Raw genomic sequence first — 57,671 nt, forward strand, 5'->3', positions numbered from 1 at the left:
GATCGGCGCCCGGGTCCGGGACGACCGGGTCCGCTTCCACCGCCCCGGTCACCGCGACGACGCCCTGGACCACCTGTGGCGCGAGCACCCGGACGCACGCGGCCCCTTCCAGGAGTGGGCCTGCGGAGCGGTGCGGGACCTGCCCAGGAGGGAACGGGTGCGGGTGGCCCGGCGCTGGCTGGACCTGGCCCGTCGACACCGCGACCCGCAGCCGGTCGACACCCTCCTGCACCGATGGGCCGCCTCACCCGCGCTGAGGTGGGCGGCCGTCCCCGTACTCGCGGAGGCCGCCGTCACCCGGGAACTGGGTTCGGCGGTGCGCTCCCGGCTCTACCGCGTCGCCGCCTCGTCCAAGGCGACGTCGCAGGACCTGATGGTGCTGGAGGTGTGCCGGGTCTACGGACGGGTCCAACCCGGCACCGCTCTCACCCGGTTGCGCCACATCGCCGGCAAGGCCCCCGAGAAGTGGACCGAGAGCCTGCTCCGCGCACTGGTGGAGATCGCCGCCGAACCGGGCAACCTCCCCCGGGTGCTGGAGACCGTGTCCGGCTGGTCGGGCCCGGGAGCCGGTATCGGAGCCACAGCGCTGCTCCGGCTCCTCCACGGAGCCGGAGGGGAGGCCCCCGGCTTACAAGACGCACTGGAGCGGGGCGCGCTGAGGACGGAAACGGTCGCTGGCGCCTGGGCGGCCTCCTTCCGGGCCGGAGCCGACGTGGAGCGCGCGCTGTGGTCCTGGTTCGACACCCTCTCCGACCGGCCGGGCACCGGCGGTCCTACCGCTGCCGCACTCACGGACGCGGCGGTGAAGGCCCCCGGCTTCGCCGCCGAACTCCGGGGCTGCGCGCGGCGCTGGTCCCACGCCCACACCCGCACATCACCCGCCGTCGAGGAACTGCGCCGCACCCTCGACGAGATCTGAGGAGGACACCGTGCTTCGAGAACTCTTCCGCGCCTTCTTCGGCCTGCCTCCGGGACACCGCTTCGGGGAGGAACTCACCAGGGAAACGCTCGCCTTCCCCGCGCGCCTGCCCAGCAGCGGCCAGGGGCTGTGGTTCGACGCCGCCTTCGACCTGGCGGTCACCTGGCACCGGAACCAGGACGGCGACCACGTCCGTGACCGCGCCCGCCTCCAGAGCTCGCTGATCCGCGAGGCGGCACGCCGCAGCTCGGGCTTCGCGCTCGGCGACCACGGGCGCGCCCAGGCGGAGGTCTCCTGCGCGCTCAACGGGGGCGGCGGCTCAGAGGTGGAGGCCGTCCACCACCTGAGCGTCCGGGTGGCCCTCACCGCGCACGAGGAGGACCTGGCCCTGGAGCGCCAGCGCCAGCTCGTGTGGCACCGCGCCGAGGTCGCCCGAGAAGAGCACCGGGTGCGCATGCGCAGGGTCCGGGAGCTGCTCGAGGAGGTCCTCCACGACCCCCTGACCGCCCGGGTGTGGTGGTTCGAGCAGCACCAGGACCGGTGGAACGAGATCGCCGCCGCCGGCGCCGCCCTCGACCTGCTGTCCCCGAGGCAGGTGTTCACGCCCGGCTCCGGTCCTGTGGTCCAGGAGGATGCCGAACCTGGGAGGGACCCGGTCCTGGACGCCTTCCTGTCCGGCCTGGACGACTACCAGAAGGCCCCGGTCGTCCAGAACCTCACCGAACTCCTGGAAGCCTTCGAACGCCGCGACCTGGCCGAACGACTGCGGCAGAGGTGGGCCGAGGCGTGATCCGGGGACCGCTGGGCCAGGGCAAGGGCTGCTCTCCGGGGCCGGCGGGGTGACGGTGGCCGCAATCGGACACCGGGCGCCGTGGCATCGGGTGCCCGATTGCTCCGCAGTCGTTGTGTCGGGACCGCGAACCCGAGGAAGAGGAAGGGATGGTCATGGCGGTCTCCGCAGGGGCGAGTCGGGAGTGCTTGTGGGCATGGGGGCGGCGCTGCTCTTCATCGCAGGGGCGGTCGGTACCGGGGACTGGTACGTGTCGGCGTGGGCGGTGCTGTTCCTTCTGGCCTATGAACACCTGATCCGGCCGGTTCCCTGCTCCGCGCCGACCCGGCAGGACCGGCCGTGCCGCAGGAACACCCGTGGCAGATGGCGGGGGCGCCGCCACGAGTAGCACCAGAGGGCCAAACGGTCCGCTGTCCTCGCCGCTCTGCTCCAGCGGGCGGCGAGGCCGGAGCAGAGCGGTGTTCCGGCGGTGCGACCCGTGCCAGAGGGCGGAGGGATCGCCATCTCGTCGACCCTGTACGCGAGAGTTGTGGTGGGAACCGCGCTGGTCAGCTTGCTGGCCGCCGTGGCCGGATCGCTGTGGGCCGCCGGATGACGGCATCTTCCTCGTGGGAGCGGCCGAGGAGAGCAGTGAGGCCGTGTGGGTTTGCGCATCGATGGTGTTGAGCCTCCCATTCCCCGTGCGCAACCGACTACGTGTCAGCTCCGACCCTTCAGTGATTCCTGGAGCGTCCATGCCCGCTGAGGGCAGACCATCGCCTGCGGAGCTTGTCCGATATGTTCCTCGCTCGGGAGTTGAATGGCGTATTGTGTGTTTATTTCTAGTTTAGTTTATTTTTAGTTTTTTGGGTTTAGTTCTGATGGATGAACCCATGACTGCTCCCACTGTCGTGGTTGTGCTTGGTTGACTACTGATGGAGTGCTGTTGGCGGAAGTGTCCATGTGAGAAAATTGGTGCTGTTTTCATGTCGCCACTGACTGGGTGGTTCGCACTCCCCTCATCTTCTGTGAACTTCTTGGGGATGGCGGAGGGATATCGGTGTGAGGGTTTGTGGGGCAAATGGTATTGTCTTTAAGGTCAATTGTTGCGTTCGGGGTCTTCCCGTGCGTGGATGGTGGCGATCTGATGTGCATAAGGTTCCGAAGTCGGTGCGGTGCGTCATTGCAAGGAACGGCGTTGCACTGTGACTCGGGCATTGCCTGTGGCACCTTTCTTTGAGGGGGAGGCGAGGGGATTGGGGAGCCAGGTCCGTCAACGGATCATCGATCAGGAACAGGCGGCGGTGAAACGGGCCTATCAGTGCTTGGAGCGGCAGCGCCACCAGACCGAACGGCTGTCCACCGCCGACGCTGCCGCTAGTGCCAAGGACAGCGTGGCCCAGCGAGAGGAGTACGCGCGTTGGGTCGAGGAGTACCGACTCGATGGTCGGCAGCTCGTCGTTCAGCGGGTCGACCTTCGTGAAAATGAGGAAGACGAGACCTTCTACGTCGGCCGCAGGAGCGTTCGAGACGAGGAGGGTGACGTCTTCGTCGTCAAGTGGACCAGTTCGGCAGCGGTCGGCTGGCGGCGCGAACGCGGAAACGAGAACGGCGTCGTCACACTCCGCCGACGTCTGCGCTGTCGAGGTCAACGCGTGTTGGACTACCACGACGAACTCGTTCGGGGCACCCAGCCTTCCGTCCTGGGAAAAGCATCCCCGGCTCAGGTGGCCGCAGTGATCAAGGCCCGAAAGCAGCAGGAGGCGGGCACTGCCGAGGATCCGTTCCTCCACCAGGAGCTGGACCGCTCCCGTGACGGGCTGATGCGTGACATCGTCGAGACCATCCATCGTGACCAGCTTGATCTGGTCTGTCACGACCGCCCCGGTGCCCTGGTGGTCCAAGGCGGGCCGGGGACCGGAAAGACCGCGGTCGGCCTGCACCGTGTCACCTGGCTACTGGACAACGACCGTTTCAAGCCGGAGCAAATCCTCGTCGTCGGCCCGAGCCAGCACTTCCTCGCTTACGTCAGCGAGGTACTGCCATCCCTGGGCACACGCGGTGTGGCCTCCTTGCGCATCGATGATCTGTGTCCGGGAAGGGTCGGAGGACACGACACCGCTGAGCAGCGCAGGGTCAAGACCGACATTCGCATGGTCGAGGTCCTGCGCGGAGCCGTCCGTGACCTGGTGAGTCCAGGAGCCTGGTCGAAGTTCCTCGATCAGGGTCGGCTCAAGGTCCCAATCGACGAGGAGACCCTGGCAGTCGAGGGGGCCGAGATCGAGCAGGCCTTCGGCGAAGTCCTCGCACTGGACGCTCCCCTGAACGTTCGTCGCCAGCGCTTCACCGACCTGCTGGTCGACCGACTCCTTGACCAGGCCTCCTACCGGCAGCGCCGCCAGGGGCGGGCACTGCGTCACCGTGTCGCTTCCTCACTGGCCGGCCCCGTCAATGCCACTTGGCCCAGGGTTTCCGAGACCCGCCTGTACCGCAGGATCCTCGACGACTCGAAGGTGCTGGCGCAGGCCTCCGAGGGCGTCCTCACGGATCAGGAGAGAACGGTGCTGCACCGCGCAGCAGTGGCACAGGTGGGACAGGAGCCCTGGACACGTGCCGACCTTCTCTGCCTGGAGGAGCTGCGGATCCTGCTCACCGGCGAGGCCCCGGACCGCTACCGCCACGTCGTGGTCGACGAGGCACAGAACCTCACACCGATGCAGTTGCGTGCTCTGGCACGACGTTGCCCGAGTGGCTCCTTCACCGTCCTGGGCGATCTCGCCCAGTCCACCGGAGTGCACAACCACCTTGAGTGGTCGACGCTCACCGGCTACCTCGAACTGCCTGACGGATGGGAGCTCCAGGAACTCACTCTCGGATACCGCATCCCCAGCCAGGTGATGCACACGGCCGTTCCCGTGGCCGTGGCCGCCTCGGACCTGACGACCTTCCCCGAAACACTCCGATCTGCCAGGGAAGGCGAGCTGGTCATGGCCCGCCTTGCTCCGGAGGAACTGGTCGTCGGGGTCCGACGCCGAGTGGACGAACTCCTGGCAGCGGCCGGCAAACGCTCTGTGGCGGTCATCGTCGATGACACTTCTCCCCACCTGGGAATGATCGCGGACGCATTGCAGGGGGCTGCTGGAGCCAGCGACGGTTCCGTTCGGCTCCTTTCGGCTTCCGAGGTCAGCGGCCTGGAGTTCGATCACGTCGTCCTGGTGGAGCCGCGCGAGATCACCGACTCGGGTCCCGGAGGCCACGGTCGGCTCTACGTCGCGCTGACCAGGTGTACCCAGACGCTGACCGTCTTGCATGCCGGATCCCTGCCCGACACCCTCGTCGACCCTGACGCCCCCGCAGCAGAACAGGAGAGGACCTGTGCCCGTCACCGTGCGGACGGCCGGCGCTGCACCAACCGCACGAGTTCGCCGGACCGCTGGTGCAGGGAACCCGGCTGCGATGGCTACCGGACCGAGAAGGCTCGGGCGCGGAACAAGGCGACCGCTCTCCCGGTGCCGGACGGATTGGACACCTCGGTACGGCTGGACGCTTCGGTTCAGGCGGACGGGATCACCGTCAGTGCCGCAGCACGCGCGCGCTTCGCGGTCTGGCACAAGGCCAGCGCGGTGGAAGCTCAGGCGGAGATCCGCACCATGATCGATGACCTTCTGGCCGAAGGGCGGCAGGCACGGCGTACGGACGGTCTGTGGCAGGTGGAGTGCCACGGTTACCGGCTGGTCCTAAACAGCACGGCCACGTCGGTGGTCGACTACCAGACCGTGCACGCCGAGCGCAGTTGGGCCCAGTACAGGGCTGGTGTCAGTTCCCGGGTCTCTCAGCAGAGCCGGAAAAAGGATGCCGTTCCAGAGCCGGACCTCAAAGACACGGACGAACCCACGGAAGACGAGCGGATGAGCGCCCAAACAGCACCGGCACCGCCCCAGAGCGGGCACCACGATCCTGTGGCGGCCGAACACCTGAGCCTTTTCCTCGCAGGGCTTGGGCAGCGGAGACGGACGCAGGATCAGAGCGTGTACGGATTCCTGCGGCACAGCCTCATCGCCGATCTCTACAGGACGGGGAATCTGCCCGATGAGCAGGAGACCGGGGACGTGTTCTGCGCACTCTCGGACTGTTCGGTCCTGTACCGGGTCCTTTCCAGCGGGGACACGGGTTACGAACGGCTGCGCGACGCGGCACTGGAGGCCCTGGAGGCGCGCTGGGCCGGGGGCTCAGAGGCCGACCATGTGTGTATCGTCCTTCCCACCCCGCCCAAGGAGGAGTGGTCGGCTCCGGTGCTCCTCGGTGTGATGGGGGTCTCGCTGGTCTGGCGTGAGGCGGACACATGGGTGGGGGAGGGCGCTGTTCCCGGCTGACCTCCCACTTCTCGGTGAACGTCTGCGGCCCCAATCGAATGGGGACGCAGACGTCTCCAACGGAGAAGGGTGTCCTCGGTGCCAGGGGACACCTATGCGCCCTTTCGCTTCGGTGGGCGGCCCCGGCGTGGCGGCGGCGGTCTCCAGCCCGCGACCTCCTTTTCCGTGAGGTCCAGAAGGGCGCGGAACCCTTCGTATCGCCTGAGAAGCTGCGCTTGGTCGCCGTGGGGGTGTGTGGGGCCGATGCCCGCACCGACACGGCCGACCCAGGGCAGCACCTCGGCCAGGCCAGCCAGGAGCGGGACGACGGTCCCGGTCGCGGCGGTGGGCGGCGCCAGGTGCTGTTCGATGAGGTCCACCAGCACCCAGGCACGCTCACGGGCGTCCCATCCCGCCCAGCCGAGGACACTGGTCGGGGAGAGCGCGGGTGAGGTACCCGCTGGGTAGGAGATGAACCGTTCATCGGGCAGGTCGAACTTGCCGCGTTTGTTCCAGTAGGAGGTCCTCAGGAAGTCGGACGACCTGTACTTCGGCGGTAGCGGAGACTGCCGTTCCCCGTTCCACTGAAGATCCCACGTCTTGCTCCAAGCGGCGTACTTTTCCAGTCCCGAGCGGCGCAGGCGCAGCGCCGCGAGGAAGGGGACGTGCTCCTGCTGCAGCAGGTCGGGCAGCACAGCGTGTGGGGTGTCCCCAGGGCTCAGTGCCTCCACCGCGGCGATCACGTCCGGATCGCCGGCGAGAAGTGAGACCAGCTCGGACACGGTGCGGGCGGTGGGGCGTTCGGAGCCCTCCGATTCCTGGGCATACCAGAGTTCACGGCGCTCGCATCGGTCCAGCAGCCAGGAGGTGACGGCGGGGCGCCACACCTGTTCCCACGGGGGAGTGGTCCAGCGATGTTTGAAGTCCGCACGCTCCAGAACCTGCAGTACGGGGTCGTCTTCGATGGCGGCCACCCGCTTTGACACGGTGTTCCGATAACCGCTTCCCCATTGTTCGGGGATCTCGAGAGTCGGAGCGGCCCCATGGCGGTCGAACCAGGCGCTCTCCTCGGCACCCGAGGCCACCCTGGTAGCCAGGACTATCTCGAAGGCGCGCTGTCCGACGTCGATACCGTCGGGCAGCTCTTCGCAGGAGACCTGGGAAAGGCTTCCCTCTGGGATGAGTCCGTACGCCTCGTAGGTGCGCCAGTCCAACTCCTCCTGCAGCACCATCATGCGGTTGAGGGTGGCGTGCCACTCCTGCCCCAGTTCGATGATGCGTTCCTGCGTCGGAGTGTGCTCGGGGTCGCCCACTTCGACGCGCAGCTCCAGCAGGCGGCGCGCCAGGGTGTCGAGTTCGCGTGGGATCGCGGCCTCGGTCGTGCGGGGGAGGGGGAGGTCGCGCATCCGGGTCGCGGTGAACTCGTAGACGGTGTCCCAGGTGTCACCGGACCTGAGCTGCCCGTTCCGGGGGCTGCCCTTGGTATTGCTGACCTGCTTGAACCAGAAGCACGCCGTGGAACTGTTCAGTATTCCGAGCAGTCCTAGGACCTGCTCCTCGGTCACGGACGGGGGCAATTCGATGACAGGGGCCGAGTTCAGCGGGGCGTTGGCCTCCTGCCTGAGGGCGAAGTGGGGGTGGGTCGCCACCCAGGGGAAGATGATCGACCACGATGAGACGCCGTCACCAACGGTCAACTGGTGCCAGTCGTACCAGGGCTTGCCCTCGGTGCGTAGACGATTCTTGAGATGGTGTTTGTAGGGCCACAGCCGCCTGAGGTGACCCGGAAGAGCTCGGATGTCCGAAATATGAGACTGATTTCGTCGGTTACGCGGGAAGAACGCGACCCGTTCGCTCCGGGACTGCCAGTCGCGCACTTCGGAGCCCGTGACGGCATCGATGGTCGCCGCCGGCTCACACCCCCAGCGGCGCATCGAGGCAGGAGAGGAGGTGAACAGGTCATCCGCGCCGGTGCTGGCGACGTAGCCGATCCGGGATGCCGTATCGCCCAGAGTTCTGTGTGAGCGCAGTGACTGGAAGACCTTTTCTGGCTTGGGAGCGGCGAGGATCCAGGGGTGCTTGCAGTATTCCGCGAGGGGCCGTTTCTCGGACGCGGTCCACAGGTCTTCACTGGGAACCGTGGAGAGCCGCTCCCGGATGGATGCCCACACTTGGCCGTGTCGGGGATCGTCAGGCAACGAAGGCTCTCCTCGCAGGCCACTGACCACGGTCACCTGCGATTCCGCTTCGGGGCGCTGGTTGCTCCCGATGAGGATCAGGGTCGGTGTTCCGTGTCCGGGGATGTAGGCCCCGGAGGTGTCGACGATCCGCTCCAGCTTCACGGTGGGGAGGAACTCCTCGACCAGGGCTTTGCCGAACTCCCTCTTGGCGAAGGAGTTCGCCGTCAGGAGGCCCACGCTGCCACCCGCGCGCGTGAGGGAGAAGGCGCATTCGGTGAAGGGCACGGTCATGGCGAAGGGGCCGGATCGAGCGCTGGGGTACAGCCTGCGGTAGGAGTCGGCCTGTTTCTTGCCCTTCGGTGTGATGTAGGGCGGATTCGTGGCCACCACGTCGTAGGAGGAGCGCGCGAGCACATCGGCGTCCCGCGCCGAGGAAGGCCAGGAGGCAGACGGGCCGGTGAGTCCTGTGAACGGACCGTCCTCCTCAGGTGCCCCGGTGCCCTCCAGGAGTGAGTCCGCCCGCACGACGAGGATCCGCCAGTCCCGCTCGTCGGCGGCGTCGGCGCCCTCGGAGAGGCACAGTGCCTCGATCGCCAGGCGGAACCGGCTCACCATGACCGCGAACGGGTTGCGGTCCGAGCCGTGAACACAGGCGAGGGCGAGGGCCACGGCGTTGGACAGGGGGAGCTCCGGCTGTTCGGTGCGGATCCGTTCCAGGACCATGGGTAGTGCTTTGAGGAGGAACCCTCCGGAGCCGCAGGCCGGGTCGATGAACCGGAAACCGTGCCCCGTGACCGAGGCGTCCCGCAGCGAGGGCTTCAGGGTCTGCTCCAGGAGCAGGTCGACGACGAAGCCCGGCGTGGTGAGAAGGGCGTCGGCCTTGCGCGAGTCCTCTGAGAGGTCCTGGTACAGCGATCCGAGAACCGTGGTGTCGAATCCGTGGTCTGGGCCTGAGCCGACCGGTGGGGCTGGAGCCCGGAGGGACGGGCGGTCGGGGCTGTGCCAGTACGAGACCAGCCGGTGCGCCGCCCTGGGGCCACAGGAGTGGTTCCGCCACGCTCCGCTGTCGTCCTGGAAAGCGGCACCCAGGACGGGGTGTGCTCGGACCACGCGCTCGATGGCCCACTCGATCGTCTGAAGCGCGTCCTCTGGGGATTCGGGCTCAGACAGATCCGCCCGGCTGAGTGATCTGTCGGCCACGAACCCGTTGTCTTCACAGAAAGTGACGAACGTCGTGGCGAGGGCCCACATGACCATGGCGTGCTCGGTCTCGCGCCACGCGGTCGAAGAGTCGGGGGCCGACCCTCGGAGTTCGTCGAGGGTGCTCCACACGAGGGATCGAAGCTCTCTCATTAGTGAGGTGTAGGTCACATGCCCTGCCTAGCTGTTCGGGGTCTTTCCTGCTCGGAGTGGTGTTGCGAGTCTCTGTGGGAAAGGCTGTCCACCCCGGGCAGTCTAATAGATCATGTGAGTGCGGTAATTTTTTGTGCGTGCTGAGATAAATCGCTACTCTGGTACTCGCAAGCCCTCGACGCGCGCCATGCCCCGTTCGCGCGGTCCCCACATGCCTCCATTCATCACTTTCCGTGATGTCTCTCCCCCCGCACGAAAGGCGCTGCCCATGTCCACCAACTCCGTCGCGGTGCTGGCATCCGTGATCGCCATCGTCTTGGTCTCCGTGCTCGCCGCTCTGACCGCCGCGTTCGTGACCCGTGAGGCGGACAAGCCCTGGCCTGCGGTTCTGGGCGCGGCCGGAACCGCAACGATCGCCACCTCGGGCACTCTCACTGCCATGGCTGCCTTCGTCTTCAGCGCGCTCGGGTGAGCCCCTGCCCCGGTTCCGGTGGCGGGCCGAGCGCCACCGGAACCCCGGCCACCGCCCGCCGCCTCCCGGCCCCGAGCGGGGCGTCCAGTCACCTGGCACGACCCCGGCACGGCCATGACCGGCCCGCCCGTCGCACCGTCCCCCTATGCTGTACGGGCGGCCGAGCGGGTGCGGGACTGGAGAGGCGGAGCGGGATGTCGAACCGGTGGTGGGGCAAGCCCTCGGAGTTCCCCTGGGAGCAGTCCGCCCTCGAACACGTCCGGGAGCGGTTCCCCACCAGCGGGAACTACCGTGCCTGGGCGGGGTTCACGTTCACCGCCCGCAACCAGCGCATCCGCGAGTGCGACCTGTTCGCCGTCACCCCCACCGGCGCCTACCTCGTCGAGATCAAGAGCCACTCGGGCCGGGCCGCCAACCACGGCAGCGAGTGGACCTTCACCGACCGCGACGGACGCCGCCGGACCATCAGCAACCCCCTGCACCTGACCGACCTCAAGGCCAAGGAGCTCAAGAACCGCCTGCAGTGGGCGGTGCAGAAACTGGGCCTGCGCGACGTGCGCGTCCCCTTCATCGAGGCGGGCGTCTTCCTGTCCGACCCGGACCTGCGCTGCGAGTTCGACGAGGTCCAGCGGGCCAACGTCTACGGCCGCGACGGCTTGGAGAGGCAGACCGGCCTGCCCGGGGTGTCGAAGGGGTGGCTCGACGTCCCGCACAGCCGGGTCGACCCCGGTTTCCTGCGCCACGTCGCCCGCCTCATGGAGACCATCGGCATCACGCCCATGGACCGGGCGCTGAGCCTGGGCGAGTACACCCTGGAGAAGCGCTCCTTCGACAGCGGGCCCACCTGGACCGACTTCAAGGCCGAGCACCAGCGCCTGGGCGGCACCGGCCGGGTGCGCCTGTACCACTACGGCGAGAACGCCACCGACGACGAGCGCCGCTCGGTGGAGAAGGCCGCCAAACGCGAGTACATGTCCCTGGAGGGCATCTCCCACGAGGGCATCGTCAAGGCGGAGTACTTCGGGCTCATCGAGGAGGGCGGCGCCGACCTCGGCCCGGCCATCGTCTTCCGGCACCGCTCCTCCTGGCAGCGCCTCGACCACTTCATGGCCGAGCACGGCGCGGACCTGGACGTCGACACCCGGATGGAGATGGTCCGCCAACTGGCCGAGGCGGTCAACCACGCCCACCGCAACCGCCTCTACCACCGCGCCCTGGCCGCCCGCAGCGTCTGGGTGGAGATGGACGGCCACTACCCGCGCCTGTACATCGCCGACTGGCAGGTGGCCTCGCGGGAGAGCCTGCGCCTGCGCAGGGGCGCGCGCACCTCCCACGCCACCTCCAGCGGAGCCGCCACCGAACACCTGGAGGCGGCGCTGGGCGGCCGCGCCTTGGCCGCGCACGTGGAGAAGGCCGCCGCACCCTACCTGGCGCCGGAGTTCCCCGACTTCACCGGCCGGGCCGCCCACCAGGACCTCTTCGGCCTGGGCGCCCTCACCTACCTGGTCTTCACCGGGCGGCCCCCCGCCCGGGACCGCGCCGAACTCAGCCAGCGGATCCAGGAGCACGACTGCCTGACCCCCGCCGCGGTCAGCGACGACATCGTCCCCCAGTTGGACACGCTGGTCCGTGAGGCCACCCAGCGCTCCCCGGGCGACCGGCTGGCGACCGTGCAGGCGTTCCTGCGCGGGCTCGACGAGGTCGAGGAGCGCCTGACCCTGCCCGAGGTCACCACCGACCCCCTCGTGGCCAAGCGCGGCGACGAGGTCACCCAGGGCTGGAGGGTGCGCGAGGTGCTGGGCAGGGGCGCCACCGCGCGCGCACTGCTCATGCACGACGGGGCCGGCCGCGAACTCGTCTACAAGGTCGCCCTGAACACCGACTCCGCGGTCCGGTCCCTGCGCAGCGAGGCCCAGACCCTGCGCACGGTCGGCGCCCACCCCCGTGTCGTGGCCATGGCCGCAGCCGAGGAGGGGGCCGAGCCCGGACTCCGGGAGATCGGCGAGCGCACCGTCCTGCTCCTGGAACTGGCCGGGCAGAGCACCCTCGCCGACTACCTCGCCCGGCAGGGCGCCCTGACCGCCGGTGAGCTCTCCACCTTCGGACGCCACCTGTTCGAGGTGGTCGAGCACCTGGAGACCCACGGTGTCCTGCACCGCGACATCAAGCCGGCCAACCTGGGGGTGCGGGAGGTCCCCAAGCGGGCCCGCAGCCTGGTGCTGTTCGACTTCTCGCTGTCCCAGGCGCCGCCGCGGCACACCTCGGCGGGCACCCGCGGCTACCTCGACCCCTTCCTCGGCCCGGAGCGCCCCTACGACGACTCCGCCGAGCGCTACGCCCTCGCCGTCACCCTGCACGAGATGGCCACCGGGGAACTGCCCGTCTGGGACGAGGACGGCGTGGACCCCGAGTTCCTGGGCGAGGACGTGGAGGTGCCCCGCCTGGCCGAGGAGTCCTTCCCCGAGCAGAGCCGCGACGCGCTGGTGCGCTTCTTCCACCGGGCCCTGCACCGCCGCGTGGACGGGCGCTTCGCCTCCCTGGCGGACATGCGCACGGCCTGGGAGGCCGCCTTCCACGCCGGGGCCGCCGCCGAGACGGCCGCCGACAGCGAGGAGACGCGCCGCCGCAACCAGGGGAGTGCCACGGTGGAGACCCCGCTCCACCTGTCCGGGCTCACTCCGCTGGCGGTGGACACCGCCCAGCGGATCCTGCGCTGCGAGACCGTCGGCGAACTGCTGCGCAGGCCGGTCCGCGACATCACCCACATGCGCGGCAGCACCCGCGCCATCCGCAACGAGCTGCGCAAGGCCACCGCCTACTGGCGCAGGCACCTGGACGTGGCCGAGTACGCCGTCCCCGCCACGGTCAGGCTGCCCAGCGGTGCCGACGAGGAGACCAAGCGCAACGCCCTGGTGGACCAGGTGATCCGCCAGTTCCTGCCCAAGACCACCGACGCCAACCGGTGGTGGGTGCGGGTGGTGCGCGAACTGCTCGGCCTGCCCGAGGACAGGAAGGGGCGCCTGGACTGGTGGCCCACCCACCGCGAGGTCGCCCAAGCGCTGGGCGGCCTCCCGCGGGGGCGGGTGGAGGAGTGCCTGGACGAGGCGTTCACCTACTGGAGCAAGAACGCCTCCCTGCTCGGATCGGTGCGCGACGACATCGTCGACATCCTCGCCCGCAACAACCGGGTCCGCGAGGTCCGCCAGATCGCCTCCGAACTGCTCGCCATGCGCGGCTCCACCCTCGACACCGAGGAGCGCTCGGTGTACGCCCTGGCTGCGGTGCGCGCGGTGGTCGAGTACGAGGAGCAGCGCACCGAGCAGCGCTTCGCCGTGCGGCGCTACGCCCGCAGGGTGATCGCCGCCCAGGTCATCGACAACGACCCCCTCGTACCGGTCGAGGGCGACCTGTTCGACTACGCCGAACTCCTCGGCGAGCGCGCCGACGAGCTCGTCGCGCTCGGCGACTCCGACGCCCTGCCCGACCCCGGCACCGTCCGCCGCGCCCTGCGCGCGGTGCGCCCGCCCGAGGGGATGGAGCCGTTCCCCGACACCGCCCTGGTGCAGCTCGCCGCGGCCGCCTCCGAGCGGGCCGAGGCCACGCCGCGCCTGGAGCTGTACCCGGTCGACCTCGACCTGGAGCGCGCCCTGAGCATCACCCAGGCCGTCGGCTACCTGGGTCGGCCGGGCATCACCCCGGAGCAGATCCGCGACCGGGTCCGCTCGCGCTTCCCCGCGCTGCCCGAGCCGGGCCGGGAGCGGTTGTACTCCCTGCTCAAGGGGCGCCACAAGAAGCTCCGCGAGGAGAGGACCGGCGACACCGTCTGCTGGTACCTCGAACCGGAGTTCACCACCTACCAGCCCTCCACCCACACCGGCCACCGCTACGACCCGGAGGGGGCGGACGCCGCCTCGGCAGAGGTGTGGCGGCGCCTGGAGCGGGCGGTGCCGCGCGGCGGCTACCGGGCGCTCAAGGCGTGGCTCCCCGACACCGAGCGGTCGGCGGGCGTACTCACCCGTATGCCGGGGGTGGTGCCCTTCGACGTCTCCGACGGGTTCGTCCACGTGGTCGACGAGGTGATGGAGGGCATGGGCGCCGCCCTGGACTGGGACATCCTGTCCGAGGCCGACAACAGCCGCCCCGAGCCCTTCGACCGGATGCTGGAGGAGGTCTTCCGCCGCTTGGGCGAGCGGGTGCGCGCCGCGAGCGCGCAGGCCCCCGCCGGTCGCGGCGTGGTGCTGCTGTACCGGGCGACTCCGCTGGCCCGCTACGAGCCGGGCCGGTCCCTGCTGGGCACCCTCATCCAGGAGGCGCGCGAGGCCGACCGGAGCCCGTACGGGCTGTGGCTGCTGTGCCCGATGCGGGGACCGCAGGCCGCCGCCACCTTGGACGGCCGTTCCGCCGGCATCACCGCCGAGTCCGACCAGGTGCTGCTGCCCCGCGGTTTCTCCGCCCCGGAGGCCGTCGCGGTCTGAGAGGGGTTCCTCTCCTCAGGGCACGCAGGTCCCGAAGGGCGAGTGTCCGTGTGCCCGGTCGGCCCCCGCACTTTCGCCTGTGGATCACTGTGGGAAACGCTGCCGATCAGGGAAACCACGGGTGTGGCCGGATGTGGCCACGGTGATTTTGGAATTTGGTGCCCTATCGCTCCTGTGTTGTGGGACCAGAGGCTACATAGTGTTGGACTATTCCTCCATGGAATCTGTCTACGATGTTGTCTGCAGCGCAATTTCTTGTGGCTCGGTTCTGTTGATGGTAATGATGAAAGCTGGATGTATTCCCGTCGACCATTCCGGCTTCGATCCCGGGTTCGGATCGGGCGGCTGGCAGGCCGGTGAGGGCACGGTTTCCGCCGATACGTATCCTCCGGTCATGCTTCGGTGCCGGGGGCGGTGGTGGTACCCGACAGGGACACCCGGGCTACGGAGCTGGTCGGGCTCAACTGACCGGTGGCAGTGGAGGCGACCCCTGTGCTGGAGCATGTTTCGGCGGTGAGAGTGACTCCAGCGCAGGGGGTCGCCACCCTTGGGGCCGTGTGGAGTCGGCCCGGCCCGCCCGAACCGTTCCGCGCCCCGGCGCGCGGACGCCAGCAGGGTCAGCGCCTCGGCCAGCCTCGGCAGGTGCCGGTAGGCGATGCCGAGGTGGTCGAGGGTGACGGCTTCCCCGTACCGGTCGCCCGCCCGTCAGACGCACCCGTGAGCCGGAACACCGAAGCGGATCGTTCTCCGAAAAAGTTCCCATACGCCTCATTGTTCTCATAGGAACCGAAAGGTGGGAAATCCTTTTTTATGGCTGTCCCGGCTGTTAGCTTGTACGGCGATCGGTGTAGCAGATCGATCGGTGCAGTGACCGACGTTGGGAAGTGGAGTTCGACCATGAGAATCACGTTCGCCGGTGGCCCTACCGGCCAGGGCGGTTCGCCGCGGCTGTACCGGGACGAGGAGAGCGGCGACTTCATCGTGCAGGGCTACGTGGTCAGCGATCCGGACGACCTCCGGCAGATGAAGATCCCCGGTGGGGAAACGGTGGTCCGCGTTCCGGCGTCCCTGTTCGACCACCTGCCGAAGGACGGGGCGCGCGGAGGCTCCTGACGTCCCGAAAACTGTGCGGGTTTCTCCCACCCGTGCCGTGAAATCGGCCTACCATCTGGGGTGCGCACTATCATGCGGCGGCTGTGCACCGGGGCGCTCGCCTCGGCCTGGGACCTGGCCGTCCCGCACGCCGAGTACACGCTGACCTGACGGACCCACCGCGTTCCGTCGCCTGGCCCCAGAGAAACAGGGAGATGCCGACCCCTCTGCGTATCGCCGTGATCTTGTCCGGGCCCGCAGAGTTCTCCACCGTGCACGCGGCCTGCTCCGACGCGGGCCACCACCCCGTCGCCTACCTCTACGGCCGCTCGCTGCGCTCCGGCGGGCGCAACCTCGCCGACGCCGGGGAGACGGCCGCGTCGACCGTCGGCGCCCTGCCCCGGGGGATGGACCTGCTCCTGCCGGGGAGCGCGGACGGGCTCGCACTCCTGCTGGAGAGCTACCGGATCGACCTGCTGATCGTCTTCGGCTTCGCCTGGCGGCTTCCGCGCTCCGTGCTGGACATCCCGCGGCACGGCGCGATCAACGTCCACGTGTCGATGCTGCCGCAGTACCGGGGACCGGCACCCCTGCTCTGGGCCATCCGCAACGGCGACCCGACCGGCGGCGTCACCGTGCACAGGATGGACGAGGACTTCGACACCGGGAACATCCTCGCCCAGCGCGACGGCATCCCCCTGGCCGACGGCATCACCTGGGCGAACTACTGCGCCGACGCGATGCCCGTGGTCTACGATCTGCTGCGCGAGTCACTGGACCGGGTCGTGGCCGGCCACCCCGGTGAACCGCAGGAGGGGGCCGAGGCCACCTACGCGGGGTTCATGGAGGAGGGGTTCGCCGCCATCCGCTGGTCCGACGCCGCCCGGACCATCCACGACCAGGTCAGGACCCACCGCTTCCTGCGCTCGCCCCACCATCCGGTCGCCGAGGTCGACGGCAGGTGGCTGCACGTGCGGCGCACCAGCCTCGAACCGGCCGAGGGGATCCGGGTCGTGTGCGGCGACGGGAAGCCGCTGTGGATCACCGAGTCGGTGCCGGGACGGCCCCCGCAGGCCCCGGAAGAGGCCCCCTGACCCGGCTCGCCCTACAGCGGATACTGGTCGATGCCCGGATGCCGCTCTTTATGAGGAAGCGTCCTAACAGAGGCATTCAGGCGTTTGCGTCAGAAGCCGACGGAATTTTCGGATATCAGAACACTACTAGCAAGTAAGCACTAACGTCGTCTTCGTCGTTTCTCCCGCGCGGCCTTCCGAACTCTTGTTCGTGCTTCGACTGCTGCGGGAGTGATTCTTCCTTTTCTGGGGTGAGTGTGCGTATTTCTTCTGTTCGTGTGCAGAATTTCCGGAGGTTGCGTTCGGTCAGGGTGGACCTTGACGGGGGCGCGACGGTCTTCGTGGGGGCGAACAACAGCGGTAAGACGTCCATGACGCACGTCTTCCGCTTCTTCTTCGGCCGCAGGAAGAGCGATCTCACCTTCTACGACTTCAACTCTGGCTGCTGGGATTCCTTCCAGGGGGTGAGGGAACTCGATGACGAAGCCGTGGAGGCTCTGCCGAGGATCAGGCTCGACCTGCTGCTGGAGGTGGGCAGGGAAGAGTGGTACCGCGTTGTCGAACTGATGAGCCTGCACGACTTGGACAAGGACGTCGGACAGGTGGCACTACGCCTGGAGCTCGCGCCCCGTGACGACCTGCCCACGAGGTTCGCGGAGAGCCGAGCGAAGGCTGAACGAGCCAAGCAGGACCTTGCGCCTGGGGAGCGGGGAGTCTACGAACCCTGGCCTGAGGATCTGCGCGACTACCTGGACCGGGAGCTGGGAGCGGCCTACGCGTTCCGCTACCACGTGATCGATCCCGCCTCCTTCCAGCGTGAAGGCGCCGCGTGCGAGGAAACGGATGTCATTGGGCGTGTGTGCGACTCACCCGCCGCCGCACAGGACTTCGTTGACGGCCTCATCCACGTCGACATGGTCGACGCACAGCGCTTCCTGTCCGACGACCAGAACTCCAAGGGGCGTGATCTGTCCCGGCACGTGCGCAGGATTCTTGACCGCTCCGGGGCGGACGAGGTCGACCACGCCGCGTACCAGGCGGTCAAGTTCTCCGAAGCGCGGGTGCAGTCCTACCTCACCGATAGGTTCGCGCCCATCTTCGAACGACTGCACGGGGTCGCGGGACCGGGTGTGCGCAATCCCCGGTTGAGCGTTCGCAGCCGACACAGCGACCAGACGCTCCTCGCCGAAAGCGCATGGGTCTACTACCAGTTCACGGCCGGTGAACACGACGACACGCGGCAGCTTCCCGAGCGGCACAACGGATTGGGTTACAAGAACTTTCTCTTCATGCTGCTGGAGATCCACGAGATGCACCGCAGGTGGGTCTCGAACACTGAGCGACGGCCGTTGGTCCACCTGGTGGTCATCGAGGAGCCCGAAGCGCACATGCATCCCCAGCTCCAGCAGGCGTTCCTCAGGATCGTGCGAGAATTCGTCGCCGAGGAGGGCGAGAGCGGATTTCACACGCAGCTCATGGTGACCACGCACTCCCCCCACATCATCCACGACACGTCCTTCGACCCGATCCGGTACTTCCGCCGGGTCAACGTCGACGGCGTACCGATCTGCGAAGTCAGAGACCTGTCCCGGCTGCGGTCCGACGACACCCAGTTCCTGCGCAGGTTCCTCACGTTGACCAACTGCCATCTGTTCTTCGCTGACGCGGTCATCCTGGTGGAGGGAGGCGCTGAACGCGTCCTGCTTCCACTGATGGTCGCCAACCATCCCGGGGATCTGAGCCATGTCGCGAGCTCGCACATCCCCCTCCTGGAGGTCGGAGGCTCCCACGCACACCGCTTCCGACCGCTCGTGGAGTTCCTGGGGCTGCCCGCACTGGTGATCACCGACCTGGACAGTGTCATCGATACCGTCGGCGCGGACGGTCGCACCCGGAAGAAGGCGTGCCAGGTCGACATCGGCGGCGCAGTCACCGCCAACCCCACACTCGCCGGCTGGTTGCCCGGCGTGACAGGTATCAACGCACTCCTGGACCTGCCCGAAGGGGACAAGGAGGTGGAATGCCGGGAGGGGGCCGTCCTTTCGCGGGTGCGGATCGCCTACCAGACCCGCCAGAAGTTCCTGTGGGAGGACAGTACGCATGTCAGGGCTGGACGGACCTTCGAAGAGGCCATGATCCTGGAGAACCTCGCGTGGACTCGCGCACACGGCGAGGACATCGGATTCCGTCCGCCCGAGGAGGCAACCGTGGCAGAGCTTCTGGAGAAGGTCCACGACTTCGTGCGCAAGCCTCCGGCAGGAAAGACCAATCTCGCCCTGCACTTCTTCGACCTGTACACGGACGAGCCGTGGAAGAACCCGCAGTACATCAACGACGGACTGTCGTGGCTGAACAACGAGCTCGACAGGGAGGTAGAGCTGTGAGCACGGTCCTTGAGCACGGCGGCATTGACGCGGACGAGCGGATCCGTGCGGTCCTCCAGGACCCGGTCAAGCGGGGGTTCGTCGTGATCGCCGGGGCCGGGGCGGGGAAGACGGCCTCCCTCGTCGAGGCCCTGCGCCATATCGGCCGACGAGAAGGGGCCGCGCTGCTCGGGCAGCGGCGCCAGGTCGCCTGTATCACCTACACCAACGCGGCGGTCAAGGAGATCACGCACAGGGTCGACGCCGACCCGCTCTTCCACGTCTCCACGATCCACAGTTTCCTGTGGCGGTTGGCGCAACCGTTCCAGGGGATGATACGGACCTGGGTGCGGGAGGACATCACCCGTGTCATCGACGAGCGTGGCGCTGACAATGCGGCCAAGTACGTCGAGGAACTGAAGCAGGTGGACGACCCCTCGCTGCGCTTCACCTACCAAGCGGCGAGGAACTACGGCACCGGCACCCTGGGCCACAGCGAGATCCTGCGTATGGTGCCCGAGATGATTAAGCGCTGTGAACGAATGGCCGCGATTGTCGCCCAGGCGTTCCCTTACGTTCTGGTGGACGAGAGCCAGGACACCGACCCCCGCGTCGTCGAGGCTTTGCAGAGCATCGAGAACAGAGAGCGGGGAAGGTTCTGCGTCGGATTCTTCGGCGATCCCATGCAGCGGATCTACCTGCAGGGAAGCGGACTCGTCACGGGTGACGACACCTGGGAGGTGATCCGCAAACGACAGAACTGGCGCAGCCCGAAGCGGGTCCTGGACGTCATCAACCGCATTCGGAGCCAGTCGCCTCAGGACGGGGACCTGCAGCAGGTGCTGGGCGGGGACGAGAGGCGTCAGAGCGACTCCGGATACGCGGACCTGTTCGTGCTGCCCTCCCAACAAGAGGACGACACCCGACTGGGCCAGGTGCGCGATCACCTCGCGCTGGCGCAGGAGGATCTGTTGTGGAGCCAGGGAACGGAGGGAGAGCATCTCAGAATCCTCGTCCTGGAGCACCGTCTGGCCGCACTGCGGCTGGGCTTCGGTGACCTGGACCGTGCGTTCCGTCAGGCGAGGGGAAAGGCCGGGGGGAGACTCAGGGATGAGTACACGGAGGGGACGCACTGGAGCCTGGCACCCCTGTTGGATCGGCTCATCCCCTTGGTCGAGGCGGTTGAGGCAGGCCATGGAGTCAGCGCCCTGGGCATGCTCAGAGGGTTCTCTCCCCGGTTGCGGAACTTCACTGAAGGTGAGGCTCCGGCGGAGACGTTGGCGGAGCTGAAGGCGGGTACGGACAGGCTGGTCGAACTCCTCGCCCGCGACAGCCGGGAGCCTGTCGCCGGGGTGCTACGCCACGTTCTCCGGACTGGGATCATCCGGCTGGATCGCCGTTTGAAGCCGCACATCCACGACCACGGTGACTTCTCCCTGTTCGAAGGGACAGTGGACGAGGAGGGACCGGAACCGGAAGAGGAGACCGCGCATCTATCGCAGGAAAGCAAACGTGACAGGCAGGAGAGTCTGGCGAGGGTCATGCGCTCGTACCTGGCCTGTCCGGTCGGCCAGCTCCGCGCCTACCATGACTACCTTGGAGGGCGTTCGCCCTACGGAACCCAGCACGGAGTCAAGGGCGCCGAGTTCGCGCGGGTTCTGGTTCTACTGGAGGACGACCGCAGCAAGTGGAACAAGTACTCCTACGAGAAGCTCCTCGGGCTGAGGGAACTCAGCAAGTCCGATCGACAGAACATCGAAGGCGACAGGGAACACACCCCCGAGCGCACACGCAAGCTCTTCTACGTCGCCTGTTCCCGCGCGACCCGTTCTCTGGCCGTGGTGCTGTTCACCAAGGATCCGGACACCGCGATCCAAAGCCTCCGCGGTTCCGATGAGTGTCCTTTCCCGAGTGAGAACATCCACGGCATGGAGGACCTGCTGACACCTCAGGTGTGACGCCCGGGCTCCCGTCAACGGCGGGAGCCCGGGCCACATCCCGTGGCGTGTCCCGGACGCACGTGCGGTGGTCTACGGTCCAGCGGTCCTGGGCGGGGAGTCGGTCAGTCGGCGCGGTGTAGCTTGCGCCCTCAAGCGCTCCCCGGCGTCGCGGCGGTCAGGCCAACGTCAGCCGGTGCTTCCGGTCGGCGATGCCCAGCCGCGTGCACATGCCCTCGAAGTGTTTGGGATCGGTGTCGCGGATCAGGGTGAACACCCCCTTCAGGACGTGCGTCGCGGCGGCGTCCAGGATCGGTTTGCCGAGGGCGTCAGGGGTCCGGTGCGAGTTGCTGTGCAGGAATCGGGTCAGTTCCCCGGCGAGGTCGCGCTTTCCCGGGAGCAGCTCTTCGACGGCCTCGGTCAGGTTTCCGCCCTTTTCCGGTACCCGGAACTGGAGGAAGTGTTCCAGCATCTTGCGCGCGTCGTTGGGAACCGAGGTAGCCAGGCGTAGGTCGGCGTCCAACGACGTGCCGTCGATCGCGTCCAGCAGGTTGTGCGTCACGCTGTGGAAGAGCAGGAGGTACTCGGTCTCCAGGATGACCGAGTCCCTGCCGCGCTTGGCGTTCAGCGGAACGAGCACCGGTGCGCGATCCGCGCCCTCCCCGACCGACTTCATCATGTGCAGCGTCGTCGAGCTGTCCTTGCGCTTGAGCTCCCTGCTCCAGTGGCGCAGGAAGACGGTGTTGTGCGTGAGGACGAAGAGCTGTCGGCACAATCCTGCGTCCGGGTCCAGTTTGGCGATCAGCATCGAGTAGACGCCGAACATCAGGTGGTCGTCCAGACTGGAGACCGGGTCGTCGACGATGACGATGGTCTTCTCCAGGCTCCGGCCCCCGCCCGCCAGGCTGGTGAGGAAGTAGATCAGGGCGATCGCGGTCCGTTCGCCCTCGCTGAGGTGGCGGGCGGGGCGGTCGTGGCGCAGCACCCGGTAGCGGCCGTCGTCGTGGACGAATCGCAGGTCCGATCGCCGCAGCAGGGAGGAGATGTCCCTGTTGAGTTCGGTGAGGAAGTACTCGGGATCGTGTCCGAGCCGGGGGATCTCGCGTAGCACCTCCTGACACTCGTCCAGCGTGCGCTCCTGCTCCTGTATCCGCCGTGTCAGCTCCGATGCCTGGCGGTTGTGGTCCCGGATCGGGGTCGCGACGTCGTGCAGCATGCGTTCGAACTCGCGGTCGGCGGCCCGCGCACGTTCGTCGGCGATTGAGTCCGTGCGGGCGTTGTGGTCGCCGAGCATTCGGTCCAGCCCGGTGGTGTCGACGGCCACCGGTGCGATGTCCGAGGGCAGCGCGAGCGGGGCGAACATCGCGCCCCTCTTGTGCTCCAGGACCTCCACGATGCGGTCCAGCCCGTTCTGGAAGGACGTGACCGCGCTCTCGACCTTTTTGTACGTCTCGTCGTAGTCCTCGCGCATGTCCTCGAAGAACTGTGTGCGGTGCGGGAGAGCGGAGGAGAAGTGTTCGGCCTGGGAGCGCAGAAGCCGCGTCTGTGCGACGGCGTCGTCGAGTTCGGCCAGGAGGCGGGCGTAGCCTTCGTCGAAGTGGCGTGCCAGCCGCGCCCTGCGGTCGTCGGTGATCCGCCCCTCGCAGAACAGGCAGGTGTCGCGGTCGGCGTGCAACCTGCCGCCCTCGCGCACCCATGCCTCGTGTTCGGGACGGCCGACCAGCGCGTCGAGAGCCTCGGAGGCCACGGTGCGGGCCAGCAGATCCACGATCTGCACCTCCAGTTCGCCGAGCGCGAGGCCACGGGCGTTGACCGGGGGAATCGGTTCAGGGGCGGACCCGGCGATGAGGCTTCGGTCACGGTCGCGTGCGGCGTCGAGCTCCTCCTGAGGGGTGAGCGGAGCCTTCAGTGCCCGCTTTACGTGGTTCTTGTTGAAGCCCCGGTTGAAACGGCCGCTCACAGGCCCCAGTTCGCGGTGGGCCCTGCTCCCCAGTTCGGTGCACAGACGATCCCGCTTGCGTTCGACCGACGCGCGCTTCTTGCGCAGGTCCCTCAGTTCCGTGCTGACCCGTTCAAGCTCGGCCTGTGCGGCCTCCCTGCGCTCCTGCTGTTCGATGGTGGGTCGCCCCAGGTAGAGCAGTGCCTCAGCGTCGGCACAGCCGCCCTGTTCTTCGTGGGCGTCGAAGCGAAGGTTGCGACGCACGTACTCGGCGCTGAAGAGGCGAATACCGTCCCAGATCCAGTGCCCGGGACCATCGACCGTCTCCGTGTCGTCCGGGTCGTCGCCGATCTGGACCACGGCCTTCATGCCGTGGGACCACGTTGGATCGTCCGGAACGCCGCTGACCAGTTCGGCGAAGGTGCTCTTCCCGGTGCCGTTGGGGGCGTAGAGCAGGTTGAGCTTCTCGAAGCCGACGGCGTTGTTCCGCTGCCTCCATCCCTGGAAGCATCGGAAGTCCTTGACATGGGTGACGCGCTTGATCAATGGGGGTCCTCGAAACCTCTTAGGGGGTGGAAACAGGGAAACCCAGGATGGCAGAGCACCATCCATGATGTGTGTGATTATTCCCAGATCGCATGATCTTCGCTTGACTTCTGAGGATTCGATAAGTGACATCGGGGATGCAAATGCGATAAATGATCTTTGAGCCATAAAACTCACTAAAGCGAAGAAAGGGTATCAGGTGTTCGAAAAAGTGACTTATCTTGTCGGATAGGCCACATATCGGGCGATGGGTCGGAACCGACACGGAACCGTGGCTGAGCCCTGTGGAGCACGGCTATTCGAGCGCGACGCCGATCACGGGGAACGGCTGACTGAGCCGGGCAGCTCTCGGAGCGGTGACACCCCAGGAACACTCCCAACGGTCTGCGGCCTACTCGGAAACCCCTACGTGACAGGCGATCGGGGATGTCCGGAACAGGCCAACGCCTTTACCCCGCACAGAGCGCGGCCGTAGTCTCACCGGGGGCACAGGTGCCCCACAACCCCTGGGAACACGCGACCCCTCGGAGACCACGTGCGGCGACGCCAGCGACTCGCCCTGATCCTGCAACTGCTCCTCGTGCTGGCCACCGGCCTGCTGGGAGTGGTCACCAACTTCGCCACCAACGGCGACGAGCAACCCCTGCCTCTGCGGGTGCTCGAACAGGCTGCCGTCCCCGGGCTGCTGCTCATCCTCGTCGCGCTGCTCGTCGGCCACTTCGCCGCCTACCGCCTGGAGCACCCGGCCCCGCCCCGGTTCGCTTGGGAACCGGGGCGCTCGCCCTATCCCGGTCTGGCCGCCTTCCACGAGGACGAGGCAGCCGTCTTCTTTGGCCGCGCTTCTCAGACCAGCGAGGCCGTGCGCCGCCTCAACAGCGTCGGCACCGGATCCCACGAACGCTTCCTCACCGTCATCGGTGCCTCGGGCAGCGGCAAGTCCTCCCTCGTCTAGGCCGGGATCCTGCCCCGGCTGCGGAGCCAGCGCTGGAACGTCCGACCCGTCATGGTGCCCGGCGCGGACCCCGTCGGAGCACTCGCCAGAGCCCTGGCCACCGACCAGGCACAGGCCGACGCCTACGCCCGCCGCATCCGGCTCGACAGCGCCGAACTCCTCACCCTGCTGCGCACACTCCGCCACGAGAGCGGATCAGGGCGCCGCACCGTCCTGGTCGTCGACCAACTGGAGGAACTGGTCACCCTCAGCGGGGAGCGCGATCGCGCCCTCTTCCTCGGTGCGCTGCGCGATGCCCTGAACGGCGACCGCCACCTGCGGGTCGTGGCCACGCTGCGCGTGGAGTTCCTCGGCGACCTGCTGAGCGGCCCGGCCGCCGAACTGTTCACCAACCCCCTCGCCTTGGGCGCGCTCAGCCGCGGCGACCTGGTGGAGATCATCGAACGCCCCGCGCAGGCGGCCGGATTCGGATTCGAGGACGGCCTGGTCGAGCACATCGCCGCCGACACCGGCAGCGGCGACGCCCTGCCGCTACTCGCCTACCTCCTCCAGGAACTGCACATCCGCGCAGGAGAGAGCGGCACCGCCACCGAGGCCGACTACCGCGCGCTCGGCGGTGTGGACTGGTCACCCGACGGCACCCGGCTGGCCACAGCCTCCCACGACCACACCGTACGGGTGTGGGACGTGTGGAGTGAGGGTGAGCCGTTGACCGTGGGGGTGCACCGCGACCGTGCGCTGAGCATCACCTGGACCGGGGGCTCGCGGCTGGTCGCCTCGGGTTCGGTGGACGGTACCCTGCGCGTCTGGGACGCCGACACGCCCCTGGAGGAGTTGACCCGGGCAGGGCGGCGGCGCACCTTCCGCACCCTGACGGCCGAAGAGCGCCGCGCGCACCTGCTCGCCGTCGGCGGGGACGAGGGATCCGGATGCTCCTATAGATGTCAAGCGGCTTGGGCGAGGTGGTGTCGGGAGGGTGGGTCAGACCTGCCGGAGAAGCCACTACACATCCTCACAGTCAGTAGACGCGGGTGACCTCGCGGACGTCGGTGGAGACCAGGTAGTCCTTCGGGTCCAGGTCCATCGCCTCGCGCTTGGGGGAGTCCCAGTACCGACGGTTGCGCTCGGCGAAGGTCTCGGGCCCGTCGTAGGAGATCTCCCAGATGAAGTGGTGGCGCTCGCGGTCGATCCAGGCGCCGCCGGGGGAGAAACCGAACTCCAGGCGCAGGGGGACGATCTCCTCCTTCCAGCGTTGGACACACTCGTCGAGCAGGCCCTCACGGACGGTGTAGGTGCGTACCTGAGTGGTGGAAGCCACGGGTCTCGTCCTCGTCTTCCCGGAAGCCGTTGCGGAAGGTGCAGGTGGTGCGGTGGCCGCCGCGCCGGGCGGCCGTCGCACCACGCGATCGTGTGGGGGAGGGGTGGAGGTGGGAGGTCAGAGGGTGTGCCTGGCGCTGTCGAGGAAGGCCGACCACTCGGCGGCGGGGAAGGGCAGGTGGCCCCGGGAGGGGTTCTTGGAGTCCCGGACGGCAGCGCCGCAGGGAAGTTCGGCGACCTCGACGCAGTTCGGGGCCTGCCCGCTATAGCTGCTCTTGCGGAAAACCAGCTCGTTGCTCATCAGTCGCTCTCTAGGGATGTGAGCACATCGGTGATGAACCGTGCGCTTTGTGTGGTGCTCAACGCTGTCCCCTGGATGTCGCCGAATGTGGCGCTGTAGCGTGCGACATCCTTGGGCTGCTCGAAGAATACTGAATCGGTCACTGTGTCCACGTGGACGATCGACGGTGCCAGGTGTTCGGGGAAGTCCAGGATGCTGAACGGAGCTACCAACGCGGCATGGGAACCGGCTGTGAACGGGAGCACCTGGACATCGATGTTGGGCAGCTTTGCCATGTACAGCAGGTGCCGCAACTGTTCGGCCATGATCGCTCGGGTTCCGATTATCCGCTGAAGAGCGGCCTCGTCCATGACCACGCGCAGGTGAACGGGGTTGAACCGCGACAGGATCTCTCGGCGGTTCATGCGAGCGTCCACCCGTTTGGCTACCTCTTCGGTTCCGGTATAGCGCCCGCCTTGAAACAGGGCCTCCGCGTACGCGGGTGTCTGGAGGAGCCCGGGAATCACCAACCCCTCGAAGCAGCGGATCACTGAAGCCTCGGCCTCGAAGTCGGGCAGCGCTTCATCACCGAAGACCTCACGGTACTTCGACCACCAGCCCCGCTGCTTGGCGTCCTTGGCCAGCGCGTGCAGAGCCTCGCGCTTGGCGTGATCGTTGATCTTGTACAGGTCCAGCATCTTGTCGAGGTCGCCCGGTGTGATCCTGCGGGTCTCCGTGGTCTCGATCTTGCTGATCTTGGACGCGGTCCAGCCGAGGGCTTTTCCAGCTTGGGCAACCGTGAGGTTGGACCGTTCGCGACCCTGCTTGAGTTCGGCAGTCAGTCGGCGGAGACGGAGGGTGGGGCTGTAAGGGATGCGCATGGATGCAGTGTAGCCGCATAAGTCGATAATTTCTCAATCGGCTTGACTCTCGACAATGTCGAGTGCACTATGGGTGCGTAGTCAGTGATCGGGGTCTCACTGAGAGTCTCCGGAGCAGGCTACGCCGTGCCCCTTCCCGCTGCCTGGGAATCTCGAAGGTCAACCCCTGCGGGCACGCTCGACCACCACGTTCCCCCAGCACACGCGAAGGAGTTCGTCCGCATGTCCGCAACCACACCGCTGGCCGCGCTGCCCGAGGTGACCGTCCCCCTCGGCGCGCTGGTGCCGCCGCGCTGCCGCCACTACTTCACCGGCCGCACCGACCGCGCCCACTACCGCACCCGCCGCTACGACTTCATCGGCTCCCCCCCCCCCCCCCGCACCCGCCGCTACGACTTCATCGGCTCGCCCCGCCACCTGCCGCTGGTCCGGGCCTTCCTCGACACCTGCGCTGCCGAGCGGGACGCCGACTACCGCTACCTGTTCACCCTGCTCGGCTCCGAACTGGCCGCCAACGCCCTCACACACTCGCGGTCGGGTGAGCGGCTGGGCACCTACACCCTCTCCTGCACTCGCAGCCGCGACGGACTGCACCTGACCTGCCGCGACCAGGGCGACAAACACCACCGTAGCCTCTCCCTCGGCCGGCGCTCCTACCTGGCCCCCGACCCCGGCGGGCTGGACCCGCACGCCGAGTCCGGGCGCGGCCTGGCCCTCCTCGACGCCCTGGCCAGCGCGTGGGGCGACAACGGCCAGAGCGACTACCGCCAGGTCTGGTTCTTCCTCGCCTACGACCTGACCGACAACCCCTGGAACACCGCCGCGTAGAAGACGCAGCGCATCACGCCCACGACGTGAAACGGGCCCAGGAGAGCGCGCCAACGCCTCCCGGGCCCCCGATCCAGAAAATCCGCACACTCTCACATGTTCAGAAAGCAGGATCGATGACGCATCCTATCCCCGCACCTCGGCCCGCCAGCGACCGGTTGTACCGGACCCCGCCGCCGCTGCCCCGCCGCCCCCCTCTCGTCGGCCCGTTCTGCCCGGCCTGCACGCACCCCTCCTGCCGGCGGCGCCGCGCCCAGCGCCTGCCCCTGCGGGGCGGGCACCGCGACGAGTACCGACGCGAACACGCCTGGGCCGCCGACCTTCAGGCCCGCAACCGCCACCTGGTCATCTGGTACGGGGAGCGCACCGGTTCGTACTGGGTGGCCTCCTCCACCGGCCTGGCCGAGGTCCCCGACGCCGCGACCCTGGAATGGGTCCTGGCCCCGGACCTGGTCTCTCGCTGATCAACGGGGGAGTGGTGGTGACGATCTGTTCCGGGGGCCGTCACCACCACGGTCACCGTTGAGAGACGGATACGTACACCCGGGGTGGGATGGAGATTCCGGGTGCGAGCGGGGGCTTCAGGTATGAGAATGGGGGCGTACCCCGTCCCCTCTCAGAGTGCTTGGAGCCCCTGTGGTCGATCAGGAGAAGCTGCTCAAGGATCTTCAAAAGCAGGTCCGGTTGTTGGAAGACGACCTGCGCGAACGCGGTCAGGATCCGACCGCGATCAAGGGCACTGGACCCAACGGCGATCCGGAGAGCTTCGACGGCTACCTCAAGCGGGAGTACCAGAAGGCGCGGGACGCCGAGCGGACCGCCGTTGCTGAAGGGGAGTGGCGGGAGGAGCAGATCACCCAGGCCGCGGTGGCGTGGGTGCTGTCCACGGTGTTTCTCCGCTTCTGCGAGGACAACGGCCTCCTCGAACAGCCCTTCGTTGCCGGCCCGAAGGACGAGCGCGACCGCTACGGCGTGGCCCAAGAACTGAAGGAAGCCTGGGTTCTCCAGGGGCGACGTGAGGACCCCGATGCTCCTGAGCGGACCGACACGGAATGGTTGAAGCACGCCTTTGAGCAGATGAGCGTCTCTTCGGTCATGGCGGGGCTCTTCGACAAGAAGCACAACCCGATGTGGACGATCATGCCGTCCCACCAGGCAGCCAAGCAACTCATCGAGTTCTGGCGTGCGGTGGGGGAGGACGGCCACCTCATCCACGACTTCACCGATCCCGACTGGAACACGCGGTTCCTCGGTGACCTCTACCAGAACCTGTCTGAAGCGACCCGGAAGAAGTACGCCCTCCTCCAGACCCCGGATTTCGTTGAGGAGTTCATCCTCGACTACACCCTGGACCCCGCGATCGAGGAGTTCGGCCTTGACGGGAACCGTATCTACCAGGAAGACAACAAGGGATTCCGGCTGATCGACCCGACCTGTGGGTCAGGGCACTTCCTGCTGGGTGCTTTCCATCGTCTACTCGGTAAGTGGCGCGAGGCCGAGCCTGGAGCTTCTGACTGGGAGTTGATCAACCGCAGCCTGCGTAGCGTGCATGGTGTCGACAAGAACCCGTACGCTGTGGCGATTGCCCGATTTCGTCTCCTCATCGCCGCGATGAAGGAAGGTGGCATCACCACCCTAAGTGCGAGTAACCCCGAGTGGCCGATCGTTGTGGCAACGGGTGACTCCCTGATCCATGGTCGTGACGTTCCTGGTGCCAAGGATCACATCCCTGGAATGGGTGAAACTCACCGATACTCGACCGAGGACTTCTGCAAATTCGCGGAAGATCATGACCTGCTAGGGGCCCGAAGCTACCATGCAGTGATTGGAAACCCTCCATACATTACCGTGAAGGATAAGAAGGAAAAGGAGAAATACAAGGAGATCTATCCTTCATGTTCAGGGTCCTACGCTCTTTCTGTTCCGTTCGCGGAGAGATTCTTCAATCTTGCTAGGCGTGCGGGGGCAAGGGAAATGGGTCCTGGGTTCGTTGGCCAGATCACTGCCAACTCTTTTATGAAGCGTGAGTTTGGCAAGAAACTCATCGAGAGTTTCTTCAGGAATGAGGTGAAACTCAGTCACGTTATTGACGCTTCTGGTGCATACATCCCAGGGCATGGAACGCCGACGGTTATCCTTGTGGGCCGGAACGCACCTAACAGTCACAAGGCGAAGGTGCGTGTGCTTCTGGGGGTGCGCGGTGAGCCAAGTCAACCTTCAGTCGCCTCCGAGGGCCTTGTTTGGAATGCGCTTGTTGAGCAGGTCGAACATCCGGGTAGCGAGTCTGAGTGGATCAGTTCGGTTGACCTTCCTTGGGGCTCATTGAAGGACCATCCTTGGAGCCTTTCTGGTGGTGGAGCTAGTGAGTTGTTCTCGACTCTTCTTGGGAGTCGAAAATTTGGCGATGTAACCTCTCTTGTTGGTAGGAGTGCGCATACTGGAAGTGATGATTCATATTTTGCTCCGCAGGGAACATGGAAGAGATTCTCTGTTGAAAATAAGGGGGTTAAGCCTCTTGTTGAAGGTGATGTGGTTCGTGATTGGGCAATTGGTTATCGAACCGAAGCAATCTTCCCCTATGGTTCAGATTTGACGGCGTCACTTGAAGATCTTTCGATTTCTCGTATCCTATGGAGTTTCAGGCAAGGTCTGAGGTCCCGTCAGGAGCTTGGTGGTAGCCATGAAGAAGTTGGATTGACCTGGTATGAATGGAGTAGATGGCATTCTGAGAGGTTCCGTGTTGATCTTGGTATCGGGATGCCCTTTGTGGCGACGCACAACCACTTCGTGCTGGACCGTGGGGGGAAGGTCTTCAACCGTTCGGCGCCGGTGATTAAGCTTCCAGAGGGGGCTACGGAGGAGCAGCACCTGGAGTTGCTGGGGGTGCTGAACTCTTCGGCGGCGTGCTTCTGGCTCAAGCAGGTGAGTCACAACAAGGGATCCCAGGGGGTCAATGAAGGTTTTAAGTCCCAGGAGTGGGAGAGGTTCTACGAGTTCACCGGGACCAAGCTCAAGGACTTCCCGCTTCCTCGGAAGCTTCCTCTGGCCCGTTCGAAGGAGCTCGACGCCCTCGCTCAAAAGCTCTCCTCACTTGAACCTTCCGCCGTCGTGGAGTCGACGACCCCGACCGCCGAACGCCTCAAGGAAGCACACACCGACCACGTCGCCACTCGTCGGCGGATGATCGCTCTCCAGGAGGAACTCGATTGGGACGTCTACCACCGCTACGGGCTCATCTCCGACGACCAACTCGCTGAACTGACACTCTCCGACACTTCCGACGTCCCCGAGATCAACCTGGGGGAGCGGGCCTTCGAGATCGTGCTCGCGCGCAAGATGGCGGCGGGTGAAGCCTCTACCGAGTGGTTCAACCGCCACCGCTCCACACCCGTCACGGAGATCCCCTCGCACTGGCCGGACGCCTACAAGAAGGTCGTCGCCAAGCGGATCGAACTCATCGAGTCCGACAAGAACATCAACCTCCTCGAACGGCCCGAGCACAAGCGCCGCTGGCAGTCCGAACCCTGGGAGAAGAAGCAGAAGGCCGCGCTCAAGTCCTGGCTCCTCGACAAATGCGAGGACCGCCGCCTGTGGTTCACCACCGACGACTACGGCGACGAGCGCACCCGCCCGATCTCCCTCCGTACCCTGGCCAACCGGGTCCGCGACCTGTTCCCCGAGACCGCCGAGGTCGCGGCGCTCTACGACTCCGGCAAGGACTTCTCCGACGTCGTCGCCGAGATCGTCGGGACCGAGCACGTGCCCTACCTCGCCGCCCTGCGCTACAAGGAGACGGGTATGCGCAAGCGCGAGATCTGGGAGCAGGTCTGGGACCTCCAGCGTGAGGAGGACCGGCTCAACGCCGACCTGGCGGAGGGGGAGAAGGAGCACCGCCTCGACATCCCCGTCCCGCCCAAGTACAAGTCGACCGACTTTCGCAAGCCCGGGTACTGGTCCAACCGGGGCAAGCTCGACGTGCCCAAGGAGCGCTTCGTCTCCTACCCGGGCGCGGAGACCGACGGCGACCCCACGCTCCTGCTCGGCTGGGCGGGCTGGGACCACGCCCAGCAGGCCGACGCCCTGGGCACCCTCGCCCACGAACGCCTCAACGACCTCGGGTGGGGCACCGGGGAGGACACCCGCGACAGGATGGTGCCGCTCCTGGCCGGGATGCGCGAACTCCAGCCGTGGGTGGAGCAGTGGCACACCGAGGCCGACGACTACGGGGACACCCCCGCCGACCACCTCAGGGCGGACCTCACCGAACTGCGCGACACCACCGGCATCACCGAGTCGGACATGGCGGCCTGGCGGCCCCCGGCGTCCACCCGGGGTCCGAAGAGGAAGTAGCGGCCGGGCGTCCACCCGGGGTCCGAAGAGGAAGTAGCGGCCGGGCGGCAGCGGCGGGGACCGGACCTTCGGCGGCCGGTCCCCGCCCTCTCCCCGGTCTGATCGGCACCCCTCCGCGGCCGTCCGTGGCCGGAACCGGCCACCTCCACACACGGACACCCCATGGGTCGCCCATGGGTAGGGCTCATACGTCCCATACCGGGACACAATGCCCCCGCGGATGCCCACATGCGTCACCCGTGCGGGGTGTGATCGTCTCGGGTCAGGTTTAGGCTGGGAAGCCGTACGCGCTCTCGCTCGGCGCGTCGTACCGGCCACAGCGGACCACCCGTCGACGGCCCCGAGGCACGCACCGCGACCCCCGCGTTCCCGAGGCCCGCAGGGAGGCCCTCGCACACCACAGCAGGCAGGAAGGCACACGGCGGCGATGACGACTCCTCCCCCCGGTCCGGGCGGCAACGGTCGGGCGATCAGCGACCTGATCGACATCCCCGAATCGGTCCAGGACGGCGACCTGGTCGTCAAACTCACCGAGAGCACCTCCACGCGCCAGGCCCAGGCCATCGACCAGTACGTCGTCACCGACCAGTTGGCCGACTGCTTCGACCAGGCGCTGGAGACCATCCGAACCTCGGTCACCGACGGCAAGTCCCAGGCCGCCTACCTGCACGGATCCTTCGGCGCCGGTAAGAGCCACTTCCTCGCCGTGCTCTCCGCGATCCTGGACCACCACCCCGCCGCCCGCGCCAAGAACGGCCTGGCCGACCTGCTCGCCAAGCACGACGCGTGGCTGTCCGGCAAGAGGTTCATCGAGGTCAAGGCCCACCTCATCGACCCCGAGGTCTCCCTGGAGGCCAACATCCTCGGCGGATACCTGCGCCAGGTCCGCCAGGAGTACCCCGACAAGCCGCTCCCGGCCGTCTTCCGCGCCGACGGCATCCTGGAGGACGCCCGCGGCCAGCGCGCCCACCAGGGCGACGAGGCGTTCATCGCCCAACTGCCCGCCCGCGGCGACGGCTCCGACAGCGGCGGGACCAGCGTGTGGGGCTCCTTCGCCGGACCCTCCGCCTGGACACCCGAGACCCTCGACCGGGCCTTCGCCGTCCCCTCCGACACCCGGGACCCCGCCGAGCGCGCCCTGCGCGAGGAACTCGTCAGCGCCCTGATCGGCGGCCCGTTCAAGCGCTTCGCCGACACCGTGGGGGACTCCGCCAGTGCCTACCTGGGCATCGACGAGGGACTGTCCGCCATCAGCCGCCACGCCAAGGAGCACCTGGGCTGCGACGCCGTCGTGCTGCTCCTGGACGAGCTGATCCTGCGCTTCACCGCCTTCATCGGCGACGAGGCGCGCATCAGCGGCGAGGTGCAGAAGATCGCCAAGCTCGTCGAGTCCTCCCACAGCCACCGGCCCGCGCCCGTCATCAGCTTCGTGCCGCGCCAGCGCGACCTGCGCGACCTGGTCGGCCTCGGCGGCGGAACCGAGGGCATCTCCCAGACCATCAGCTACTGGGACGGCCGGTTCGGGCACGTCAAGCTCGCCGACGCCAACCTCACCGAGGTGGTCCGCCACCGCCTCATCCGCCCCCGCGACGCCGACGCCGCCACCGAGATCGACACCGCCTTCGAGCGGCTGCGCAACACCGGACCCGAGGCCGTCGACACCCTCCTCGACAGCCAGGGCGGCGCCGACACCAGCACCTGGGAGGACTTCCGCAAGCTCTACCCGTTCAGCCCCGCCCTGCTGCACGTCATGGTGGACCTGTCCTACGCCCTGCAACGGCAGCGCAGCGCCCTCAAACTCCTCCTGCAACTGCTCGTCAACCACCGCACCACCCTGCCCGTCGGGCAGATGGTGCCGCTCGGCGCGGTCTTCGACGTGCTCATCGAGGGGGAGAGCCGCCCCTTCAAGGACCACCTCAGCGGCGAGTACGCCAAGATCAGCACCTTCTACCGCGACAAGGTCCGCCCCTGGCTGCTGGAACGGCACAAGACCACCGATGCCGAGGCCGCCGGGCTCGGGGTGCGCTCCCCGTTCCGCAGCGACGACCTGCTCGTCAAGACCCTCCTGCTCAGCGCCCTCACCCCCAACGTGCCCGCGCTGAAGGACCTCACCGTGGGCCGGGCGATGGCGCTCAACCAGGGCATCGTCAAGGCCCGCCACCGGGGCGGCGACGTCGCCAGGGCCACCAAGTTCTTCCAGGACCTGCAGGCCGAGTGCGGCGAGGTGCGCGTCGGCGCCCAGACCACCAACCCCACCGTCTCCCTCAACCTGCTGCGCGTGGACACCGAGTCCCTCATGCGCCACGCCTACCCGGCCGCCAACGACCAGGCCCTGCGCCGCCTCTTCCAGCGCCTGCTGTGGGGCCAGTTCGGCCTGGAGGCGGGTGCCGAGCGCACGAGCATCGTGTGGCGCGGCACCCAGCGCACCGTGGAACTGGCCTTCGGCAACGTGCGCTCCACTGACGACCTGCCCCGGGAGGAGTTCCGCCCGGTCGCCGCCAACGCCGTCCGCGTGGTGATCGACTACCCCTTCGACGACGGCGACCACAACCCCGCCGACGACCGCCACCGCGTCCAGACCCTGCGCGAGGAGTTCGGCGAGGCGGTCCCCGCACTGGTGTGGCTGCCCACCTTCCTGTCCCCGGAGCGGCTCAAGGCCGCCCGCCGGATCCTCATGATGGAGTACCTCCTGGAGCCGGACGTCATCGAGGAGAAGGCCCCCGACTGGAGCAGCGACGACCGCCGCGAGGCCCGCGCCCAGCTCGACAACCAGCGCAACCAGCTCACCGCGCAGATCGGCGGCCTGCTGCGCGGCGCCTACGGCCTGGCCGAGGTCGACCGGGACAGCACCGACTACGGCGCGCCCGCCGACCCGCACATCGAACCGCTGCCCCAGGGGCTGGCCGTCCCCCTGGAGGCGGGCAGCCCGTTCCCCGCCGCACTGGAGCGGGTCGCGGTCAGGCTCCTGGACCACCTCTACCCCGAGCACCCCGACCTGGCCAGTCACACCAGGAAGAGCGCGGTGCAGCGCAAGGACCTCAGTGCCGTGCTCCAGGCCGTGGAGGAGGCCAAGAGCGACCGGCTCAGCCGCTACGAGCCGCCCAAGACCGACCTGCCCGTGCTGCGGCGCGTCGCCGTGCCGCTGCGCGTCGCCGACGTCACCGAGGTCTTCGTCCTGCGCCAGGACTGGCACAACGACATCGACCGCTTCATCAGGGTCAACCGGCCCACCGGCACCGACCTCCGGGTCGGCGACCTCAAGCGGTGGATCCGCGCCCGCCCCGACGGCCAGGGCCTGCCCGAGGACGTCGTCGACCTGCTCGTGCTGGTCTACGCCGTCCAGAGCGACCGGGCCTGGATCCGGGCGGGCAAGCGCTACACCGGCGCCGAGATCGGCCGCCTCTCCGACGACATCGTGCTGCGCCGCCAGGAGCTGCCCTCCGAGGAGGTCTTCCGTGCCGCCGACCAGCGCGCCCAGCGCGTCTTCGGGCTTCCCGCCCAGCCGCCGCTGAGCGCCCGGTCCGTGCAGCGCCTGGCCGAACAGCTCAAGGACCAGGCCCACCGCCTGCGCTCGGGCGGCGAGCACCTGCTGCGCGAACTCACCGCCCGCGCCGACCTGCTCGGCCTGGACGAGGAGGCGCCGCGCCTGCGCACCGCCCGCGCCGCCGACGCCCTCCTGGGTCGCCTCGCCTCCCTGACCGACGACACCGCGGTGGTCGGGGCGCTCGGCGAAGCCGACCTGCCCGAACTCGATGCGGTGTACAAGGCCGCCATCGCCGGGGCCGCCAACACCGCCCAGGCCGTCTCCGCCGCCCGGTGGGACGTGCTGGAGGGCCTCCCCGCCATCGCCCGGGGGGAGGGGCCGCACGCCGCCGAGGCCGGGGCCATCCTGGACCGGCTCCAGGAGGCCGGACGGCACAACGAGAGCGCCATCGGCCTGGCCACCGCCCTCAGCAGGGTCAACAGCGAGGCCAGCGCGCTCACCAACCGCATCGTCCGCGAGAACGCGGTCGTTCCACCCACCCCGCCCACCCCGCCCGCACGGACCGGGGGCCAGGAGGGTGGGACCGGCCACCCCGAGAGCACCCGCGACGGCGACGGAGGCCGGACGGTCCCCACGGGCGACGGTGTACGGACCTGGGCGGTCCTCGCCCCCGGCGACGACCCCGCCGCCGCCGTCGCCGAACTGCGCGCCAGGCTCGGCATCCCCGCCGACCGGAGCATCAGGATCACCGTCCAGGAGGCCCAGTGAGCAGCCGCGCCGGCGCCCCCCGCCGCGCCGCGCTCGGGCGGGTCAACGCCGAGGCCGTCCGCGGCGCCCTGGAACGCGCCCTGGACGCCGAGGCCAGCCGGGTGGATCGGGGCCACCCGCGCTCGGCGGCCACCGCCCTCGCCCTGTCCGCGGACCCGCACTGGGATGGCCCCGACCCCCTCACCCTGCACGTCGACACCGGAGGCGACACCCAGGAGCGCACCGTGCGGGTGGTGGGCGCCGACAGCGTCCTGGCCGCCGTGCACGCCCTGGCCCGCCGCGCCGAGGGCGTCGACCACCTGGTCGTCCTCACCCCCCTGGACTCGGCCGACTTCGGCGAGGCGCTGCTGGGCCGCTTCCTGGGCGAGGAGGTCATGCGCCTGGACGACTGGGAACTGCTGCGCGGCGAACTCAAGGCCACCGGCATCGACCCCCGCCTGCACCGCGGCCAGTGGAGCTGGCTCGCCGACACCCTGCGCGGCATCCGGGCCACTCACCCCCTGCGGATCGACACCGGCGTCCTGCGGCTCGAACAGGCGCTGTCCATCGCCGTGTCCGTGCGCTTCGGCAGGCGGCCCGGCGAACGCGTCGACAGCGCCGCCCTCCTGGAGTGGACCCGCGACCCCGCCTCCGTGGCCGCCTTCACCCGCCTGCCCGAGGTGGAGCGCGACGAGCTGCGCGCCGCCCTGGAACGCGACCTGGGCGCCGTCCCCCGGGTGCTGTTCACCCTCCTGGACCGCGGCCACGCCCTGGACGCCGTCCCCGTCGGCCTGGCCCTGGCCGAACTCGCCGAGGCCGCCGACCGCGACGCCCCCGAGGCCGCCCGCGCCGCGCGGTACGCCCTCATCCGCGCCCAGGAGCGCTACTTCGGCGCACAGCAGCCCGGACCCGGCGACCTGGCCGACTTCGGCAACGCCTGCACCGCCGCCCTCGTGCGCCTCCTCGACGGCGGCGAGGACGACCACGCCGAACAGACCATTCGCCGCACCGAGGAACTCCTCTCCCAGCTCGACGCCGCGCCCGTCGCCCAGGCCAGCCGCCTCCTGGACGCCGGACTGCACGCCCGCCTGGCCGACCTGGGCCGCCAGATCGGCCTCGCCCTGGGGCCGGGCCCCGACAGTCCGCCCCAGCCCCAGGACCTGCCCGAGGTGGAGGCTGCACTGGTCCGGCTGCGCGAGCACCGCCGCCACGGTGCCCGCGACAAGCAGGCCCAGGCACTGGCCGCCACCGACGCCGTACGGCTGCTGCGCCGCCTCGCTCTGGGCACGGCCCAGCGGCCGCTGGGCGAGGACACCCCCGCCACCGCCCACGGCTGGATCCAGGCCCACATCCACCAGACGGGGTGGGTGGACCGCGCGGCCTCCGCCCTCTGGCACCACCGCAGCGACGTGCCCGCCTTCACCCAGGCCCTGTCCGACCTCTACCACCGGGTCCGCGACTGGCGGGCCCGAGTCGACGCCGGCTTCGCCGCCGCCGTCAACCGGTGGAACAGCGGGCACGCCCCCACCGACCCGCAACTGCGCGTCGAGAACCTCCTGGGCCGCGTCGCCCGCCCCCTGGTTGCCCACCAGCCGCCGCTCGTCGTCGTCCTGGACGGCATGAGCGCCGAGGTGGCCGTCCAGCTCGCCGAGGACATCAGTGCCGGAGGGCGCCTGGTGGAGATCGTCCGCCGCCGCGACGGTGCCCACGCACCCGAACGCGAGGGTGCTCTGGCCACCGTCCCCTCCGTCACCACCTGCTCCCGCGCCTCACTGCTCACCGGAAGACTCCAGGAGGGCAAGCAGGACAGGGAGCGCTCCGGCTTCGCCGAGCTGTGGAACACCCCCTCCTTCGGCCGCCGCAGGGCCGTCCTGTACCACCAGCGCGCCCTGGAGACCGGGGCCGGACTCCACCTGCCCGACACCGTCCAGCGCGACATCGACGACACCGACGCCGACACCGACACCGGAACCAAGCCCGGCACCGTGGTCGCCGTCGTGCTCAACACCATCGACGACGCGCTCGCGCGCGGCAGGGAGGGCGACGAGTCCACCTGGACCGTCCGGCAGGTCGGCAGGCTCGGCTCCCTGCTCGACGCCGCCGCCCGCGCCGGACGGCCCGTCGTGCTCACCTCCGACCACGGGCACGTGTGGGACCGGGGCGAGGCCGCCAAGACCCGCGCGGGGGAGTCCGCCCGCCACCGCACCGGCACACCCGAGGACGGCGAGGTCCTCGCCACCGGCGACCGGGTCCTGGCCGGAGACGGCCGCCTCGTCGTGCCCTACCGCGAGGACATCCGCTACACCGACCGCAAGGAGGGCTACCACGGCGGCTTCTCCGCCGCCGAGATGGTCATCCCCGTCCTGGTGTTCGTGCCCGCGCTCAACACCGGGCGGCGCGGCGGCGACGGTGCGGACACGGTGCCCCAGGGCTGGCAGCGCCTGGACCCCGCACAGACCGAACCCGTCTGGTGGTCCCAGCCGCTGGAGGGCGCCGCCCCCGCCGGCCAGGAAGCCGCGGCGGCCCCGGCGGGCGCACCGGCCGCGGCCACCGCCGCCCCCAGTCCCCGCCCCGGCCGCAAACGGCCCGAACCGGAGCACACGCCCGCCCTGTTCGGCGAGGAGGCCGTCGCCCCCCGCACCCTCGGCGTCAGGGTGACCGCCACCTCCGCCTTCGCGGCCAGCCGGAGCCGCACCCCCAGGGCCCCCGAACCGGAGCGGTTCGCCGCGCTCATCGACGCCCTGGCCGCCGCGGGCGGCACCCACCCGCGCCTGCCCGTCGGCGCGGCCTCGCGCGCGGCGGGCGGCCCCGAGAGCCACCCGCGCGCCGTCCGGTTCCTCAAGATGGCCGGCAAGGTCCTCAACGTGGAGGCCTACCCCGTCCTGACCCTCACCGACGGCGACCGCAGCGTCGAACTCAACACCGCACTGCTCCAGCAGCAGTTTCCCGAAGGGAGCTGACCGTGCACACCGTCAGCGCCGCCCGCCGCGCCGAGGTCGTGGGTGCCCTGCGCCGCGGCACCGTGCCCCACGGCGGCCTCGATCTGTTCGCCGTCGGACTGGCCCGCTACGAGAGCGCCCTGGACAAAGCCCTGGGCGGCGTCACCGCGGGCGGTGCCGACTTCAAGGCCGTGCGCGGCGAGTACGGGTCCGGCAAGACCTTCTTCGTCCGGTGGCTGGGCGAGCGCGCCAAACGCGCCAACTTCGCCGTCACCGAGATCCAGATCTCGGAGACCGAGACCCCGCTGCACCGGCTGGAGACCGTCTACCGGCGTCTGACCGAACGCCTGACCACCGCCACCCAGCCGCCCAGTGCCCTGCGCGAGATCGTCGACAACTGGTTCTACTCCCTGGAGGAGGACGTCCTGGCCTCCGGTGAGGCCGACGAGAGCGACGAGGAGGCGCTCAACGCCGCTGTCACCGCGCTGCTGGAGCGCCGTCTGAGCGAGGTCGCCGCCGCCAACCCCGGGTTCGCCGCCGCCCTGCGCGGCTACCACCGCGCCCAGGCCGAGGGCGAGCCCGCCACCGCCGAGGCGCTCATCGCCTGGCTCGGCGGGCAGCCCAACGTCGCCGCCGCCGCCAAGCGCTACGCCGGAATCAAGGGCGACCTCGACCACTTCGGCGCGCTGGCCGCGCTCAAGGGGCTGCTCGTGCTGCTGCGCGACTGCGGCCACCCCGGGCTGGTCGTGGTCCTGGACGAGCTGGAGACCCTCCAGCGCGCCCGCACCGACACCCGGGAGAAGGGGCTCAACGCCCTGCGCCAGCTCCTGGACGAGATCGCCAACCGCCAGTTCCCCGGGCTGTACCTGGTCATCACCGGCACCCCCGCCTTCTTCGACGGCCCCCAGGGGGTGCAGCGCCTGGCACCCCTCGCCCAGCGCCTGGCCACTGACTTCCTGCCCGACCCCGCCCACGACAACCTCTACGCCGCCCAGATCCGCCTCTCCGGCTTCGACCTGGACAAGCTGCACGAACTGGGCGTGGCCGTGCGGGAGCTGTACGCCGACGGCGCCGACGCGCCCCAGCGGGTGCGCGACCGCGTCGACGACGGCTACCTGCTGGGCTTCGCCGAGGCCGTCGCCGGGGAGCTGGGCGGCAGGGTGGGGATCGCCCCCCGCCTGTTCCTGCGCAAGCTCGTGGACGTCATGGACCGCGTCGACCAGAACCCCGGCTTCGACCCCCGGCTCCACTACGGCCTCACCGTGGAGAGCCGGGAACTCACCGAGGTCGAACGCGGCGCCCGCGTCCAGCGCGCCGACAGCGCCGACGAGGTGGAGCTCGACCTGTGACCGGGACAGGGGACGGGCCGCCGGGCGGGGGCCCCGACAGCCTCGACCTGCTCCACCCCACCCTGGCCCACCACGTCGTCAACACCCTCGGCTGGCCCGGACTGCGCCCCCTGCAGCGCGAGGCGCTCAGGCCGCTCATCGACGGCGACGACGCCGTCCTGCTCGCCCCCACCGCCGGAGGCAAGACCGAGGCCGCACTCTTCCCGCTGCTCACCGCCATGTCCGCGCGCACCGGGGACGGACTGTCACTGCTGTACGTGTGCCCCATCAAGGCCCTGCTCAACAACCTGCTGCCCCGCGTGCAGTCCTACGCCGCGTGGATGGGCCGTACCGCCGAGCTCTGGCACGGCGACACCACCTCCGCCGGACGGCAGCGCATCCTGCGCGAGCGCCCCGACATCGTGCTCACCACCCCCGAGTCCCTCGAATCCATGCTGGTGAGCACCAAGGTCGACCACCGGGCCCTCTTCAAGGGCCTGCACGCGATCGTCGTGGACGAGGTGCACGCCTTCGCCGGGGACGACCGGGGCTGGCACCTGCTCGCCGTCCTGGAGCGGCTCTCCCGTGTGGCGGGCCGCCCCATCCAGCGGGTGGGCCTGTCCGCCACCGTCGGCAACCCCGGCGACCTGCTCACCTGGCTCCAGGGCTCGGGGGCGGGACAGCGCACCGGCAGGGTCGTCTCCCCCGGCGTCCACCTGCCCCGGCCGGGCCGCGCCCCGGCCGACCCCCCTCCAGGCGAGGTCGAACTCGACTACGTCGGCTCCCTGGACAACGCCGCCAAGGTCATCGCCTCCCTGCACCGGGGTGAGAAGCGCCTGGTGTTCTGCGACTCGCGCAAGTACGTGGAGGAACTCGGCCACGCTCTGCGGGAACTGGGAGTGACCGCCTTCCTGTCCCACGCCTCCCTGGCCCTGGACGAGCGGCGCCGCGCCGAGGCCGCCTTCGCCGAGGCACGCGACTGCGTCATCGTCGCCACCAGCACCCTGGAACTGGGCATCGACGTCGGCGACCTGGACCGCGTCATCCAGATCGACGCGCCCTCAACCGTCGCCTCCTTCCTCCAGCGCATCGGCCGCACCGGACGGCGCGCGGGCGGCACCCGCAACTGCCTGTTCCTGGCCGTGGACCGGGGCGGGCTGCTGGACGCCGCCGCGCTCCTGCACCTGTGGGGCCGCCACTGGGTGGAACCGGTGGTGCCCACCCCCGAACCCCGGCACATCGTCGCCCAGCAACTGCTCGCCCTGTGCCTGCAGGAACCCGAGGTGGCCCGGGAGCTGTGGCCCGAGTGGTGGGGCGGCCTGGCCCCCTTCCGCCAGGGCGAGCCCATCGCCGCCCACCTGATCAGGGAGGGGTTCATCGACCTGGACGGCGACCTGATGATGATCGGCCCCGAAGCCGAGAAGCGCTTCGGCCGCCGCCACTTCATGGGCCTCACCAGCGTCTTCACCGCACCGCCCCAGTTCACCGCCCTGGACGGGCGCACCGAGATCGGCCGCGTCGACCCGGCGCTGCTGTCGGCCGACGACAAGGAGAGCGGCCCGCGCCGTCTGCTGCTGGCCGGGCGCACCTGGGCCGTCACCTGGGTGGACTGGCGCAGACAGCGGTGCTTCGTCGAACCCGTCGAAGGCGGGGGAGGCAAGGCCAAGTGGGAGTCGGGCGGCCGCCTGGGCTCGGCCTTCCCTCTCACCCGCGCCGTACGCGAGGTGCTGCTGGGTGCCGACCCGAAGGTGCGGCTCACCCGGCGGGCGGTCCGCGCCCTGGCCGCCGCCCGGGACGAGCACATGGAGCTGGTCCACCCCGGCGGGTCGGTCATCGTGCGCGGCCGGGGCGGCGACCTGTGCTGGTGGACGTGGGCCGGGGCGCGTGCCAACCTCACCCTCGCCGCCACCCTGGGCCGGGCCGCTGACCCCAAGCAGCAGCCCGACGACTCCTGCCTGCGGCTCAACGCCGACCTGGACCCGACCGCGTGGACCGCGGCCAGGGACGCGGCGCGCGAGCGCGTCACCCTGCCCGGGGTGGCGGTGCGCGCCCTGGACGGGCTCAAGTTCGACGCGGCCCTGCCCCGCCACCTGGCCGAACGGACCCTTTCCGCCCGCCTGGCCGACGTGGACGGGGCCCGCGCCCTGCTGGAGGAGCCCACCCGCTTCGTGCACCTCTGACCCCGTTCCCCCCAGCGGAGTGGCAATGGCAGGCCCCTGTACCAGGTGTGATCGTGCCCGGCGAACTCGCACGCACCGTCGACGAACGCGAGAGGGGCGCCCCGGGGCGGTTCTCTCCCGGTGTCCGCGCCGCGGTGGACCAGGGGCAGGCGGCGGCCGGTACCGACCACAAGGGTGCACCGCGACGGATCACTGGGAAGACGGGAGGATGCCGGACGCAGCGCCCGGCCCGGTGCGGGCGGATCCCCCGCCGACGCCGGAACACCATCCGTGGAGAGGCCATGCCCGAGGACACCCCCGGCACCGCCTCGCGAGCCCTCCGGATCACGGCCGTGTCCGTGGCCGCGGCCGGTGTGTGCGCAGGTGCTCCAACGAGTCGACCCGAACTTCTTCCTGCTGTACTCCACCGTCCAGCCGGCCCTGCTGTGCGGTCTCGGCCAGGCGGCGCTGGTGCTGCGCGGACGGTCGGCGGGGTGGGAGGCCCCGCGTGACGCGACCTGTACCGCCCCGCTGGTGTCCGCAGTGGTCTACCTGGCGGTCATCCTGCCGCACCGGCCCCTGTCCCCCTCGGACGGAGCCATGGCCTGGGCCGCGACGGTGTGCCTGCACGGTCTGCTCCCGCTCCTCGCCGTGGCGGACTTCCTCCGTTCCGGCAGGCAGAGGCCACCGCGTTCCCGGGGAGCCGACGTCTCGTCCTGTTCGTCGCTCTGGGGACTTTTGTCCCCCGACGTGGCCGGAAGCGGCCAGAGGGCCCGATTCCCCGGCGGGACCCGGTCCCCGGTTGGTAGAACCTCCGTGGTGCGGTGTCGAAGGGCCGTGGCGGAGCGGCCGCCGAGCGGCAGGAGAGGGAGCGCGGGCGAGTGCGTCTTTCGGGTGGTCTGGTGGCCGGTATCGATTTCCGGGACGACGTCACAGAGGAGGAGGCCCAACAGCACACCCGGGACCTGGTCCTCCTCCTGGAGGACTTGGACGTCGATGAGGTGCGCACCGTCGAGGGGGAGCCCGCGGCCGGTACGCGTTCGGTCGATCCGGCCACCGTCGCCGGCGCCGTCCTGGTGACCGGTGCCCTGCTCAAACCCGTGCTCGCCCATGCCGTCACCCTCATCGGTGCCTGGATCGAGCAGAGCGGCCAGAGGTCGGTGACGGTCGAGGTCGAGGGAGCCAGGGTCACCGTGCAGGGGACGGTGGCGCCCGAGGACGTGGAGACCTACGTCCGGGCCCTGCGCCCCGGTCCCGGTTCCGTCGCCGGAGGCCCCGAGGAAGCCGACACCTGATGCGTACGGCCATCCTCATCGGCGTCAACCGCTACGAAGAGTTCGACGATCTGTACTCGCCCCGGGCCGACGTCAGGGAGCTCGACCGGGCCCTGCGGGACAACGGCCACTACGACCGCGTCGAGGCGCTCGTCGACCCCACGCGCACCGAGGCCATGGAGACGCTGGAGGCGACCCTGGCCGAGGGAAGCCCCGGCGACCTCGTGCTGGTCTCCTTCTCCGGACACGGGCTCAAGGACAAGCGGGGCAGACTGCACCTGGCCTTCCGCGACACCCGGCGCCGACGCCTGGAGAGCACGGCGATCTCGGCTGAAGTCCTCAAACGTATGCTGGAGGACTCCAGGACGCGCAGCAAGGTGCTCCTGCTGGACTGCTGCCACGGGGGCGCCTTCGCCGACGGATTCGCGACCCGTTCCGCCGAGGACGACCCCCTCGACCTCGAACGCCAACTCAGCGACGGAGCGGGCACCTACGTCATCGCCGCTTCCGGCGCTTTGGAGAAGGCCAGGGAGGGGGACAACACCCACGGGGTGCGCCCCTCACCCTTCAGCGCTTCGGTCGTACGGGGGCTCTCCGGCGCCGCTCCCGACGCCAACGGCGACGGCTGGATCGACGCGGTCGATCTCTACCAGTACGTTCACCGCGAGGTGGACCACGTGGAAGGTCAGCGCGTCACCGTGTCCACCCTCGGAGTGCGAGGGTCGCTGGCACTCGCCCGGCACACCGGGGCGGCCACGGCGACCGCCCTGCCCGGGGAAGCGGGGCCCGACCGCCGGTCCGGTCCGGGCGGGCCCGTCGAGACGGCGGGAGGGCGCGACGCCGGGGGCCGGCGGACAGGGCCCGCAACGCCTCCCGCCGGGTCGAGCGCAGGCGAGTCCCCGGGATGGCGCTGGGACGCCTTTCTGGACTACCAGCGCGAGTGCCTGACGAGGCAGAGCGTTCTCCAGCAGCTCCCCGACGCCAACGGCCGTGATGTGACGGTCTGCGAGACGGGCTCCGAGCCCCTGCTCAGCGGAGCCGAGGACCGGTGGCGGCTCGCCGGCCGGGCCGAGGGCCTTGCCAGGGAAGCCGCCAAGGAGGGCGCTCCCCTGCGCTACGGCTATCCGGCGGTGCTCTTCGACCCGTCCCCCTCCGCGGGGAAGGGGCGCGGGAAGGCCAAACTCGCCCCGTTGATCGTGATGGACGTGGAGATGGCGGAGGGGCCCGACGGGCGTTTCCTCGTCCCCGTCGGTGAACCCGAACTCAACCGGGAGCTGCTGGTCTCCGCCGCCGACCTCGACGAGAGCGACGTCGAGGAGCTGGTCTCCTGGTTCGAGGCCGACTGGCGGGGGAGCGGCGTCGCCGGTCTGGCCGACAAAGCACGCCTCGTGTGCTCCCGCCTCGGTCTGCGGCGGGTGGACGACCTCGTGGCCGGTGAACTGCGCGACTCCGTCGACGTGCGGTACGGCGCGCGTCGGGGTGCCCAGAACGCCGCCGTCCTCTACCGTGCCGATCCCGCCGGAGCAGCGGTCAAACAGCTTGTCGCGGACCTCGATCACGGCGGGGGCGGAAAGGGGATCCGGCTTGACGCCATACCCCGTACAGCGCTCGCCTCGCTGTCCGATCCCCGCCACGCCCTCCGTGGGCCCGGGGCCGTCCTGCCCGTGGTGACCGGCCGGAGCAACAGCGCTCAGGAGGAGATCCTGGCCTCGGCGATGAGCAGGGCGCTCACAGTCGCCACCGGTGCTCCCGGCACGGGCAAGAGCGAACTCATCACCTCGGTGGTCACCACCGCCGTCGCCGCCGGACAGTCCGTCCTGGTCGCCTCCACCAACAACACCGCCGTGGACGAGGTGGTCGCCCGCGTCAACCGGCTCGGCTCCCAAGCCGATCTGATGGTGCGTACCGGCAACCAGGAGAGGCGGGCAAAGGAACCGGAGATCCTCAACGCCCTGCTCGCCGCGGAGTGGGAGCCCGTCGACACCGCCACCGCGTACGCACACCTCGTCGGCTGCCAGCGAGGGCTGGAAGCGGCCCACGACGACCTGTCCGCCGCCGAGGAGACCGAGAGGCGCCTGGCATCGCTGGCGGGTGCCCGCAACCGGCAGGCCCCGCGCCTTCCCCGCGGCGTCACCCCGGACGCCTTCGGGGGCACGCGGCAGGTGCGCGACTGGACCCGCAGAGTGGAAACGGCGCTGGAGTCCCGCTGGCTCGGCTGGTGGCACCGCTGGCGGACGCGCCGGACCCTCGGGATCACCGGAACCGACAGGGAACTCTCCGAGGTGCTGGCGTTCCTGGCCATCGAGTGCGAGTGGAGGGACCTGCTCGAGAGCGGAGGCGGGCGGCCGTCCCCGGAGGAGGTCTCCGAGCGTGTACGCGCACTGCGTGAACAGCGGCGCGAGGTGAGCGGGGAGTTCCTGCTGGGCCGGTCCGCCGAGTCCCTGGCCCTCGGCAGGACCACCGTCGAGGACCGGCTCCGCAACCTGGCCTCGGGGGAGAACGGGTGGAAGGGGACCAAGGCGCTGGTGCGCGTGGTCCGGGCCTGGGCCACCACGTCCAGGTCGGTCCGCGGGGTGTTTCCTCCCGAGCCCGCCCTGTTCGACCTGGTGGTGGTCGACGAGGCCAGCCAGTGCACCGTGGCGGACCTGATCCCGCTGCTCTACCGGGCGCGACGGGCCCTGGTGATCGGTGACCCGCACCAACTCCAGCCGGTCAGCACTCTGACACCACGGGACGATCACGGGATCCAGGCCGCCCACGGGCTGGACCCCGCCGAGACCGAGGAACGCTCCCTGACCCACACCGGCTCCTCCGCCTATCACGCTGCCGCCTGCGCGCTGGTCGCCGGGGGTGGCGAGGTGCTCTGGCTGGACGAGCACTACCGGTGCCATCCCGACATCGTCACCTCCGTGAACCGGCGTTTCTACGGTGAACGGTTGGCCGTGCGCACCGATACGGCGGCTCTGGCCGCCCCGCACGAACCGGCCGTCCAGTGGGTCGACGTGCGTGGCGACTGCGAACGCCCCGGAGGCCGTTCCTGCCTCAACCAGCGGGAGGCGGAGGCGGTGGTCGACCTTCTGCGCGAACTCTGGCGGACACTGCCCGAGCGGGCGAGCATCGGCGTGGTGTCGCCTTTCGCCGCTCAGGTACAGCGGATCGAGCGCGCCCTCGGCCCACGTGCCCTCGAACGCATCAGGGTGGGCACGGCGCACCGCTTCCAGGGCGGTGAGCGGGACGTGGTCGTCGTCTCCCCGGCCGCGGCCACAGGGGTGCACAGCAGTAGCGGCCGATGGGCACTGCGGCAGCAGAACCTGTGGAACGTCGCGGTGACCCGGGCCCGGTCACGGCTCTACGTCGTCGGCGACCGGAAGTACTGGTCCGAGCAAGGGGGACTGCTCGCCGATCTCGCGGCCGAGCCCGTGCCAGGAACCGGACCGGGCTTCGGCGAGGCCGAGAGCCGACTGTTCGACGCTCTCACCGGCCGGGGGGCTCAGGTGAGGGCCCGCCACCGCGTGCAGGGCTATGTCTGCGATCTGCTGGTCACCGGTACCGCTCAGGAGACGGCGGTGATCGTCGACGGTGCCGGTCTCGGCGGCAGCGCTTCCCACGCCCCTGGCCGAGCCCTCCAGAGGACCCTCGACAGGGCCGCCCTGTTCGCCAGGGTCTCGGGCCTGCGCACGGTACGGGTTCCCGCGTGGCGGTGCCTGTCCGAACCTGACGCGGTGGCCTCCCGACTCCTCGGTTGACCGTGCGTCGACGGCCGACGGCCGGGGCCGGCCGTGCTCTCGAAGCAACGGCGCGGCCGACCCGGCGCACGGCACAACGGGACGAAAAGCTCACCACCGTATCCCGATGAGGTCACGTATCCCGAGAGACGGCGATACGTCGGAGAGGATGGCCGTATGCCCTTCACCCACGACGGTTCCGCGGACCCCTCCCCTCTGGTGGCGGAGGCCGTCAAACGCTGGCGCGCCGACCTGTTCGACGCGGGCGGTCGCAACACGCTGCTGTACTTTCGCGACCTCAAGGTCGGCACCCTGGACCTGGGCCAGGCGGACGCCCGAGCCCTGGACACCCTGCTCATGGGAAGGCCGGTCACGCTCGAGCGACTCTTCCCCGACGATCCCGACGCGGCGCGCAGGAGGGCTCTCGCCATCCGCAAGCGGACCGTCGAGTTCGAGGAGGAGCGCGGCGTCTGGACGTGCTATCTGGCCGAGGGGATGGCCGTCTGGGAGGAGGAGCGCAGGAGTCCGCAGGCCCCGGTCCTGCTTCGGGCGGCGACCGTCGAACCCGCCCGGGAGCGCGGCGAGTTCACCCTCACCCTGAGAGAGGAGACCGAGGTCAACCCGGCGCTCCTGCACGTACTGCGGACCTCCTTCGCCGCGTCGGTCGAGGCCGGGGACTTCACCGACCTGCTCGAAGCGGACGGACGGGTCTCCCTGGCGTCCGTGTCCGAGCGGCTCGCGAAACGGGCCCCGGGGGTCCCCGGTCTGCGGTTCGAGCCCCGCGTGGTGGTGGGGACCTTCAGCTACGCCAAGCTCCCGATGGTCACCGACCTGGACAACGCCGGGGAACTGCTCGCCTCCCATGACGTCGTGGCGGCGCTGTCGGGGGCCCCGTCGGCGCAGCGGGCCGTGGCCGCTGAGCGGCCGGAGACACCCGTGGACGCCCTCCCGCCCAAGGACGAGTACCTGGTCCTGGACGCCGACTCCTCCCAGAGCGCCGTGGTCAACGCCGTCGTCCGGGGCCAGCACCTGGTCGTCCAGGGGCCGCCGGGAACCGGCAAGAGCCAGACCATCGCCAACCTCATCGCTTCGCTCATGGCACGGGGCCGCCGCGTGCTGTTCGTGGCCGAGAAGCGTGCCGCCATCGACGCCGTGCTGTCCCGGATGCGCCACGTCGGCCTCGCCGACCTGGTCATGGACATCCACGGCGGGACCTCGGACCGGCGCCGCATCGCTCAGGACCTGGGAGCCACCCTGGAACGCGCCGCGCGGACCCGGCAACCGGACGTGACCGGGGTGCACCAGACGCTCGAACAGCGGCGCGCAGCACTCTCCCGCCACACCCGGACCATGCATGAACCCCGGGCGCCCTGGGGCGTCAGCGTGTTCCAGGCGCAGACAGCCCTGCTGGGGCTGGCAGGACACGCCTCGGAACTGCGCTTCCCCCTCCCGGTCCTCGAAGGGCTCACCGCGCGCACCGTCGAGGACGCGCGCGCGAACCTGCGCGAGTACGTGGACCGCGGCGGAACCTCCGCCGAGGCGGTCTCGGAATGGGCACGGGCGGACCTGCCCACGGGGGCCGAAGCGCAGAAGGCCCTGGACACGGTCCGCGATCTGCGTACACGCCTGCTTCCCCGCCTCCGTGAGGCCGTTCGGGCCGCGGCCGACGCGTGCGGGATACGCCACCCCGCCACACCGGCCGAGTGCGAGACGACCCGCGGACTCCTCCGCAGGGTCCAGGACACCGTCGAGGACCTGGGCCCGCAGGTGTTCGAAGCCGACCTCGACCGCTTCCTCCACGCCTTCAGCAGGGACCTGCGCAGAAGCGAGCCCCTCGACCCCCCGCTGAACTGGTCGGAGCGCCGCCGGCTGCGCCGCCGCGCACGCGGATGGACCACGACGCGCAAGTCCGCCGGAGAGTGGGCGCAGGCCCTCCAGCGCGCCCGTGCGGTCCGGCGGGAATGGCACGCAGAGCGCACCGACGGGGGAGAACCGCGCCTGATCGATACCCTGCCGGACCTGGAGGAGGCCCTCGGACAGTGCGTCCACGCACTCGCCGACCTGGGACGGGTCCTTCCGCGCGGCGTCTGCACACACGAGGCCTCCTTCACCGAGCTGGAGGCGCTCCTGACGAGGCTCTCCCGCGACACCCCGGGGGCGCACGGACGCCCCCGGACGATGGAGCTGCACTCCGCCCTGGTCAGTCGCGGACTGGAACCCCTGCTGCGCGAACTGCGCTCCCCGGAGGCCAGCGGTGCCGACGGCCCGGCGGCCGTGCGGAGGCTCGACCACGTCTGGTACTCCTCCATTCTGGAGCGGGTCGCCGCCGGCGATTGCGGATACGGGGCGTTCAACGGCACCAGCCTGAACACCACGGTGGCCGAGTTCGCCGAGTCCGACGGCGAGCACCTGCGCCGCAACGCCCAGCGGGTCCTGCGCCGGACCGCCGAGAGCCTGTTCACGATCCTGGACGCCCACCCGCAACAGCAGACCCTGGTCAAGAAGCAGGCGGGGCTGCGCCGCAGCCACATGCCGGTCCGCGACCTTCTGGGCGGGGCCGAGGAGACCCTGCTCGCACTCAAACCCTGCTGGGCCATGTCACCGCTGGTGGTGAGCCAGATCCTGCCCGCACGGCGGCTCTTCGACGTGGTGGTCTTCGACGAGGCCAGCCAGATCCCCGTGGCCGACGCGGTCCCGGCCATCGCCCGGGCCGACACGGTCGTCGTCGCGGGTGATTCGCGCCAACTGCCGCCCACCGCCTTCTTCGCCGGAGCCCGGGAGGAGGTCGAGGGGGCCGACGACCTCTCCTTCACCTCCGGCTTCGACTCCGTCCTGGAGGCGCTCCACCCACTGCTGCCCAGCCGGGCACTGAGCTGGCACTACCGCAGCCGCAACGAGCGGCTCATCGCCTTCTCCAACGCCAACGTCTACGACCGCTCACTGACCACCTTCCCCGGTGCGGAGGAGGAGGGCGCGGTGCGTCACGTCCTGGTGGAGGACACGGGGGACCCGGGCCAGGAGAAGTCGGTCACCGCCGAGGTGCGCAGGGTCGTGCGGGAGGTCATCGCACACGCCGAGTCCCGTCCGGAGGAGTCCCTGGGAGTGATCACCATGGGCATCGAGCACGCGGAGAGGATCGAGACGGCACTCGACCGGTCCCTGGCCCAGCGGCGCGACCTGGCGGGGTTCTTCGCAGAGGACCGCCGCGAGCGCTTCTTCGTCAAGAACCTGGAGCGTGTGCAGGGGGACGAGCGCGACGCCGTCATCCTCTCCCTCGGATACGGCAGGGGCGCCGACGGCCGGATGCGTCACCACTTCGGGCCCCTCAACCTCAAGGGGGGCGAGCGTCGGCTCAACGTCGCCGTGACCCGGGCCAAACGCCGGATGACCCTGGTGAGCTCCTTCGGCAGCCGGGACCTGGATCCCGGACGCCTCAACGCCGAGGGCGCCAAGCTCCTGCGCCGCTACCTGGAGTTCGCCGAGTCCGGTGGCAGCGACCTGGGCGCGGCCGTGGAGGAGAACCCCGAACTCAACCCCTTCGAGGTGGACGTACGCGACCGTCTGTCCGCCGCGGGCATTCCACTGATTTGCCAGTACGGTGTGGCCGGGTACCGGATCGACTTCGCGGCGGCCCATCCGCAGCGTCCGGGCCGGATGGTGCTGGCCGTCGAAGCCGACGGCGCCTCCTACCACTCCTCGGTCTCGGCACGCGATCGAGACCGGCTGCGCCAGCAGCAGTTGGAGAACCTGGGGTGGACCTTCCACCGGATCTGGTCCACCGACTGGTTCCGTGACCCGGTCAGCGAGGTGGCCAGGGCACGCCTGGCCTATGACCGGGCGGTCGACGCCGCCGACCGGTCCGGCGGGCAGGACAAGGCGGAGCCGGCCGCTGCCGGCCGTCGGCGCGGAGACCGGGGGAACCGGACGGCCGGGGAGGGCGCCGACGGGTCGACGGACGCACCCTCGACCGCGTCTGCCCCTCAACGGAGTGACCCTGAACCCTCTCTGCCGCCGGGCCTGACGATCACCGAGTACCGGCCACGGGACCTGGTCGCCCTGGCGGCCTGGATCGAGAGTGACGGACTGCTGCGCACGGAGGACGAGGTCCTGCGGGAGGCCATGCTTTTCCTGCGGTTTCGGCGCAAGGGCAAGCGCATCGAGGACGCGCTCACACGGGCGATACGTTCCGCCCGTGCCCGCCGCGGCCGTTGAGGGGTGTGCCCGCTCCGTTGCGTGTGCAATGCCTGTGAGGACACGGATCCCCGCGATACGCGGCACCGCGCCCGCCCGCGTCTCACCCCTCCCCGGGCGGGCCGCGGCACCGCCCCGGCCGGCTGCGGGGCGGACGGCGAACTCTTGGGCGGGGTTCAGGGGGGCGCGGTGCAGGACTCGCGTTCCACCAGGTTCGCGCCGACGCGGTAGACCCTGCCCGAGGTCCCGTCCGGCTGCGGGCCCTCGCGCATCTGGTGCAGCAGCAGGTCGAAGCACAGGCGGCCGAGTTCGGCCGCGCCGTTGTCCACCACGGTCACCGGCGGCTGCCAGCTGCGCAGCCAGAGGATGTCCTCGTGGCAGACCAGGGACAGGTCGTGCGGTATCCGCAGTCCCCGGCCGATCAGGGTCGGCAGGATCCCGAAGACGGCCTCGTGGTTGGCGGCGAACAGCGCGGTCGCGTCCGGTCGGCGGTCGAGGAGGGCGGTTGTGGCGTTCGTGCCGAACTCCGGGGTGAAGGGACCCCGCTCGACCAGTTCGGGGTCGACCTCCAGCCCCTGCTCCCGCAGCGCCTGCTGGTAGCCGGCGAAGCGCTCCCGGCCCGAGTTGGCCGAGTCGGGGCCTCCGACGTAGGCGATGTGCCGGTGGCCCAGCTCCAGCAGGTGGCGGGTCGCCGCGTGCGCTCCTTCGCGGTCCGAGGCCAGGACCGAGGGGGCCCGCCCGCTCCGCGGTGCCCGGATCACGTTGACGACGCCCGTCCCCGAGACCATCAGCTCGTCGCACAGGTCGGCGTTGTCCCCCGTGCCGATGACGACGAGGCCGTCGACGCTGTGCTCGGAGAGCATGCGCAGGACCGTGCGCTCCTTGCCGGGGTCGGAGTCGGTGATGCAGAGGATCACCTGGTAGCCGGCCGCGGCGGCGCGTTTTTGCACGACCTCGGCGATGGTGTGGAACGAGGCGTTGATCAGGTTGTTCATCACCAGGCCGACGAGGCGCGACTGGCGGGAACGGAGCGCACTGGCGGCCCGGTTGGGCCGGTAGCCGAGCCTGAGCGCGGCGCTCTCCACCACGGCCCTGGTGGCTTCGGAGATCAGCTCCGACCCGCTCAGGGCCCGGGACGCGGTACTCCGCGACACCCCTGCCGCCGTAGCCACGTCTTTGAGAGTGACCGCCATATCTTCCCCTCGCCGAGGTGCAACTTTATGAGATCGATTGCAGGAATCCTAGCTCAAAGTATCCGAGTGTGAACCCCGGCGAGGGGCCGTCTCCTCGTTTCCTCAGGTTAAAACAATGTTTCTCCCTTGACTTTCCGGTGGCTCGGTGTCGAACATAGTGCAATCGATCCCAAAGACCTGACCTGGGATCTTTGGGACGGAGAATCGGAAGAGGCACGCGCATGGACCGCACCGACGTGGACTGGCGGGGGTACTGGCCCGCCGCCCCCACACCCTTCGACGCCGACGGCGCCTTCGACGAAGGCGCGTGGAGGGACCTCCTCGGTCTCTACGTGGACCAGGGGGTCCACGGGATCCTGGTCAACGGCAGCACGGGGGAGTGGTTCAGCCAGAGCGACGCCGAACGGAAGCGCGTGGCCTCAAGCGCGGTCCGCGAGGTGGCTGGACGCGTCCCCGTCATCGTGGGGGTGAGCGCCTACACCCCGGGAGGGGCGTCGGAACTGGCCCGCCACGCCGCCGAGGCGGGGGCGGACGGCGTCCTCGCCACCCCTCCGCCCTACGTCCACCCCACCTCAGAGGAGGTCCTCGCCTTCTACACAGAGGTCGCGGCAGCCACGGACCTGCCGTTCATGGTCTACAACTGGCCCCGGGGCGTGGCGGTCGACCTGGCCGCGGACCAGGACCTCATCCGTCGGCTCTGCGACATCGCGGCGGTCGTCGCGGTCAAGGACAGCACCGGGGACCGGATGCGCATGAGCGCCACGGTGGAGTCCGTCGCCGACCGCGCGCGCGTCTTCGGATCGTTCCTGCACCGGTGGGGGCTGGCGGTCCTCGCGGGTCTGGGCGGCGACGGCAACATCGATGGAGGCGGACTGGGCGCCCCCTACGCCGTGCCCGCCTACGAGGCGTTCTTCGCCGGGGACACGGAGCGGGCGGCCGCCTGGATCGATCGCTACACGGCCCTGTCCTCCGCACTCGTCAACCCGGACTACAGCGGTCGGATCGCCTCCCCCATCTCCCAGCTCAAGGCGGCCATGGGCCTGCTCGGCCACCCCGGCGGCACGGTCCGCCCCCCGCTCCTCCCGGTGACGGCCCCCGACGACCTGGAACGGCTGCGCTCGGCGCTCACCGCCGCCGGACTCACCCCGACCCGGGGGGAGGACAGATGAGGAAGCGGACCGCCCCGCGTGTATCCGTGACCATCGATGGCCGGCCGGCCCGCATCCGCCCGGGCACCAGCGTCGCCGCGGCCCTCCTGGAACAGGGGCGCTGGGACTTCCGGACCGACCCGGTGTCCGGCACGGCCCGCGGACCCTACTGCGGCATGGGGGTGTGCCTGGAGTGCGAGGTCACCGTCGACGGCAGACCGGCCGTCCGAGCCTGCATCGAGCGGGTGCGCGAGGGCATGAGCATCGACACCTCCGCAGGGGAGGTGGGACCGTGACGCAGCCGACCACGATCCGCACCGCCGATGCCGCCGTCGTCGGGGCCGGCCCGGCGGGGCTCGCGGCCGCGCTCGAACTCGGACTGGCGGGCCTGAGGGTCCTGCTCCTGGACGAGCAGAGCGCGCCCGGCGGACAGTACTACCGCAGCCCCGGGCCCGAGGCCGTCCGGGAGGTCGGCGACCACCGCCCCGCAGGGGCTCGGCTGATCGCCCGCGTACGTGCCTGCGGCGTGCGCGTACTCTCCGGGCACACCGTCTGGGGGGTGGAGGACGACCGCCGCGGCCTGCTGGCGGCCGGGCCCGACGGCGATCCCGTGATCGTCCGCGCCGATCGGATCGTCGTGGCCACGGGGGCCTACGAACGCTCTGTGCCCTTCCCCGGCTGGCAGCTGCCGGGCGTGGTCACACCCGGCCTGGCCCAGCACATGTGCGCCGAGGGCGTGAGGCTGGGGCGCAGCGCGGTCGTCGCCGGATCCGGTCCGTTCCTCCTGCCGGTGGCCTGTGCTCTCCTGGAGCGGGGCGTGCGGGTCCTGGCGGTGGCCGAGGCGGGCCGGCCCTACACCCCGCGGCCCGCCGCCCTGGGCGCGCTGCGCTTTCCCGCGCGGCTGGTCGAACTGGCCTCGTACACCGCGCGCCTGGCACGGCACGGGGTGCGCCTGCACCAGGACACCGTCGTCGCTGAGGCCTCGGGCCGCGAACGGGTGCGGGAGGTCACCCTGGTACGGCGCTCCGACCCCCGCCGGGTGGTGGGTCGGCACGGGGCCGACGTGCTCTGCGTCGGCTACGGCTTCCGCCCCCAGTCCGACCTGGCCCAGCTCCTCGGCTGTGACATGGGGCGGGATCCGGCCACGGGCGACCCCGTTCCCCTCCTCGGCGCCGCCGGACGCAGTTCGGTCCCTTGGGTGCACGTCGTCGGTGAGGCGGCCGGGGTCGCCGGGGCTCCCACGGCCCTGCTCCGTGGCCGGGCGGCGGCCTTCGACATCCTGGCCGCGCGGGGGCGGACCGTCGGCCGCCGCTCCCGCAGGGCGGTCACCGCCCGGTTGGCCTCCCTGGCCCGCTTCAACGGGCTGACCTCCCGCCTGTACCCGGATCCGGCGCGTCTGACCGCGGAACTGGCCGCCGGGCTGCCCGGAGACACCCTCGTCTGCCGCTGCGAAGGCGTCACGGCCGACACCCTGCGCTCCGCGGCCTGCCTGCCCGGGGGGTCGGACGTCCCGGCGCTGAAGGGCTCGACCCGGGCCGGGATGGGCCCCTGCCAGTCACGCGAGTGCGGGCCCGCACTCGACGCTCTGCGCGGCCGGGGGACAGGGGCCGGGGCCGTCCCCGCACGGGTCCCCCTGCGCCCGGTGCCGCTCTCGACCGTCCTGCACCTGAGAGCCTTCGGGGAGGAAACGTGACCGGCTTCGACGCGGTGGTCATCGGGGCGGGGGTCCTGGGCGCCGCCACCGCCCTCGACCTGGCCGAATCGGGCCTGTCCGTGCTCGTCCTGGAACGCGGAGCCCCCAACAGGGAGGGATCGGGGACCACCGCGGGCAACCTGCACATCCAGGCGGTCCACACGCGCCGCCCAGGCCAGGCCGTCCCCCTGGACAGCCAAGCCCTGCTCCCCGCCCAGAAGGCGTCGGGCCAGCTGTGGGCCGAGGCGGAGGAACGTCTCGACGCGGACCTGGAGGTCCGCCGCAACGGCGGGTTCATGGTCGCCGAAACACCCGGGCAGTGTGCGGAACTGCGCACCAAACACCTCTGGGAGGAGCAGAGCGGACTGCGCACCGAGGTCTTGGACGGGGACGCCGCGCGGGAGGCGCTTCCCCTGCTCGGCCCCACGGTCGAGGCCGCCACCTGGTGCTCCGACGACGGCTACGCCAATCCGCTCAAGGTGGCCCCCGCCTACCTGGCGGCGGCCCGCCGCAACGCGGCGCAGGTCCGGGCGTTCACGCCCGTCACCGGACTGCAACGACGGGGGGCGCGATGGAGGGTGGAGACTCCCGCGGGCCACTACGACACCCCCGTGGTGATCAACGTCGCGGGCCCCTGGATCGGTGACGTCTGCGCGATGGCCGGCCTCCGGCTTCGGATGTCCCCCGTGGCGATCCAGATGCACGCGACGGTGCGGGAGCGGCCCCTGCTCCACCACCTCGTCCAGCACATCGGTGAGGGCATGTCCGTCAAGCAGGTCACCTCGGGCAACCTCCTCATCGGGGGAGGGTGGCCCGCCAGGCGGATGGAGCAGGAAGGGCGCAGCCACGCCAGCAGCCGGAGCCTTACGGGCAACGTCGCCCAGGCGGCCCGCATCCTGCCCGTCCTCTCCGGACTCCGCCTGCTGCGCATGTGGGCGGGCCCTCTGGCCGCGACCCCCGACGAGATGCCGTTGATCGGCGCGGTCCCTGGAGCACCGGGGTTCTACGTCGCGGGGGGGACCTACGCGTTCACCTTCGCACCACTGTGGGGGGAGACGCTGGGCCGACTGATCCGCGAAGAGCAGCCCCGTGTCGACGTCTCCCCGTTCTCTCCCGACCGGTTGACGGAAACCGGACGGGCGTCTCTCACACCGACTCGGAAGGGAGTCACACCGTGCTGAACCACAACCGACCCCGCACGGGAGCCGGAGGGCCCGGGGCGGAGCGATCCCTGTGGCTGACCGGCGGCCACGTGGTCGACGTCGTCACCGGCGCCGTCGCCCGGGACCACAGCGTCGAACTCAGGGACGGGGCCATCGCCCGTCTCACACCGGAGCCGGCTCCCCCGGGGGCCGAGGTCCTCGACCTGGGGGGCCGGTACCTGATGCCCGGCCTGATCTCGGTCCACACGCACCTGTCGGTGCTCTACCCCTTCGACGCCGCCGACTACGGCGAGAACCCCGCCACGACGGTCCTGCGCGCCGCGGCCCGGGCCCGCGACGCCGTCACCGCCGGCGTCACCACCGTGCGCACCCTGGGTGAGCAGAACCGGGCCGACTTGCTGCTGAGGGAGGCCGCCGCCAAGGGCTGGGCGCCGGCCCCGCGCATCGTGGGGGGCGGCCAGGCGATCTCGACCACCGGAGGCCACGGCAAGGGCGGACTGAGCGTGTTCGCCGACGGACACGACGAGTTCCTCAAAGCCGCCCGGACCG

At 69.7% G+C, this 57,671-nt stretch carries 32 protein-coding genes and 1 pseudogene (2 of these 33 running past the window's edge); 27 read left to right on the top strand and 6 right to left on the bottom strand.

Annotated elements, in window-relative coordinates:
- The 4 genes from B042_RS22705 to B042_RS0110275 form a co-directional block, all read left to right on the top strand.
- Positions 1 to 919, top strand: the 3' portion of a protein-coding gene (locus B042_RS22705) for a hypothetical protein (protein WP_051415607.1). It extends 1,058 nt beyond the left edge of the window; 919 of the gene's 1,977 nt are visible here — the last part of the coding sequence; its start codon lies beyond the left edge, outside the window; the stop codon is at positions 917 to 919.
- Positions 920 to 929: 10 nt separating this feature from the next.
- The gene (locus B042_RS0110265) at positions 930 to 1,709 is read left to right on the top strand and encodes a hypothetical protein (protein ID WP_028648217.1); all 780 of its coding nucleotides are present in this window, start codon (positions 930 to 932) and stop codon (positions 1,707 to 1,709) included.
- Positions 1,710 to 1,893: 184 nt separating this feature from the next.
- On the top strand, positions 1,894 to 2,097 hold the full coding sequence (locus tag B042_RS0110270; RefSeq protein ID WP_155988998.1) for a hypothetical protein: 204 nt from the start codon (positions 1,894 to 1,896) through the stop codon (positions 2,095 to 2,097).
- Between the two features lie 895 nt (positions 2,098 to 2,992).
- Positions 2,993 to 6,061: a UvrD-helicase domain-containing protein gene (locus tag B042_RS0110275; RefSeq protein ID WP_231493907.1), complete on the top strand. Its 3,069-nt coding sequence runs from the start codon at positions 2,993 to 2,995 to the stop codon at positions 6,059 to 6,061.
- Positions 6,062 to 6,153: 92 nt separating this feature from the next.
- Here B042_RS0110275 and pglX (B042_RS22710) read toward each other — a convergent pair whose 3' ends face one another.
- Positions 6,154 to 9,573: a BREX-2 system adenine-specific DNA-methyltransferase PglX gene (gene pglX, locus B042_RS22710; RefSeq protein WP_155989000.1), complete on the bottom strand. Its 3,420-nt coding sequence runs from the start codon at positions 9,571 to 9,573 to the stop codon at positions 6,154 to 6,156.
- Between the two features lie 268 nt (positions 9,574 to 9,841).
- On the opposite strand from pglX (B042_RS22710), the gene B042_RS0110285 reads away from it, so the two are divergent.
- From B042_RS0110285 to B042_RS0110315, 6 genes are all read left to right on the top strand, one after another.
- The gene (locus B042_RS0110285) at positions 9,842 to 10,045 is read left to right on the top strand and encodes a hypothetical protein (RefSeq protein WP_028648220.1); all 204 of its coding nucleotides are present in this window, start codon (positions 9,842 to 9,844) and stop codon (positions 10,043 to 10,045) included.
- Positions 10,046 to 10,239: 194 nt separating this feature from the next.
- Positions 10,240 to 14,520, top strand: coding sequence for a BREX system serine/threonine kinase PglW (gene pglW / locus B042_RS0110290; protein ID WP_028648221.1), 4,281 nt, complete (start codon positions 10,240 to 10,242; stop codon positions 14,518 to 14,520).
- 897 nt (positions 14,521 to 15,417) lie between these two features.
- Positions 15,418 to 15,633, top strand: coding sequence for a hypothetical protein (locus B042_RS22715; protein WP_036554580.1), 216 nt, complete (start codon positions 15,418 to 15,420; stop codon positions 15,631 to 15,633).
- A gap of 194 nt (positions 15,634 to 15,827) precedes the next feature.
- Positions 15,828 to 16,706 (top strand): methionyl-tRNA formyltransferase, encoded by an 879-nt coding sequence (locus B042_RS22720; protein ID WP_081748710.1) that lies wholly within the window; start codon positions 15,828 to 15,830, stop codon positions 16,704 to 16,706.
- Positions 16,707 to 16,942: 236 nt separating this feature from the next.
- Entirely contained in the window at positions 16,943 to 19,069 is a 2,127-nt protein-coding gene (locus tag B042_RS0110310) for an ATP-dependent endonuclease (RefSeq protein ID WP_255342332.1), read from the top strand.
- Positions 19,066 to 21,006, top strand: coding sequence for a UvrD-helicase domain-containing protein (locus tag B042_RS0110315; protein ID WP_028648223.1), 1,941 nt, complete (start codon positions 19,066 to 19,068; stop codon positions 21,004 to 21,006). Before B042_RS0110310 ends, B042_RS0110315 begins: the two co-directional genes overlap by 4 nt.
- Positions 21,007 to 21,163: 157 nt before the next feature.
- Here B042_RS0110315 and B042_RS0110320 read toward each other — a convergent pair whose 3' ends face one another.
- Positions 21,164 to 23,470 carry an AAA family ATPase gene (locus B042_RS0110320; RefSeq protein ID WP_028648224.1) on the bottom strand — a complete coding sequence of 769 codons (2,307 nt, stop codon included), beginning with the start codon at positions 23,468 to 23,470 and terminating at the stop codon, positions 21,164 to 21,166.
- Between the two features lie 655 nt (positions 23,471 to 24,125).
- Here B042_RS0110320 and B042_RS27050 point away from each other — a divergent pair.
- Both B042_RS27050 and B042_RS27055 read left to right on the top strand, forming a co-directional pair.
- Positions 24,126 to 25,100, top strand: a pseudogene (locus B042_RS27050) (AAA family ATPase); the annotation flags it as partial.
- Entirely contained in the window at positions 25,101 to 25,457 is a 357-nt protein-coding gene (locus B042_RS27055; protein ID WP_369797691.1) for a hypothetical protein, read from the top strand.
- On the opposite strand, the gene B042_RS0110335 is transcribed toward B042_RS27055, so the two are convergent.
- From B042_RS0110335 to B042_RS0110345, 3 genes are all read right to left on the bottom strand, one after another.
- On the bottom strand, positions 25,441 to 25,740 hold the full coding sequence (locus B042_RS0110335) for an NIPSNAP family protein (protein ID WP_028648227.1): 300 nt from the start codon (positions 25,738 to 25,740) through the stop codon (positions 25,441 to 25,443). The genes B042_RS27055 and B042_RS0110335 overlap by 17 nt on opposite strands.
- Before the next feature lie 117 nt (positions 25,741 to 25,857).
- Positions 25,858 to 26,040 carry a DUF397 domain-containing protein gene (locus B042_RS0110340; RefSeq protein WP_028648228.1) on the bottom strand — a complete coding sequence of 61 codons (183 nt, stop codon included), beginning with the start codon at positions 26,038 to 26,040 and terminating at the stop codon, positions 25,858 to 25,860.
- Positions 26,040 to 26,900, bottom strand: coding sequence for a helix-turn-helix transcriptional regulator (locus tag B042_RS0110345; protein WP_028648229.1), 861 nt, complete (start codon positions 26,898 to 26,900; stop codon positions 26,040 to 26,042). Before B042_RS0110345 ends, B042_RS0110340 begins: the two co-directional genes overlap by 1 nt.
- 222 nt (positions 26,901 to 27,122) lie before the next feature.
- On the opposite strand from B042_RS0110345, the gene B042_RS0110350 reads away from it, so the two are divergent.
- The 10 genes from B042_RS0110350 to B042_RS22730 all read left to right on the top strand — a co-directional run bounded on the left by B042_RS0110350 (position 27,123) and on the right by B042_RS22730 (position 51,946).
- Positions 27,123 to 27,728, top strand: a complete 606-nt coding sequence (locus B042_RS0110350; RefSeq protein ID WP_028648230.1) for an ATP-binding protein — start codon at positions 27,123 to 27,125, stop codon at positions 27,726 to 27,728.
- 116 nt (positions 27,729 to 27,844) lie between these two features.
- On the top strand, positions 27,845 to 28,192 hold the full coding sequence (locus tag B042_RS0110355) for a hypothetical protein (protein ID WP_028648231.1): 348 nt from the start codon (positions 27,845 to 27,847) through the stop codon (positions 28,190 to 28,192).
- A gap of 172 nt (positions 28,193 to 28,364) precedes the next feature.
- Positions 28,365 to 32,078, top strand: coding sequence for a BREX-2 system adenine-specific DNA-methyltransferase PglX (gene pglX, locus B042_RS0110360; RefSeq protein ID WP_231493909.1), 3,714 nt, complete (start codon positions 28,365 to 28,367; stop codon positions 32,076 to 32,078).
- A gap of 427 nt (positions 32,079 to 32,505) precedes the next feature.
- A complete protein-coding gene (locus tag B042_RS0110365; protein WP_028648233.1) occupies positions 32,506 to 36,330 on the top strand; it encodes a hypothetical protein in 3,825 nt (1,274 codons plus the stop codon).
- Positions 36,327 to 39,269 carry a BREX-2 system phosphatase PglZ gene (gene pglZ / locus B042_RS0110370; protein WP_028648234.1) on the top strand — a complete coding sequence of 981 codons (2,943 nt, stop codon included), beginning with the start codon at positions 36,327 to 36,329 and terminating at the stop codon, positions 39,267 to 39,269. Before B042_RS0110365 ends, pglZ begins: the two co-directional genes overlap by 4 nt.
- A gap of 2 nt (positions 39,270 to 39,271) precedes the next feature.
- A complete protein-coding gene (brxD, locus tag B042_RS0110375; protein ID WP_028648235.1) occupies positions 39,272 to 40,597 on the top strand; it encodes a BREX system ATP-binding protein BrxD in 1,326 nt (441 codons plus the stop codon).
- Positions 40,594 to 42,756, top strand: coding sequence for a DEAD/DEAH box helicase (locus tag B042_RS0110380; protein ID WP_028648236.1), 2,163 nt, complete (start codon positions 40,594 to 40,596; stop codon positions 42,754 to 42,756). Before brxD ends, B042_RS0110380 begins: the two co-directional genes overlap by 4 nt.
- An 881-nt stretch (positions 42,757 to 43,637) precedes the next feature.
- Positions 43,638 to 44,030: a hypothetical protein gene (locus tag B042_RS22725; protein ID WP_051415609.1), complete on the top strand. Its 393-nt coding sequence runs from the start codon at positions 43,638 to 43,640 to the stop codon at positions 44,028 to 44,030.
- On the top strand, positions 44,030 to 47,755 hold the full coding sequence (locus tag B042_RS0110390) for an AAA domain-containing protein (protein WP_231493913.1): 3,726 nt from the start codon (positions 44,030 to 44,032) through the stop codon (positions 47,753 to 47,755). Before B042_RS22725 ends, B042_RS0110390 begins: the two co-directional genes overlap by 1 nt.
- 156 nt (positions 47,756 to 47,911) lie before the next feature.
- A complete protein-coding gene (locus B042_RS22730; protein WP_051415610.1) occupies positions 47,912 to 51,946 on the top strand; it encodes an AAA domain-containing protein in 4,035 nt (1,344 codons plus the stop codon).
- A 155-nt stretch (positions 51,947 to 52,101) separates the two neighbouring features.
- On the opposite strand, the gene B042_RS0110400 is transcribed toward B042_RS22730, so the two are convergent.
- A complete protein-coding gene (locus B042_RS0110400; protein ID WP_197024253.1) occupies positions 52,102 to 53,097 on the bottom strand; it encodes a LacI family DNA-binding transcriptional regulator in 996 nt (331 codons plus the stop codon).
- Positions 53,098 to 53,339: 242 nt separating this feature from the next.
- Here B042_RS0110400 and B042_RS0110405 point away from each other — a divergent pair, with 242 nt between their 5' ends.
- The 5 genes in view from B042_RS0110405 to B042_RS0110425 are tightly spaced (at most 26 nt apart) and all read left to right on the top strand, a layout consistent with a single transcriptional unit that may run on beyond the window.
- Positions 53,340 to 54,287 carry a dihydrodipicolinate synthase family protein gene (locus tag B042_RS0110405; protein ID WP_028648239.1) on the top strand — a complete coding sequence of 316 codons (948 nt, stop codon included), beginning with the start codon at positions 53,340 to 53,342 and terminating at the stop codon, positions 54,285 to 54,287.
- A gap of 26 nt (positions 54,288 to 54,313) precedes the next feature.
- The gene (locus B042_RS0110410; RefSeq protein WP_231493915.1) at positions 54,314 to 54,562 is read left to right on the top strand and encodes a (2Fe-2S)-binding protein; all 249 of its coding nucleotides are present in this window, start codon (positions 54,314 to 54,316) and stop codon (positions 54,560 to 54,562) included.
- On the top strand, positions 54,559 to 55,959 hold the full coding sequence (locus tag B042_RS22735; RefSeq protein WP_051415611.1) for an FAD/NAD(P)-binding oxidoreductase: 1,401 nt from the start codon (positions 54,559 to 54,561) through the stop codon (positions 55,957 to 55,959). The genes B042_RS0110410 and B042_RS22735 overlap by 4 nt, the downstream gene beginning before the upstream one ends.
- On the top strand, positions 55,956 to 57,140 hold the full coding sequence (locus B042_RS22740; RefSeq protein ID WP_155989002.1) for an FAD-binding oxidoreductase: 1,185 nt from the start codon (positions 55,956 to 55,958) through the stop codon (positions 57,138 to 57,140). The genes B042_RS22735 and B042_RS22740 overlap by 4 nt, the downstream gene beginning before the upstream one ends.
- On the top strand, positions 57,134 to 57,671 hold the 5' portion of the coding sequence (locus B042_RS0110425; RefSeq protein ID WP_028648241.1) for an amidohydrolase family protein. The gene runs 749 nt beyond the window's last position; the window shows 538 of its 1,287 coding nt (coding positions 1-538); it begins with the start codon at positions 57,134 to 57,136; its stop codon lies off the right edge, out of view. Before B042_RS22740 ends, B042_RS0110425 begins: the two co-directional genes overlap by 7 nt.

It is taken from the genome of Nocardiopsis sp. CNT312, from assembly GCF_000515115.1.
Classification (GTDB): Bacteria; Actinomycetota; Actinomycetes; order Streptosporangiales; family Streptosporangiaceae; genus Nocardiopsis.

Coding starts and splice junctions, on each gene's coding strand:
- pglX (WP_155989000.1), bottom strand. CDS start 9,573: ATGAGAGAGCTTCGATCCCTCGTGTGGAGCACCCTCGACGAACTCCGA.
- B042_RS0110285 (WP_028648220.1), top strand. CDS start 9,842: ATGTCCACCAACTCCGTCGCGGTGCTGGCATCCGTGATCGCCATCGTC.
- pglW (WP_028648221.1), top strand. CDS start 10,240: ATGTCGAACCGGTGGTGGGGCAAGCCCTCGGAGTTCCCCTGGGAGCAG.
- B042_RS22715 (WP_036554580.1), top strand. CDS start 15,418: ATGAGAATCACGTTCGCCGGTGGCCCTACCGGCCAGGGCGGTTCGCCG.
- B042_RS22720 (WP_081748710.1), top strand. CDS start 15,828: ATGCCGACCCCTCTGCGTATCGCCGTGATCTTGTCCGGGCCCGCAGAG.
- B042_RS0110340 (WP_028648228.1), bottom strand. CDS start 26,040: ATGAGCAACGAGCTGGTTTTCCGCAAGAGCAGCTATAGCGGGCAGGCC.
- B042_RS0110345 (WP_028648229.1), bottom strand. CDS start 26,900: ATGCGCATCCCTTACAGCCCCACCCTCCGTCTCCGCCGACTGACTGCC.
- B042_RS0110350 (WP_028648230.1), top strand. CDS start 27,123: ATGTCCGCAACCACACCGCTGGCCGCGCTGCCCGAGGTGACCGTCCCC.
- B042_RS0110355 (WP_028648231.1), top strand. CDS start 27,845: ATGACGCATCCTATCCCCGCACCTCGGCCCGCCAGCGACCGGTTGTAC.
- B042_RS0110365 (WP_028648233.1), top strand. CDS start 32,506: ATGACGACTCCTCCCCCCGGTCCGGGCGGCAACGGTCGGGCGATCAGC.
- B042_RS0110390 (WP_231493913.1), top strand. CDS start 44,030: ATGCGTACGGCCATCCTCATCGGCGTCAACCGCTACGAAGAGTTCGAC.
- B042_RS22730 (WP_051415610.1), top strand. CDS start 47,912: ATGCCCTTCACCCACGACGGTTCCGCGGACCCCTCCCCTCTGGTGGCG.
- B042_RS0110405 (WP_028648239.1), top strand. CDS start 53,340: ATGGACCGCACCGACGTGGACTGGCGGGGGTACTGGCCCGCCGCCCCC.